General features: G+C 67.2%; 50 protein-coding genes and 3 pseudogenes (1 of these 53 only partly in view). 22 read left to right on the plus strand and 31 right to left on the minus strand.

The genetic code is table 11. From position 1 onward, the window contains the following. Positions 1 to 70: 70 nt before the first annotated feature. Positions 71 to 571 (minus strand): MBL fold metallo-hydrolase, encoded by a 501-nt coding sequence (locus tag E2C06_RS40810; RefSeq protein ID WP_206664591.1) that lies wholly within the window; start codon positions 569 to 571, stop codon positions 71 to 73. Positions 572 to 1,063: 492 nt separating this feature from the next. Here E2C06_RS40810 and E2C06_RS19040 point away from each other — a divergent pair, with 492 nt between their 5' ends. After that, positions 1,064 to 3,412 carry a hybrid sensor histidine kinase/response regulator gene (locus E2C06_RS19040; RefSeq protein WP_133290202.1) on the plus strand — a complete coding sequence of 783 codons (2,349 nt, stop codon included), beginning with the start codon at positions 1,064 to 1,066 and terminating at the stop codon, positions 3,410 to 3,412. Positions 3,413 to 3,512: 100 nt separating this feature from the next. Here E2C06_RS19040 and E2C06_RS39480 read toward each other — a convergent pair. The 3 genes and pseudogenes from E2C06_RS39480 to E2C06_RS19055 all read right to left on the minus strand — a co-directional run. After that, a pseudogene (locus E2C06_RS39480) lies at positions 3,513 to 3,806 on the minus strand (PAS domain-containing protein); the annotation flags it as partial. Positions 3,807 to 4,165: 359 nt separating this feature from the next. Next, positions 4,166 to 5,212 carry a patatin-like phospholipase family protein gene (locus E2C06_RS19050; protein ID WP_165982496.1) on the minus strand — a complete coding sequence of 349 codons (1,047 nt, stop codon included), beginning with the start codon at positions 5,210 to 5,212 and terminating at the stop codon, positions 4,166 to 4,168. Positions 5,213 to 5,816: 604 nt separating this feature from the next. Continuing rightward, the gene (locus E2C06_RS19055) at positions 5,817 to 6,539 is read right to left on the minus strand and encodes an HWE histidine kinase domain-containing protein (RefSeq protein ID WP_133290204.1); all 723 of its coding nucleotides are present in this window, start codon (positions 6,537 to 6,539) and stop codon (positions 5,817 to 5,819) included. Between the two features lie 113 nt (positions 6,540 to 6,652). Between E2C06_RS19055 and E2C06_RS39485 the strand changes: the two genes are divergently transcribed. After that, positions 6,653 to 6,862 carry a hypothetical protein gene (locus tag E2C06_RS39485; RefSeq protein ID WP_241671365.1) on the plus strand — a complete coding sequence of 70 codons (210 nt, stop codon included), beginning with the start codon at positions 6,653 to 6,655 and terminating at the stop codon, positions 6,860 to 6,862. Next, on the plus strand, positions 6,859 to 7,488 hold the full coding sequence (locus E2C06_RS19060; RefSeq protein WP_241671363.1) for an SMP-30/gluconolactonase/LRE family protein: 630 nt from the start codon (positions 6,859 to 6,861) through the stop codon (positions 7,486 to 7,488). Before E2C06_RS39485 ends, E2C06_RS19060 begins: the two co-directional genes overlap by 4 nt. Positions 7,489 to 7,632: 144 nt before the next feature. On the opposite strand, the gene E2C06_RS19065 is transcribed toward E2C06_RS19060, so the two are convergent. The 4 genes from E2C06_RS19065 to E2C06_RS19080 all read right to left on the minus strand — a co-directional run bounded on the left by E2C06_RS19065 (position 7,633) and on the right by E2C06_RS19080 (position 11,744). Then, positions 7,633 to 8,565: a TAXI family TRAP transporter solute-binding subunit gene (locus E2C06_RS19065; protein WP_133290206.1), complete on the minus strand. Its 933-nt coding sequence runs from the start codon at positions 8,563 to 8,565 to the stop codon at positions 7,633 to 7,635. 66 nt (positions 8,566 to 8,631) lie between these two features. Beyond that, complete coding sequence (locus E2C06_RS19070) at positions 8,632 to 9,861, minus strand: YbfB/YjiJ family MFS transporter (protein WP_206664592.1); 1,230 nt, start codon at positions 9,859 to 9,861, stop codon at positions 8,632 to 8,634. Positions 9,862 to 9,974: 113 nt separating this feature from the next. Further along, the gene (locus E2C06_RS19075) at positions 9,975 to 10,868 is read right to left on the minus strand and encodes a LysR family transcriptional regulator (RefSeq protein ID WP_133290207.1); all 894 of its coding nucleotides are present in this window, start codon (positions 10,866 to 10,868) and stop codon (positions 9,975 to 9,977) included. A 30-nt stretch (positions 10,869 to 10,898) separates the two neighbouring features. Beyond that, a complete protein-coding gene (locus E2C06_RS19080) occupies positions 10,899 to 11,744 on the minus strand; it encodes a LysR family transcriptional regulator (RefSeq protein ID WP_133290208.1) in 846 nt (281 codons plus the stop codon). 138 nt (positions 11,745 to 11,882) lie between these two features. Here E2C06_RS19080 and E2C06_RS19085 point away from each other — a divergent pair, with 138 nt between their 5' ends. The 4 genes from E2C06_RS19085 to E2C06_RS19100 all read left to right on the plus strand — a co-directional run bounded on the left by E2C06_RS19085 (position 11,883) and on the right by E2C06_RS19100 (position 14,392). Then, the gene (locus E2C06_RS19085) at positions 11,883 to 12,773 is read left to right on the plus strand and encodes an XdhC family protein (RefSeq protein WP_133290209.1); all 891 of its coding nucleotides are present in this window, start codon (positions 11,883 to 11,885) and stop codon (positions 12,771 to 12,773) included. 66 nt (positions 12,774 to 12,839) lie between these two features. Beyond that, positions 12,840 to 13,253, plus strand: coding sequence for a hypothetical protein (locus tag E2C06_RS19090; RefSeq protein WP_133290210.1), 414 nt, complete (start codon positions 12,840 to 12,842; stop codon positions 13,251 to 13,253). Between the two features lie 3 nt (positions 13,254 to 13,256). Further along, positions 13,257 to 13,895: a 5-formyltetrahydrofolate cyclo-ligase gene (locus E2C06_RS19095; RefSeq protein ID WP_133290211.1), complete on the plus strand. Its 639-nt coding sequence runs from the start codon at positions 13,257 to 13,259 to the stop codon at positions 13,893 to 13,895. A gap of 17 nt (positions 13,896 to 13,912) precedes the next feature. After that, complete coding sequence (locus E2C06_RS19100; protein ID WP_241671359.1) at positions 13,913 to 14,392, plus strand: PAS domain-containing protein; 480 nt, start codon at positions 13,913 to 13,915, stop codon at positions 14,390 to 14,392. 14 nt (positions 14,393 to 14,406) lie between these two features. On the opposite strand, the gene E2C06_RS19105 is transcribed toward E2C06_RS19100, so the two are convergent. Then, positions 14,407 to 16,278: a glycoside hydrolase family 15 protein gene (locus tag E2C06_RS19105; RefSeq protein WP_133290212.1), complete on the minus strand. Its 1,872-nt coding sequence runs from the start codon at positions 16,276 to 16,278 to the stop codon at positions 14,407 to 14,409. Between the two features lie 110 nt (positions 16,279 to 16,388). Beyond that, entirely contained in the window at positions 16,389 to 17,561 is a 1,173-nt protein-coding gene (locus E2C06_RS19110) for a YncE family protein (protein WP_206664594.1), read from the minus strand. 628 nt (positions 17,562 to 18,189) lie between these two features. On the opposite strand from E2C06_RS19110, the gene E2C06_RS37695 reads away from it, so the two are divergent. From E2C06_RS37695 to E2C06_RS19145, 9 genes and pseudogenes are all read left to right on the plus strand, one after another. Beyond that, on the plus strand, positions 18,190 to 18,330 hold the full coding sequence (locus E2C06_RS37695) for a hypothetical protein (RefSeq protein WP_165982497.1): 141 nt from the start codon (positions 18,190 to 18,192) through the stop codon (positions 18,328 to 18,330). A 42-nt stretch (positions 18,331 to 18,372) separates the two neighbouring features. Further along, positions 18,373 to 18,729 carry a hypothetical protein gene (locus E2C06_RS37700; RefSeq protein WP_165982495.1) on the plus strand — a complete coding sequence of 119 codons (357 nt, stop codon included), beginning with the start codon at positions 18,373 to 18,375 and terminating at the stop codon, positions 18,727 to 18,729. Further along, complete coding sequence (locus E2C06_RS40815) at positions 18,669 to 19,217, plus strand: helix-turn-helix domain-containing protein (RefSeq protein WP_165982498.1); 549 nt, start codon at positions 18,669 to 18,671, stop codon at positions 19,215 to 19,217. The genes E2C06_RS37700 and E2C06_RS40815 overlap by 61 nt, the downstream gene beginning before the upstream one ends. Positions 19,218 to 19,741: 524 nt before the next feature. Beyond that, on the plus strand, positions 19,742 to 20,833 hold the full coding sequence (locus E2C06_RS19120) for an amidohydrolase family protein (RefSeq protein WP_133290214.1): 1,092 nt from the start codon (positions 19,742 to 19,744) through the stop codon (positions 20,831 to 20,833). Then, a complete protein-coding gene (locus tag E2C06_RS19125; RefSeq protein WP_133290215.1) occupies positions 20,830 to 21,942 on the plus strand; it encodes an amidohydrolase family protein in 1,113 nt (370 codons plus the stop codon). The genes E2C06_RS19120 and E2C06_RS19125 overlap by 4 nt, the downstream gene beginning before the upstream one ends. A 2-nt stretch (positions 21,943 to 21,944) precedes the next feature. Continuing rightward, a complete protein-coding gene (locus tag E2C06_RS19130) occupies positions 21,945 to 22,358 on the plus strand; it encodes a Rieske (2Fe-2S) protein (protein WP_133290216.1) in 414 nt (137 codons plus the stop codon). 26 nt (positions 22,359 to 22,384) lie between these two features. Beyond that, positions 22,385 to 22,702: a tripartite tricarboxylate transporter substrate-binding protein gene (locus tag E2C06_RS19135; RefSeq protein WP_408869915.1), complete on the plus strand. Its 318-nt coding sequence runs from the start codon at positions 22,385 to 22,387 to the stop codon at positions 22,700 to 22,702. Between the two features lie 276 nt (positions 22,703 to 22,978). Then, positions 22,979 to 24,173: pseudogene (locus tag E2C06_RS19140) on the plus strand (IS3 family transposase); the annotation flags it as partial. 333 nt (positions 24,174 to 24,506) lie between these two features. Then, entirely contained in the window at positions 24,507 to 26,678 is a 2,172-nt protein-coding gene (locus E2C06_RS19145; protein WP_133290218.1) for a hypothetical protein, read from the plus strand. Positions 26,679 to 26,912: 234 nt separating this feature from the next. On the opposite strand, the gene E2C06_RS19150 is transcribed toward E2C06_RS19145, so the two are convergent. From E2C06_RS19150 to E2C06_RS19160, 3 genes are all read right to left on the minus strand, one after another. After that, a complete protein-coding gene (locus E2C06_RS19150; RefSeq protein ID WP_133290219.1) occupies positions 26,913 to 27,218 on the minus strand; it encodes a hypothetical protein in 306 nt (101 codons plus the stop codon). A 19-nt stretch (positions 27,219 to 27,237) separates the two neighbouring features. Beyond that, on the minus strand, positions 27,238 to 27,543 hold the full coding sequence (locus E2C06_RS19155) for a hypothetical protein (RefSeq protein ID WP_133290220.1): 306 nt from the start codon (positions 27,541 to 27,543) through the stop codon (positions 27,238 to 27,240). Positions 27,544 to 27,758: 215 nt separating this feature from the next. Further along, positions 27,759 to 28,049 (minus strand): hypothetical protein, encoded by a 291-nt coding sequence (locus tag E2C06_RS19160; RefSeq protein ID WP_133290221.1) that lies wholly within the window; start codon positions 28,047 to 28,049, stop codon positions 27,759 to 27,761. A gap of 1,017 nt (positions 28,050 to 29,066) precedes the next feature. Here E2C06_RS19160 and E2C06_RS19165 point away from each other — a divergent pair. Then, positions 29,067 to 29,744, plus strand: coding sequence for a hypothetical protein (locus E2C06_RS19165; RefSeq protein ID WP_133290222.1), 678 nt, complete (start codon positions 29,067 to 29,069; stop codon positions 29,742 to 29,744). 361 nt (positions 29,745 to 30,105) lie between these two features. Next, positions 30,106 to 30,414, plus strand: coding sequence for a hypothetical protein (locus E2C06_RS19170; protein WP_133290223.1), 309 nt, complete (start codon positions 30,106 to 30,108; stop codon positions 30,412 to 30,414). Positions 30,415 to 31,001: 587 nt separating this feature from the next. Here E2C06_RS19170 and E2C06_RS19175 read toward each other — a convergent pair. The 3 genes from E2C06_RS19175 to E2C06_RS40335 form a co-directional block, all read right to left on the minus strand. Further along, positions 31,002 to 32,570, minus strand: coding sequence for a class I adenylate-forming enzyme family protein (locus E2C06_RS19175; RefSeq protein ID WP_133290224.1), 1,569 nt, complete (start codon positions 32,568 to 32,570; stop codon positions 31,002 to 31,004). Positions 32,571 to 32,623: 53 nt separating this feature from the next. Next, positions 32,624 to 34,090, minus strand: a complete 1,467-nt coding sequence (locus tag E2C06_RS19180; RefSeq protein ID WP_133290225.1) for an FAD-dependent monooxygenase — start codon at positions 34,088 to 34,090, stop codon at positions 32,624 to 32,626. A 135-nt stretch (positions 34,091 to 34,225) separates the two neighbouring features. Beyond that, positions 34,226 to 35,074, minus strand: coding sequence for a hypothetical protein (locus E2C06_RS40335; RefSeq protein ID WP_165982500.1), 849 nt, complete (start codon positions 35,072 to 35,074; stop codon positions 34,226 to 34,228). A gap of 164 nt (positions 35,075 to 35,238) precedes the next feature. Between E2C06_RS40335 and E2C06_RS19185 the strand changes: the two genes are divergently transcribed. Together E2C06_RS19185 and E2C06_RS19190 are read left to right on the plus strand one after the other, a co-directional pair. Continuing rightward, complete coding sequence (locus E2C06_RS19185; protein WP_133290226.1) at positions 35,239 to 35,604, plus strand: hypothetical protein; 366 nt, start codon at positions 35,239 to 35,241, stop codon at positions 35,602 to 35,604. Positions 35,605 to 35,663: 59 nt separating this feature from the next. Next, a pseudogene (locus E2C06_RS19190) lies at positions 35,664 to 36,107 on the plus strand (transposase); the annotation flags it as partial. Positions 36,108 to 36,113: 6 nt separating this feature from the next. Here E2C06_RS19190 and E2C06_RS19195 read toward each other — a convergent pair. The 7 genes from E2C06_RS19195 to E2C06_RS19225 all read right to left on the minus strand — a co-directional run bounded on the left by E2C06_RS19195 (position 36,114) and on the right by E2C06_RS19225 (position 43,773). After that, complete coding sequence (locus E2C06_RS19195; protein WP_133290228.1) at positions 36,114 to 36,767, minus strand: hypothetical protein; 654 nt, start codon at positions 36,765 to 36,767, stop codon at positions 36,114 to 36,116. 397 nt (positions 36,768 to 37,164) lie between these two features. Further along, on the minus strand, positions 37,165 to 38,562 hold the full coding sequence (gene lpdA, locus E2C06_RS19200) for a dihydrolipoyl dehydrogenase (RefSeq protein ID WP_133290229.1): 1,398 nt from the start codon (positions 38,560 to 38,562) through the stop codon (positions 37,165 to 37,167). Position 38,563: 1 nt separating this feature from the next. Then, positions 38,564 to 39,823, minus strand: a complete 1,260-nt coding sequence (locus tag E2C06_RS19205) for a dihydrolipoamide acetyltransferase family protein (protein ID WP_133290230.1) — start codon at positions 39,821 to 39,823, stop codon at positions 38,564 to 38,566. Position 39,824: 1 nt separating this feature from the next. Further along, a complete protein-coding gene (locus tag E2C06_RS19210; protein WP_133290231.1) occupies positions 39,825 to 40,838 on the minus strand; it encodes an alpha-ketoacid dehydrogenase subunit beta in 1,014 nt (337 codons plus the stop codon). A 2-nt stretch (positions 40,839 to 40,840) separates the two neighbouring features. After that, on the minus strand, positions 40,841 to 42,073 hold the full coding sequence (locus tag E2C06_RS19215; RefSeq protein ID WP_133290232.1) for a 3-methyl-2-oxobutanoate dehydrogenase (2-methylpropanoyl-transferring) subunit alpha: 1,233 nt from the start codon (positions 42,071 to 42,073) through the stop codon (positions 40,841 to 40,843). Positions 42,074 to 42,527: 454 nt separating this feature from the next. Beyond that, positions 42,528 to 43,451, minus strand: a complete 924-nt coding sequence (locus E2C06_RS19220; protein WP_133290233.1) for a dihydrodipicolinate synthase family protein — start codon at positions 43,449 to 43,451, stop codon at positions 42,528 to 42,530. Positions 43,452 to 43,482: 31 nt separating this feature from the next. Then, positions 43,483 to 43,773: a hypothetical protein gene (locus tag E2C06_RS19225; RefSeq protein WP_133290234.1), complete on the minus strand. Its 291-nt coding sequence runs from the start codon at positions 43,771 to 43,773 to the stop codon at positions 43,483 to 43,485. A 169-nt stretch (positions 43,774 to 43,942) separates the two neighbouring features. Here E2C06_RS19225 and E2C06_RS19230 point away from each other — a divergent pair, with 169 nt between their 5' ends. Both E2C06_RS19230 and E2C06_RS19235 read left to right on the plus strand, forming a co-directional pair. Beyond that, positions 43,943 to 45,271: an ATP-binding protein gene (locus E2C06_RS19230; protein WP_133290235.1), complete on the plus strand. Its 1,329-nt coding sequence runs from the start codon at positions 43,943 to 43,945 to the stop codon at positions 45,269 to 45,271. Between the two features lie 184 nt (positions 45,272 to 45,455). Next, the gene (locus tag E2C06_RS19235; protein WP_133290236.1) at positions 45,456 to 47,084 is read left to right on the plus strand and encodes a hypothetical protein; all 1,629 of its coding nucleotides are present in this window, start codon (positions 45,456 to 45,458) and stop codon (positions 47,082 to 47,084) included. Between the two features lie 418 nt (positions 47,085 to 47,502). Here the strand turns inward: E2C06_RS19235 and E2C06_RS19240 are convergent, their stop codons facing one another. The 8 genes from E2C06_RS19240 to E2C06_RS19275 all read right to left on the minus strand — a co-directional run. Further along, positions 47,503 to 48,546 (minus strand): TAXI family TRAP transporter solute-binding subunit, encoded by a 1,044-nt coding sequence (locus E2C06_RS19240; protein WP_133290237.1) that lies wholly within the window; start codon positions 48,544 to 48,546, stop codon positions 47,503 to 47,505. Positions 48,547 to 48,838: 292 nt separating this feature from the next. Further along, entirely contained in the window at positions 48,839 to 49,810 is a 972-nt protein-coding gene (locus E2C06_RS19245; protein WP_165982502.1) for a Bug family tripartite tricarboxylate transporter substrate binding protein, read from the minus strand. A gap of 707 nt (positions 49,811 to 50,517) precedes the next feature. Next, positions 50,518 to 52,170, minus strand: a complete 1,653-nt coding sequence (mdoH, locus tag E2C06_RS19250; RefSeq protein WP_133290239.1) for a glucans biosynthesis glucosyltransferase MdoH — start codon at positions 52,168 to 52,170, stop codon at positions 50,518 to 50,520. 20 nt (positions 52,171 to 52,190) lie between these two features. After that, the gene (locus tag E2C06_RS19255; RefSeq protein ID WP_133290240.1) at positions 52,191 to 52,832 is read right to left on the minus strand and encodes a uracil-DNA glycosylase family protein; all 642 of its coding nucleotides are present in this window, start codon (positions 52,830 to 52,832) and stop codon (positions 52,191 to 52,193) included. Then, positions 52,829 to 53,578, minus strand: a complete 750-nt coding sequence (locus tag E2C06_RS19260; protein ID WP_193560476.1) for a PIG-L deacetylase family protein — start codon at positions 53,576 to 53,578, stop codon at positions 52,829 to 52,831. The genes E2C06_RS19255 and E2C06_RS19260 overlap by 4 nt, the downstream gene beginning before the upstream one ends. 13 nt (positions 53,579 to 53,591) lie before the next feature. Further along, positions 53,592 to 54,833, minus strand: coding sequence for a glycosyltransferase family 4 protein (locus tag E2C06_RS19265; RefSeq protein WP_133290241.1), 1,242 nt, complete (start codon positions 54,831 to 54,833; stop codon positions 53,592 to 53,594). After that, positions 54,830 to 55,747 (minus strand): sugar phosphate isomerase/epimerase family protein, encoded by a 918-nt coding sequence (locus tag E2C06_RS19270; RefSeq protein WP_206664595.1) that lies wholly within the window; start codon positions 55,745 to 55,747, stop codon positions 54,830 to 54,832. Before E2C06_RS19270 ends, E2C06_RS19265 begins: the two co-directional genes overlap by 4 nt. Further along, on the minus strand, positions 55,744 to 56,865 hold the 3' portion of the coding sequence (locus E2C06_RS19275) for a YcaO-like family protein (RefSeq protein WP_206664596.1). Its footprint extends 348 nt past the window's final position; the window shows 1,122 of its 1,470 coding nt (coding positions 349-1,470); its start codon lies beyond the right edge, outside the window — the gene reads right to left on this strand; it ends in the stop codon at positions 55,744 to 55,746. Before E2C06_RS19275 ends, E2C06_RS19270 begins: the two co-directional genes overlap by 4 nt.

The raw sequence follows: 56,865 nt of genomic DNA on the forward strand, positions 1-56,865 counted from the left end.
TCGGGCACATGCGCAGGCTATCGAAGCTGCCCGACCGCGTTCGCAGCTTCTTCGGGCACAAGACTTTTCGCTACGCCGCCTGATTCAAGATCGCCCAGGCCGGATCAATAGCATGCTCGTTACGGCCGATGAGATAGCGGGCGTTGGGAAATGTTGGCGTCCACCGTCCGTCATCGCATCGCATGTTCCACCCAACATGATCAACATGGAGGTGGGTGCAGAAGATGATGTCCACATCCGCCGGATCGACGCCTGCCTTCACCAGCCGATCCAGAAACCCCGTGCCGCGCCGCTGATGCCACGCCGGGATCTCCGGCCGGTCTTTCTGTTCCCCAATGCACGTGTCCACGAGGATCGTCCGCCCGTGCGTCCGAAGGACAAAGGATTGTACCGCGAACCTCACGATGTCCCGTTCCAGGTCCAAGAAGTCTGGCTCGAGCAGCTTGCGGTGCTGCATCAGCCGGAGCCCATCGCACCCCGGCAGGGAGCCGCTCAGCGGCAGCTCGAAGTCGTCATCATCAACGATAACGTCGACACACACCTCTTCGATCGCAAACCGCAACATGTCCATCAGCCTCGGCGTTCAAGGAGAATGGGTCTGATATTCGGCACGGGGTACAACCCGCGCCTCGCGCTTCCCGCGGGCGAGGAGAAGGCTTCCTCGATCACGGTCGGCCGCGGGTTTGCTGCGCACTTGCGCGGTTTTGCACGCCGCGCCGCAACCAAGATTTGGCCTCCGCCGCAAACATTGATGCAGCAACACTCGGCTGGCGCAATGCTCGGCCGCGATGGCTCGAACTGCAGACTGCGGCAGGAGGCGAGCAGGCGGCTTTCGAATGGCTGAGCGACGAGAGCCGACATGAACCGAGGCAACGAACTGGTAGGAATTGGTGTGGAGGTTCCAATGCGCCTTCAGGCACACCCTTAAAATAAACTCCTTCAACGCGAGGTGCCATCCACGCACACAGCTTCGGTGCATAGGGCGAGCAGGACAAGATGCTGAAGCTGAGAAGACAGATGAAGGATCCTCCCGCTGTGCAGACTGACGCCTGAACCGAAGCCCATGGGAGCCTTCGTTCTTTCACTTCGTGCCCCGAAGCTGTCCAATCTGCTTGTTGGCCTTGTGGCCGTCGCGCTTATGCCGGCCCTCCTCGCCGGCGGGGTCGCCGTGTGGAGCGTGGCGGACAGTCGTGAGCAGATCGCCGAGGCACGCCTTCGAGCCACTGCGCAGGCCCTTGCCCTCGCAGTCGACCGTGAGTTCGGCGGCATCGAGGGTGCCCTTTCCGCCTTTGCCACCTCGCCCGCCCTCGGTGATGATCCACTCCGACCGCGCGACCTTTCGGCCTTGCACGCCCAGGCGATCCGAGTTGCCCGACAGTACGAGGCGACGATTGCCATCCTCGCCCCCGACGGGGAGCAGGTGCTCAGTTCCTTGCGGCCGCTCGGTGTTCCCATGGCTCGTGCAGCCTCCTCGAAAGCGGTTGAGCGGGCCTTTACGTCTGGCAGATCCGCGGTCGGCGAGGTGGTCGTCGGCTCCCTTTCTGGAAAGCCCGTGGTCTCGGTCGCCATTCCCCTGAAGGACGGATCGGGTCGGGTCACGGCTGTCGCAGTGGCTGCCATTGGTGCGGAGCGGCTGCGCGGTCTTCTTGGGCGCCAGGTCTTGTCCGAGGGTGCCATAGCCTCAGCCGCCGACGCCCGAGCTGTCCTGGTTGCGAGCACCCATGCCGAGATCAACCGCTTTGTCGGGCAGCCCTTGCCCGCCCAGAACCAACACTATTTCGCGGGGCGGGACAGTGCGTCCTATCGCGGCATCGCGCTCGACGGGGTGGAACGCGTTTTCGGCTTCGCAGCGGTGCCCGCCGCGGAAGGGTGGACCGTCTTTGTCGGAGAACCTGCCGCCCTGTACGATGCGGCGTGGCGCCGACCGCTCCTCGCACTCCTGGGCGGCAGCAGCGTGGCTTTCCTTATCGGAGGGCTGGCTGCCCTGCTCACCGCGCGCCGCATTCTCATCCCTGTCCAACAGCTGAGCCGCCACGCCCAGGCCTTGGCGGCGGGCAGCGCGACGGCAACAGTGGCTGACCTTCGTCCTGCAGGCGTCGATGAACTGGAGACATTGCGGCACGGCTTTGCCGAGGCCGAGGCGGCGGTGCGAGCCGGCGACGCAGCCATGCGCAGGCTGAACGAGGAGCTTGAGGCGCGCGTGCAGCGAGAGGTGGCAGCGCGGCAGAGAGCCCAGGCCCAGCTCGCCCACGGGCAGCGGATGGAAGCGCTAGGCCAGCTCGCCGGCGGCATCGCGCACGACTTCAACAACGTCCTGCAGGCCGTCAGCGGTGGCGCAAAGCTCATTGAGGATGCGGGCGACAACTTGGCCCGTGTCCGCCGCATCGCGGCCATGGTGCGGGAGGCTGCGGTCCGAGGCGCCGCGGTCACGCGACGGCTGCTGGCCTTCTCTCGCCGGGCCGATCTCCGCGCTGAACCGCTCAATGCGCATGACCTGCTCCGGGAGATGCAGGAGGTGCTCGCTTATACCCTTGGGGGTGGGATCAAGATGGAGGTGGAGGTCGAGGCCCGACTACCCCCGTTGCTCGCCGACAAGGGGCAGATGGAGACGATCCTCGTGAACCTGGCCGCGAATGCGCGGGACGCGATGGCTGGCCAGGGAACGATCACTTTCTCCGCTGGCATTGCATTGGTGTCCGGGGAGGATGGCGGAGGGCCGCCGCAGCTTGCGCTAGGCGCCTATATCCGGCTTTCGGTGCACGACGCCGGTGTGGGCATGCCGCCCGAGGTGCTGGCGCGAGCGTCGGAGCCCTTCTTCACGACGAAGCCGCAAGGAAAGGGAACCGGGCTCGGGCTTGCCATGGCTCGCGGCTTCGCCGAACAGTCGGGCGGCGCCTTTGCTCTGGAGAGCGCGCTGGGCCAAGGCACGACAGTTTCGCTCTGGCTGCCCGCCGCGGAGGAGGAGCTGCCTGCGGCGGGGCCGCCCGCCTCGACTTATCCAGATCATGCCAAAATCGAGCACGGAAATCTTCTGCTCGTGGATGACGAGGCGATCGTGCGGGAGATCACCGCAGAGGGTCTCAGGGCGGCAGGATTTATCGTCCGCGTCGCAGCGGAAGCCGCCGAGGCGCTGGAGATCCTTGCCAGCGACGAGAAGGTGGACCTACTCGTCTCCGACCTGTCCATGCCGGGGATGGACGGGCTGGCGCTGATCCGGAATGCGCAGCAGCGGCGGCCCGGTCTGCCCGCCATCCTGCTCACCGGCTACGCGACGGACGCGGCGGAGCTGGCCCTCGGTGGAGCACTGAGCGGTACCTTCTCGCTCCTCCGCAAGCCGGTCGACGCCAAGGTGCTCGCGGACCGCGTAGCGGTGCTCCTGAAAGCCGGGGAGGCGGCCTCGATGCGTCGCTGATGTGCGGCCATCGCTGCCACGGTAGGCCGAGATGCGGACCAGGTAATGGGCGCCGTCGGCGGCATGATGCGCGCGCCGCTCGACGGCATTCCCCACCCTTGAGGACCACCGTCACGTCCGCCGCCAGGTCCGGCAGGCCGAACCGGCGCGCCAGATCGGTAATCGGGCGTCCGCGGTCGCCGGGGAGGATGTTGAACACCTTCGCCGCGGCAGGGGTGAAGCTGAGGATCGCCAGACGGTCGTCAAGGAAGACCGTGGCGACATCGGTGCTGTCGAACAGGTTCTGCAGGTCGGCATTGGCGCGGCCGGGCGCATCGACCTTGGCGCTCAGCTCCACATTGACGGTGTGCAGCTCCTCGCTGACCGACTGCAGTTCCTCCTTGGACGCCTCCATCTCTTCGTTGGTGGACTGCAGCTCCTCGTTCACCGACACGAGCTCCTCGTTCGAGGACTTCAGTTCCTCGAGCGCCGTCGCGTATTCCTCGATCAGCGACTGCAGCCGCTCGCGCGTTTCCCGCAGCTCGCGCTCCAGGTGGATCGCGGTGCCGTCCTGGGTGCGCACGCGCCCGAGCGCCCCCTCCCGCGAGAGCGCCGGACCCTCATCGGAGAAGAGCACGAAGTAGACATGCACTACTCCAGCTGGTTCGGCTCCACGTCGCCCTCCGGCTTTCCCCTGCCCAGGTCCGCTCGCCACCCTGCTCAGCTTCAGGGCGGGATGCGGCGTGTGTTGCAACCGAGTAGACCACGCGTCGCCTAGGTCACGGTGAGCGGCGCCGCACCGAGGGCAGGGACGAGACCCGAAGCGGCGTAGCCAGACAGGTCCATCGTTGATCGGACACCGACCGAGCCGCGGTGCGCGGCAAGCCAGCGATCGGCAGCACCGCGGCCGAGGTCACGCATCTCCGTTAGGAAGCCCCAACTCGCGTCGCGGTGGCTGCCGCCCTTGAGCGCGCGGAACGCCTCCTCGGCGCCAATCACATGCATGCGGGCATCGCGCAGCCGGGCCAGGGCATCCACCGCCGAGGCAGGCACGTCGGTCAGGAAGCGCTGCGCCAAGGCAAGCGAGCGCAACTCCTGCCGCAGTGCAGTGCCGAAAGCAATTTCGTCCACGCGTTCGGCCACACCGGACGCACCGGCGGGCAGGTCGGGCCGTTCCTCGGGCGTGGTACGGACCAGCACGATGTCGGCGGGCGCGCCCGCCTCGACCAGGGCACGCAGCGGTGGATTGGCAGCGTAACCGCCGTCCCAGTAGGCTTCGCCGTCGATCACCACTGTTGGAAAGAGTTGCGGCAGGCATGCGGAGGCAAGCAACGCCTCGGCCGTAACCTCGGCATCCCGGAACAGCTTCGCCTCGCCGGTCCGTACGCGGGTAGCCGAGATCACCAGAGTGGGCGCGTTCGGCGTCCCGAAGGCGGAAGGGTCGAGCAGGCCGTCAAGAACACCCCGGAGCGGGTTCAGTCCGAGTGGGTTGACCTGAGTCCGCGACAGTCCCCTCGCGGCTTGGCGCAGTGCATCGGCGACGGGCGACATCAGCCCCGCGAAGGGCAGGAGAGTGCCAGCCCCGGCCACATCGGGCGAGCCGGAGGCGCTGGCAACGCGACGCCAGAAGGCTTCGAGGAGGCGCTTGGCCTCGCCCGGACCACCAGTGGCGAGCCCCTGGGCCAGCATGGCTGCGTTCATCGCCCCGGCGCTCGCGCCGCTGGCCGCTCCGATGCGGAGGACTGGCTCGTCGAGCAGGCGGTCGAGCACGCCCCAGGAGAAGGCGCCGAGGGAGCCCCCGCCCTGCAATGCCAGCGTCACCGGACGGGCATCCACACGCGGCTCCGGATGGCCTGATCCTGTATCCGCCGGTCGGAGCATGGTTTGGGTGTCGGTCATGATGCTAGCTCCCTACGAAAGCTGTGGTGAGGCTTGGAGTCACCACGGAGCGCCGCCGCGCGGCAGCCAAAATGGCCGCACCGACCACGGCCAGGACCAAAGCGGTGGAGAGCCAAGGCAGCGAGGGCGCCCACGGCAGGACGGCGATGGCGGCAAGGGCCAGGAGAACGCCGGAGAGATTGCGAACGATCCAGGGGACCGCCCTCCGGCGCAGGGCGACGACCATATTGCTTTTCCGATATATCATTGTGCGATGCAGCAAATGTGGTGATTGCCGGATGGAATACTCACCGAAGCACGGAATGGTGTCTCTCTAAGCTCGCAGGAGAATGGAAGGAGGTCCGGGCGAATGGCCGCGTCCCCGCTGATGCGGATTAACGCTTCCGCCGAAGCTCGTGCTTCAGTCTTTTCGGGTGCACCTGCGCTAGGCTGTTGCCTACCTCAAGCATGCAACGACGGCCGCACGATCGTCGTGCCTGCTGCCGGCGGCGGCTTCTCGCCCATCCGGCCGACTGCTGTGGCGCTCCTAGAACGTCAACCGCGCCTTCGCCATGCGAAGCGTAATGACAGCGCCTCTGGGCTGCCAGTCATGAGCAATCGCGCCACCGAGTTGCCGACGGAGGCTGCGCTCAAGCAACCTGCTGCCAAATCCTCCCGGGCCGGTAGGAGTACCGATGCGCGGGCCGCCCCGCTCCGTCCAGACCACCGCGATCTCGCCTTCGTCCTCCGCGCACATCACGTCGAGTGTGCCGCGCGGGCGGGACAGCGACCCATACTTGACCGAGTTGGTGGCAAGCCCGTGCATGATGAGCGCGAGCGCCGCCGCCGCCACCTCCCCCACCCGCACCTCCGGCACTGTCACCCGGAGGCGGTCGCCAATGATGCCCCTGGTGTCATAGGGCGCGAACAGGTCGCCAAACAGAGCGGCCTGAGGCACACTGTCACCCGGCACCGGCCGGATCAGGTCGTGTGCCCGTCCCGGCGTCGCCAAGCGCTGCCTCAGATCGCGCTCCATCTCTGTCGTTGTCGCCGCCGAGCGGGCGGCGATGGAGGTCAGGCTGGACGCGATGGCGAACAGGTTCTTGACCCGATGGCTCATCGCGCCCGCCAGCAGGTCCCGGGTCTCCTCGGCCTCCTTGCGCGCCGTGCAATCGAGAAGTGCCGAACATGATACGGCCGGCAATACCCTCGTCAGCACCCCGCCCGCGCCCGCCTCAGCCGTGTGATTGCCGACGGCGTTCGGCGCCACCTTGCTTCAGGTCTCGCCTCGCCGAGCACTGCGACGCATGGAAGAGCAGGATGCGCCGCGGCCACCGCCTGACGCCGCCGGCCGCTTGGCCAGGGCCGCGGCATGATGGCCGCATGACCCGTGTTCCAGTGCCGTTCACCCCTCGCGTTGTCCATCTGACAACCGACGCTCGGCCCTCTGATATCCCGAACGATTGGCTGATGCGCTGGGACGAGGAGGCCGGTGCCATCTCCCGTCGCCGCAAGCCGGCCGGCTACCTCGACGGGATCACGCGCGACCGCCGGGGCGGCTCGTTATTTGCGAACTCGGCGCGCGCCGCCTGACGCGCACCGAGCACGACGGGACCACCACCGTGCTGGCCGACCGCTGGAAAGGGAAGCGCCTGACCAAGCCGGATGATGCCGTGGTGAAGTCGGATGGCTCCACCGGGTTCAGCGACAACGGTGCCGGCATCCGCGGCAACTGCCTCGGCGACAAAACACTGCGGGAAATGCCCTTCCGGGTCTACCGGATCGACGACACGACAGGCGCGATGATCATCGCACTGGACGACATGGAGCGTCCCAATGGGTTTTGCTTCTCGCCGGATGATCGTCTGCGCCGTGTGGTGGACACGCCGTCGGTGCGCCGGACGACACGGGTCTACGACGTCGCCGAAGACAGCAAGGCGCTGCGCAACGGCCGCCTGCTTGTCGATGCCACCCCCGGCTACACCGACGGTATCCGCTGCGACATGCAGGGCGACGTCTGGTGTGGCTTCTCCTGCGGTGAGGGGCAGGACGGCGTGGCCGTGTTCGCACCGGACGGCGAGATGATCGGCCGCATCCTGTTGCCGGAGCGCTGCGCGAAGGTCCGCTTCGGTGGTGCCAGGCGAAGCCGTCTGTTCATGACCGCGAGCCAATCCGTCTGCGTGCTCTACGTTGAGGCCCAGGGCGTGCTGGGCGGGTAGGGCGGCACACATCGCATCGGCGCTGGGTGGCTACCGGCGCCGAACTCGCGGTTCTCTCGGCGGGTCTACACGCAAGCAAGCACGAGACCGCGCCGGACGGCTCGACAAGGCGAGCAGTCCACCGGCTAGCAGGCTGCCTTGAGGTCAAATGGCCAGCGCGATGCCTGCCTCTCGGTAGAACCGAGCCGCACCGGGATGGAAGGGCAGGACGCGGTTGGCACCAGCATTCGCGGCGCGCGTCGCCGCGGCGCTCGGATGGATCTCCGAAGCGGGGTCACGGGCGGAGAGTACACGGTGGGTCAGGTCATGCGCCCGCGCCTCCGGCAGCGCTGCATTGGCCACGATGAAGTTCCAGGCGCCGAAGCTCTCAATCGTGGCAACCTGCCCAGGATAGGTCCCAGGCGGCAGGCTCGTGGGCGAGAGATAGGGCAGGCGCGCCGTGACGGTCGTGACCAGCGGCGCCGGCAGCCCGAACACCACTGCGTCGGCACGTCCGAGCGCCAGCAGCAGGGAGGGGATGGGCACCACCGCGCCTTGCCAGAAGGCGTCGATGTGCCCGGCCGCCAACGCCTCGGCCTGTACCGCGGGGTCACCGCTCACCACCTCGGCGGTGAAGCCCGCGGCCTGAGCGGCAGCCCGAAAGAAGACCTCAGCCGGTCCTCGCGCAGGACCGCAGCCGACGCGCCGTCCGGCGAGATGGGCGAACTCGGTAATGCCGCTCACGCGCAGCGCCGCGGCCTGGAAGCTGGTCTCATACATCGGGAACAGAGCCCGCACCTCAGAGTGCCGGCGCCCGCCCGCAGCCGGTGTGCCCTGGAGTGCGTCCCAGGCCGAGCCCAGAAACGCCGTGCCGAGCGCGTCTGGGTCGTCTTCGACCATCGAGAGGTTCTGCAGCGACCCCGTGGTCCGCCGCACCGTGACCGGGATGCCTTGCCGGCCGAGAAAGGTGGCAAGCCCCTCACCATAGGGCAGGAAGGCGCTACCAGGTCCCGCAGTGAGAAGGGCCAGCGGCGCCTGCGCCCGGGCGGGGCACGACGCGGCCAGGGCGAGCAGTGACAGCAGGGAACGGCGTCGCATGGGGGCGAGCTCCGGTAGGATGGGCCGACCAGCCTGAAGAGACCTACGCCCTTGGCCGGCCGACTCTCATCCTACCTCGTTCGGCCCACCACCAACACTCGTACCGCACCCCCTGGTGATCAGCAGCGCCGCCAGGAGCAGCGCACCGGCGGCCAGCAGCGATGGCGCGGCAAAGCCGCCAGTGCGGTCGAGCAGCAGCCCGGCCATCACCGGCCCGGCAATCTGCCCCACCCCGAAGCCTGCCGTCGTCAGGGCAAAGGCACGCCGCTGGTCATCCGGCGCCAGGGCACGGGCCGCCGCGAAGCCGAGCGCCGTGATCCCCATGAAGGTGCCGCCCAGCAACGCTGCCGCCAGCAGCGCCCCGGCCGGTGTCGTCCAGAGCCCACCCGCGGCAACGCCCAGGGCCTCCAGCAGGCAGGCTGCGGCATAGGCGCGCCTTGGGCCGAACCGGGTGCCCGCCCAGCCCCAGGCAGCAGTCGAGGGCAGGGCGGCGAGCCCGACGAGGAGCCAGACCGCCGGCTCCAGCACCTGCGCCTCAGGGCTTGCCCGAACCACGGCAACGAGGAAAGTTGCGGTGACGACATAGCCGAAGCCGAACAGCCCATGACACAGCGCCAGCCGTCCAAGACCGGACGGGCGACGCGCGGCGGGTGCAGCGACGCTGGTGGGTCGTGGGGCGGTAGCCTCGCCAGGCACGAGCCAGACCACCAGGGGGACCACTGCGGCCGCCGTTCCTCCCACCACCAGCCAGAGCATGCGCCAGTCAGCACCGGCCTTTTCCAGCGCGGTGACCAGTGCCGCTGAAGCGGCGATGCCGAGGCCAACGCCGGCAAAGTGCAGCGCCGAGAGGCTGCCACGGCCCGCCGCGGTAAGGTGATCGAGGACCAGGGCCGAGCCGAGGACCAGCACGAAGGCGCTGGCCGTGCCGCCGATCAGTCGCAGCAGGAGGAAGCCTGGCAGCGATCCGGCCATCCCCATGCCCGCCGTCGTAGCCGCCCCGAGGAGCAGCGAGCCCAGGAACCAGGCCCGGCGGCTCCCGGGCAGCCGGGGCGCCGCGGCGGCCAGTGCGCCAGCGAGGTAGCCGACGAAGTTGGCCGAGGCGATCAGCCCCGCCCGCGCCTTGCTCAGGTCCAAGGCCTCGATCATGGCCGGCAAGATGGGGGTGTAGGCAAAGCGGCCGATGCCCATGGCAGAGGCCAAGGCCAGCATGCCGCCGAGTGCGACCAGGCCCGGGCGGACCGTTCTTTCGCTGCCGGCGGCACTCAGACGCCGCAACACCGTACCCGACCCACTCATCGTCTCCACCTTCTCTGCCGTGCCCGGATGGGCAGCGCCAGGCTGGCCCGAACAAGCAGCCAGGAAAAGCGATTGCCTTTGATGGCTGGCATCTCCCCGGCAGATGGGGCCGGCTACTCGGCTGCAGCCTCTAGGCCCTGGCTGCTTGGTGGCCAGACCATCTCGAGGAAGGCGACGAGCGCGCTGGACCGGTAGGCATCATGCCGCCGCACGAACACCGTCTCGACCCGGGCGTCGCGGGCTGGCAGCGCGTGCAGAGCGACCCGTCCCTCGCGCCAGACCGGTTCGACCAGGGCCCGCGGCAGCAACGTCACCCCGAGCCCTGCCGCCACGCAGCCGAAGATTGCCTCGAGGGTGCCGAACTCCAGCACCCGGACGACCGGGATGCCGCGCCGCGCCAGCACCTCCTCCAGCCGCTGGCGATAGGAGCAGCCGCGGCGCAGCACCACGATCCGGAGGTCCCCCCGCCCGGCCAGCGCGTCCAGCGACCCGATCGCGGGCGCCGAGAGCAGCGCCAGCTCCTCCACGAAGACGGTCTCCGCTTCCAGCTCCGGATGCGCCACCGGGCCGCAGACGAAGGCACCCTCCAGCCGGTGGTCGAGGACCTGCTCCAGCAGTTCGCCGGTCGTCCCGGTCCGCAGGGTCAGATCGACCATGGGATGGGCGGCCGCGAAGGTGGTCAGGGCCGGGGCGAGGTGCAGCGCGGCGGTGGTCTCGAGCGAGCCCAGGACCAGCGCCCCCTGCGGCGTGCCGTCATCGAGCACGGCACGGCGGGCATCGTCGAGCAGACGTGCCATGTGGCGTGCGAAGGGAAGCAGCCGCTGCCCGGCCGGCGTCGGCTCGACCCCGCGGGCATGCCGGCGAAACAGCGGTGTCCCAAGCTCGTCCTCAAGCCGGCGCATCCGGGCGGTCACGTTGGACTGCACCGTGTGCAGCTCCGTTGCGGCCCGGCCCATGCCGCCCAATCGCAGCACGGCTTCGAACACCCTCAGGTCTGCAGCGTCCATGCTGCTCCGCTCCTCGCCGGCAACTTTATCCTAACCGGAGTTGTCGGCACCTGCGACGCTTCGTAGCCCTTCGAGCGCCTGCCGGATGAGGTCGGCATCGCCTGTTTCGGCGTGCACGGCATAGGCGGGGTGGAGAAACTCCGGGGCGCCCGGCACCAGCGCGAGACGGCCGCTCTCCAGGTGCGACCGAACCGCGCCCATGCGGAAATACCCGGACCCGCCCGCCTCCAGGATGAAGCCGAGCCCGAGCGGGCCGAAGGCGGAATGGAGCACCGGGTCGCCCCCGGCGATCGCGTCCGCGCCCTGGCCAAGGGAGAATTCCGGACCCCAGTCCACCTGGACATAGCCTGGTTGTCCGGCGCCGGGCGGCGTGACCACCATCACGAGCCTTTCCTCAACCAGGAGCTCGACCCTGAGCCCCGCCCGGTAGCGCGGGGCGTAGAGCACCGCGATGTCGAGGATTCCGTCGGCCACCCGCTCCATGAGGTCCTCCGGCAGGCCGACATGCGCGCGGAGCGCCACATCCGGCGCCGCGCGATGCATCCACAGCAGCCAACGCAGCAGGAGCGGATCCCAGAGGCTGAGCTCCGCGCCCACCGCGAGCACCGCCCGCCGCCCCGGCGGCACCGCCACCGCGTGCCGCGCCCGTTCCCAGAGCTGCACCAGGGCCGGCGCATGCTGGAGGAACTGCTCTCCCGCCGGGGTCAGCGAAGCCCCGGTCTTGTTGCGCACGAAGAGCGGCCGGCGAAGCTGCTCCTCGAGTGATCGCACCCGCGCGCTGACGGCTGTCTGGCTGAGGTTCAGGCGCTCGGCGGCGCGGACGAAGCTGCCCGCGGCGACAATGGCGAGGAAGGTGCGGGCCAGCTCGACATCCATGGCGCTCTCCATTGCAAACTGCAAAATTCTTGCATTCATCCTGCGATGAATATCGATTGTGTGTCGCCGCCGGCGCTCCAACATCCCCGTGGTCACCTCCCGGCAGCCGATGGGCCGCCGGATTCGGATGGGCTCGCCATGGCCGATGAGAGAGCGCCGACCGACCTGCTGGACATCGCCCTGGCGCTGCGGGCGCGGCGCGAGGCCTATATCCTGGCCACCGTGGTCGAGACCGCGGGCTCCACCTCGGCCCGGCCGGGCGCCAAGGCGGTGATTGCCCGGGACGGCGCGGTGCTGGCCGGCTGGGTCGGCGGCGGCTGCGCTGAGGCGACCGTGCGCCAGGCCGCGCTGGAGTGCCTGCGTGAGGACCGGCCCCGGGTCATCGACCTCGATCTCGACGACGAGGTGCTGGGCGTCGGCATGCCCTGCGGCGGGAGCATGCGGGTCTATGTCGAGCCGGTGCAGCCGCAACCGACGCTCTGGGTGCTCGGGCACGGGCGGGTGGCGGAGTGCCTGTGCCGCTTCGGGGCGACGCTCGGCTTCCGCGTCGTCGTGGACGACACACCGGCGCCCGAGCCGGCCCGGTTCCCGGACCCCGCCGAGATCATCGGCGACGACTACGACTACGCGCGTCTGACGCCCGCGGCCGAGGATGCCGTGGTGATCGCCACGCTGCACAAGGGCGACCACGTCTCCGCGGTTCGGGCGTTGCGGTCCCCGGCCCGGACCATCGCGCTGATCGCCAGCCGCAAGCGTGCGCTGCTGATCCTGGACTTCCTGGGCGGGGAGGGCTTCGCGGCGGAGGATCTGGCGCGGCTGCGCGCCCCGGCGGGGCTCGATCTCGGCGCGCTGACGCCGGAGGAGATCGCGCTCTCCGTCCTGGGGGAGATCGTCATGCTGCGGCGGGGCGGGACCGGGCTGCCGATCCGCGACAAGGCCGGTGCCGACCGCGCCGGGGCTCGGCACGGGAGGGCGCAACCGGGGACGGCCGGTGCAGCGGCCAGGCAACCGGCGGAGGCGCAGCCATGAGGCGCCGGGCGTGCCGGGTGGAACAGGGAGCTTGGGATGACTGGCACGGAGCGGCGGATGCGACCGATGATCGCCCCACCGGAGGAGGACCCCAACGCGACCATCACCTGCAACTCGCCGCCCTGCTTCATGCATGAGCTCGACCCGGCCTATCTCGGCTATCTCGGACGGCACGAGGTCGCCACCCTGCTCGAGGACCTGCTCGCGGCGGAATGGTTCGGCACCTGGCTGGAGACGGCCAGGCTGCGGGCGATGCTACGGCGCCACCTCGGACGCCTCGGGGAAGCCCCTACGGCCAAGCCAGGCGGCGACGCCCGCGACCCTGCAGCGGCGTCGCCCGACGGCGGGCAGGACCGGCTGACGCGCCGGGTGCGTGCGGCCCTGCCGCGGCTGCATGACGACGCGCTGCGGCGTGACCTCGCCGACCTGCTCGGGATGATGGATCGCGACGTGCTGCGCCGCCGCCGCGACCCGGTCTAGCCCATGCAGCGCTGGGAGGAGGTGCGCGCCTGGCGGAAGGCGCAGCGGAAGACGCTGATGGCGCAGCGGCTTTCCATCCCGCGCGACGAGCGGGCCAGGCGCGACGAGGCCATCACGGCCCGGCTTCGGCACCTGCTGCCGGCGCCCCGGGGGTGCATCGCCGTCTATTGGCCCTTCAAGGGGGAATACGACCCTCGGCCGCTGATGCGGTCGCTGCATGACCTTGGGGTGCGGCTCTCGCTTCCGGTCGTGGTGGAACGCGCGCGGCCGCTCGTGTTCCGGGAATGGCGACCTGGCATCCACTTGGTGCCGGGCATCTGGGACATCCCTGTTCCGGCGGAGGGTACGGCCGTCCTTCCTGACGCAATCCTGGCACCGGTGGTCGGCTTCGACACACAGGGCTACCGGCTCGGCTATGGCGGCGGCTACTACGACCGGACGCTTGCCGCGTTGCCGGAACGGCCGCTGGTGATCGGCATCGGTTTCGAGCCGTCGTGGCTGGAGACGATTCACCCACAGCCGCACGACATTCCCATGGACCTGATTGTCACCGAACAGCGGGTGATCCGGATTGTCGACGCCGCGGCACGGCGCACCGGCGGAAGTCCGGTAGCTGACTGCGCGGTCCCGAAGGGCGGGTAGGCAAGGGAGGTATGCCAGTGAGCGACAAGATCGCATCGGCGGGGCTGCGGGAAATGCTGGGAGACGCGGTACTCGGGGCGGTATCGGACGCCATCGTCTACGCGGATCGTGAGGGCCTGATTTGCTTCTGGAACCCGGGCGCTGAACGCCTGTTCGGCTTCGCTGCTGCGGAGGCGGTGGGCCGATCGGTAGACCTCATCATCCCCGAACCGCAGCGTGCCCGGCACTGGGCCGGCTTCCGTAAGGTCATGGACACTGGCGAGAGCCGATATGGCCAAGGCGACATCCTCGCCGTACCCGGTCTGCGCAAAGATGGTACGCGCATCTCACTCGAGTTCACGATCGTGCCGATCCATGCGCAGGGCGGCCGAATGGAGGGAATGATTGCCATCATGCGTGACGTCACCCGCCGGTTCGAGGAGACGCGCGCCCTGAAGCGCGAGAACGCCGCCTTGCGGGAGCGGCCAGACACGGCGCCGGCGCGGCAAAGCGTTTGAACTCCGAGGTGGTTTCAAGCCGGACCGGTCTTGGCGTCACTGGCGCGGCGTTGGGCTGGACCCTGGGCCAGGGTCAGGTTCTGCGCCGTGTTGATCAAGCCGATATGTGAAAAGGCCTGCGGGAAGTTGCCGAGTTGGCGGCGTGCCCGCGGGTCATACTCCTCAGCCATAAGTCCGACGTCGTTGCGGATGTTAAGTAGCCGCTCGAAGATCTCCGCTGCCTCGTCCTGGCGGCCCAGCAGTGCCAAGGCATCGGCCAGCCAGAAGGTGCATGGAAGGAACGCACCTTCCCCGCCGGCTAGTCCGTCGACGCCAGTCTCCGGTCGATAGCGCTGCACGAACCCGTCGACCGTCAGCTCGCGTGCGATCGCCTCCACGGTGCCGATGATCCGCGGATCCGACGGCGGCAAAAAGCCAACTGTTGGCATGAGCAGCAGCGAGGCGTCGAGATCGTCTCCGCCATAATGCTGTACGAAGCTGTTGCGCTTGGCGCTGTAGCCATTGCGGCAGATGTCGTCATGGATCCTGGCGCGCAGGGTGCGCCATACCTCGACCGGTCCCTCAAGCCCGTACTGCTCGACGCCCGAGATCGCGCGGTCGACCCCGACCCAGGCCATCAGCTTCGAGTGGGTGAAGTGTCGTCGTGGCCCGCGCACCTCCCAAATGCCGCTGTCGGGCTCGCTCCATTTCCCGGCGATGAACCGCATCAGCACCGTCTGCATCCGCCACGCCTCGGCATCCGGCTCGACATTGTATTTGCGGGCGACGTGCAACGCGTCCATCAGCTCGCCATACACATCGAGCTGGAACTGCTCTTGGGCGCCGTTGCCGATGCGCACGGGGCGGCTGCCTTCGTAGCCTTTCAGCCATGGCAGCTCCAACTCCGGCAAGCGGCGCTCGCCAGCCAATCCATACATGATCTGCATCTCCTCCGGTCGCCCGGCGGCGGAGCGCAGCAGCCAGCGCCGCCACGCCACGGCCTCCTCGGTGTAGCCGGAGCTCAGCAGCGAATAGAGGGTCAGGGTAGCATCGCGGATCCAGCAGTAGCGGTAATCCCAGTTCCGCACGCCGCCTATCTCCTCCGGCAGCGACGTCGTAGGCGCGGCGACGATGCCGCCAGTTGGACTGAAGGTCAGCGCTTTGAGCGTGATAAGAGACCGCTGCACGGCGTCGGTCCAAGGTCCGCTGTAGGTGCACCTGGCCGACCAGTCGCGCCACCAGCGGGCGCTGCATTCAAGCAGAACCTCGGGGTGCTGAACCGGTGGCTCGGGCCGGTGCGACTTGTACCAGCACAGGGAAAACGGAGTGCTCTGCCCCTCCCGTACCGTGAACTCCGCCGTCGTGGTGAAATCCTGGTTGGACAACTCAACCGGCGACCACAATTGCAAGGCATTGGGGCCGGCGATGGCCTGGAGGCCGTAGGGCCGGCGCCGCAGCCAGGGAACGACATGGCCGTAGTCGAACCGGAACACCGCCTCCAGGCGCATCGGCACCTCCCCGCGGAGGCCGCGCACGATCCGGACGATGTCAACTTCATCCTCGCTGCTAGGTAGCGGCATGAAGTCGGTGACAACGACCGCGCCTGTCTCCGTCTCGAACTCGGTATCGAGGATCAGCGTGCCGTCGCGATAGCGCCGTGACACCGCCCGGATCTCACCTGCGGGAGCGATCCGCCAGCGACCATTCTCGGGCCCGCCCAGGAGTGCCGCGAAGCAGGCGCCGCTGTCGAAGCGCGGTGCGCAGAGCCAGTCGATCGAGCCGTTCTTCCCCACGAGCGCGGCGGTGAAGGTGTCCCCCAGCAACGCGTAGTCCTCGATGCGCAGCGTCTCCGCCGCGGCATGCGCACCTGCCGGAGGTGGGGCAGCCTTCTGCGTTGCTCTAGCCATTATCGCGGAACCCGGGGTTCAGCATCATGCCGCTCGCCTTCCCTGCCTTGCCCGTGATTGCCAACAACTGCAGTTCGGAAACCTCAGTGTGGCGTCAGCCCAGGCCACCTCTACCGCACGCTCATCCGTGCGGAGGCCGGGTGCCCCGACACCTTGAAGCGTTTGCCCGTATCGACAACGTCCCCGCCTTCAACCCGAAAGACCGAGAAGTCGCCGTCGATGAAGTTGCCGACGTAGAGATAACGTCCATCTGGCGTGAACAGGACGGCCTCGGGCAGACCTCCGACCTCGATCTCCCGCACCTTCGTCACGCGTTTGCCGTCGATCCTTAGAATGTCGATGGCCCCGTTCCGATTGTAGAAGAACGCTTTTCTCGAAGCGTTCGATCCGCGCAGGATCGCGGCCACGGCCAAGTCGCCCTTCGGGCTGATTGCAAGACCCTCCGGACCGTCACCGACCACGACACGGTCGATCACCCGGGGCGGCTGAGCCTCAAGGTCCACGACGCTCACCGTGTCAACGCTGCCGTCGGACGCACCCGCATTCCCGTTGTCGGCCGTGAGCGCGATCCGTCCGTCAGGGCTCACTGCAACATTGTAAGGCCAGGGACCTGTCGGCAAGTCGAGCTTGTTGTAGGTGACCTTGCCGCCGTTGACCTCGAGGATCGAGATCTTGCCGGATGGGAACTTCACCGCGAGCGCCCGCTTACCGTCCGGCGTGAAGACAACATGGGCGACTTGCTCGTTCATCGGCACCGTGTCGGCCAAGCGCACGTCGGTCCCCTTGATCGAGAGCACCGAGATCGAGTTGTCGCCTCGGTTGGCGACGAGCGCCATGTCGCCGCTCGGGCTGATGCTGAGACCCGATGGTTGCTTGCCAGCGTTGATTGTTGCGACCAGCTTCGGCGGGCTTGCGTTCAGGTCGAGCACGTGGATCTTGTCGTCGGGCACTTGCTTGAGTGCCTCACCTTCCTTGATCACGTCCACCGAGTCTGCGACGAGTGCAAGGCTGTTTGTGGGATCGATGGCGAGGTTCACCGGTGGGCCGACGACGGAGTTCTTGAGGGGCAGCGTGGCTATGACCCGCGGCGTCTCGGGCGCGGCGAGATCAAGGATCACAACGCTGTCCTGCCCAGGAAGCGAGAGAGCAAGCTTACCTTCGTCATCCCAGGCCACCTTTTCGTCGTTGCCGACAATCATGAATGGGGCGCCGAAGGCTGGCGCCATTCCAATCCAGACAAGGCTCGCGGCCGCGATCAAGCCGCCCATCGCCTTTGATGTCATGGACACCCTCCCATCATTTTTTCTAATGACGAAATCTTGCCATAAGGCATGGCTTTCGCAAGCTAGGCAGGGTTCAGTCGGACAATCGAGCCAGCCAGGCGCCTTTCGGTTGGTCGCGCGTGCCGCCCGGGCGGGACGCAACCCGCGACCTGATCCAAACCAAGGTCAGCAAAATGATTGCCTTCCGTCCGGCCAACGAACCCAAGGGGGCGGTCTGACTAGGGCATCGCCGGGCACCATGACGCACCCGGCGATGCCCGTATCAGGGTCGTGACGCGGCGGGAAAGGGCTTGGGCGCTCGCTCTCTCGGCCGCTTGCCGGCTCCGAGGTCGCGGCGCTGCTGCCGGGCTATCCAGGCGTACTTGGCATCACCCTACAGCAGGTGCAGAGAAGCGGGCGGCGACCTCGGCATTCTCGTCGTACCACAAGCAGATCGTGTTTTCGGCGTGGCGTGTGCCTTCGATCGGATTCCGATGATTCGGCCGGGTCGTCCCCTTCCGCGATTCTGCCACAGTGGCGGCCACCAAGAGAGGCGGGACTGTAACGCAACAAGAAGCCCCAAGCGGAGCCGATGGGCCGCTGCTAACCTGATCCCTCCAGGGTCCGGGCAGGGAGGAAGGTCCAGGGGATGATCAGCAAGACGGTGCTGGGTGCCGGCTCCCTCACGATCGTCGACTATCGCTGCGAGGCCGACGTCTCGGTCAGGCCCTTCAGCGAACTGCACGGCGCATGCTCCGTGTTCTTCGCTCGCAAGGGCAGCTTCGGCTAGGCGTCGCGCGGCATCCGATGCGGACTCGTCCTCGGCTCAACCTTGCTCGGCTGCGCCGACGACGACTACGCCTGCACGCACGACCATGTCTGCGGCAACCAGTGCCTCTCCTTCCAGCTCTCGCCGGAATTGGTGGAGGTGCTCGACGACTGGCCGGCGACCTGGCGGACGGGTACGCTTCCGTCGGCGCCAGAACTTGTGGTGCTCGGCGAACTCGCCCGGTCCGCCGTCGAGGGGCGGGACGCCATCAGGCTGGAGGAAACGGGCCAGCTTTACGTCGCCCGCGTCATCGCCCTGCTCCATGCCTGCGCGCGGCCTGCGCCCGCGCCTGCCGGCGGATGCCCGAGGCGGCGCTCTGGATCGAGGCGAATGCGCAGGAGCAAATTAACTTCAATCTAGTGGCGTGCCAAGCCGACCTTAGCCGCGTTCACGTCCACCGCATTTTTACCGGAGCACTAAGAAGCACCCCGCACCAGTACCTCGTGCGGGTTCGGCCGCGGCGGGCCGCGCGTTTGCCTGCTTGGGAGTCTTGCACCGTCAGCAACGCGGGTGTCGAGGCGGGGCTCGGCAATGTCTCGAGCGTCGTGCACAACTTCCGCCGCGTTGCCAGCCTTTCGCCAAAGGCGTTCCGTAGGCTGGCATGCGGCGATCGCAATTTCCTCCAAAACCGGCCAAGCGGTGCGGGAAAGGATCGTCGCCATCGACGGCCTGCGTCGCCGGGTCACCTATTCGGTCCTCCGCGAAGGGCTGGTCCACCACGGTGCCCTCCTGCAGGTGTTCGCCGAGCCGTATGGGAGGCAGCCGCTTCGTTTGGATCACCGACTTGCTGCCGGACAGCCTCGCCGCACCCTTCGGCGCCCTCATCCAGCCGGGCATGGCAGCGCTGAAACAGTCCTTCGAGGGCGCGGCCGCCGTAGCCGTGTCGGGCCGAACTCAGCGCTAGCTCGCTTGATCTCGGCTATCCCGCAGCAAAGCGGGTAGAAGACCCTGGCGCACGGCGGAGATCTCCCAACGGTTACCGAGCTTGCGATCATGGCGCTGCTCACAAGCAAGCGGCAGATCCATAGCGTCGCCTTATGGTGGCCCGCCGTGGTCAATGTTCACGCTCGCCTTCGCCGCAGGCGCGGAGGCTAGCGGATCCGACATATGGTCGGCCAACAGGCAGCGGTCTTCTTCAGCTGATGGCCATGACCGTCTTCGACCTACCCTTCACACCATTCTTCTACCAGGGATCTGCCGCACGGGCGGATCGAAGCGGTCGCGGTTACAAGAGAGGGCGCGGCAGGCGCGCTAAAACTCGGCCGAAATAGCCGCTTGCCTCTGACCCGCGGCGGGGCCGATGCTCTGAGTAACAAGGCTGCGGCGCCATCCCCCTGCGGGCGGGCCAATCCACTACCGGAGGAACGAGGCCATGATCCCCGCCGGGGCGATCGACTGCGACCTTCATCCGGCCGTGCCCAATACGCGCGCCCTGCTGCCCTATCTCGACCTCTACTGGCGCGAGCACGTCCTGCGCCGCGGGATGGAGCGGGATAACCTGGAAGCCAGCGCCTTCCCTCCCGCCGCGCCGATCAATGCGCGGCCGGACTGGCAGCCCGAGACCGGGTTACCGGGCTCCAGCCTGCCAGAGATGCAGGCGCATTTGCTCAATCGGCTACGGCCGCGCGCGGCGATCTGCAACGTCATCCATGGCGCGCAGATGATGATGAGCGAGGACCTTTCGGCTGCACTTTGCCGCGCGATCAACAACTGGCTCGTTGCCGAGTGGCTGGACCGCGAGCCGCGGCTGCGCGCCTCGATTGTGGTACCGGTGCACAGCCCGGAGTTGGCGGCGGAGGAAATCGAGCGGCGCGCGACCGACCCGCGCTTCATCCAGGTGCTGCTGCTGGCGATGACGGAGATGCCGCTGGGGCGGCGGATGATGTGGCCAGTTTACCGCGCGGCGGAGAAGCACGGACTGCCCATCGGCATCCATGCCGGTTCCAGCTTCCGGCATCCGCCAAGTGCAGGGGGCTGGGGCTCCTTCTACCTCGAGGATTACGTCTCGTACGCCCAGGGTTTCGCCGCGGCGCTGAACTCGTTGCTGGCAGAGGGCGTCTTCCAGAAATTTCCGGATCTCAGGGTGGTGCTGATCGAGTCCGGCGTCACCTGGTTGCCAGCCAGCATGTGGCGCATCAATAAGACTTGGCGCGGCGTGCGGGCGGAGGTGCCCTGGCTGGACCGCCTGCCGTCGGACATCCTGCGGGAGCGTGTGCGGCTGACCGCGCAGCCCTTCGACGCGCCGCCGGATGCGGCCGCACTGGCAACACTGCTGGAACAGCTCGGCTCAGACGATATGCTGCTCTTCGCCACGGACTATCCGCATTGGCACTACGACGGGGACGAAGCCTTGCCGCCCGGCCTGCCCGCCGCGCTGATGCAGAAGATTCTCGTCGACAACCCGCTGGCGACCTATCCGCGGCTGGCCATGGCCGCCACCCCGATGCAGGAGGCGCACCGATGAACGTGACGCTGCGTGACCACCGGCTGGACGACCCGGCACAGAGCCATCTGGGGTTCATCGACTGCGACGTGCACCCGTATTTCCGCACGCCGGCCGATTTCGATCCCTTCCTCTCCGAGCGCTGGCGCGAGCACCGGCGGACCATCGGCGGCCGGTCGCGGCAGGGACTGGCGAAGACCTCGCTCTATCCCCGCATGTCGCCCGGCAACGGCATGCGCGGCGATGCCTGGCCGAAGGATGGCGGGCCGCCGGGCTCCGACCTCGGGCTGATGCGCGAACAGCTGCTCGACCTCTTCGACGTGCGCTACGGGCTGCTGGCGCCGCTGGTCGGCGGCGCTGCGGCCGAGCGCAACGTGGAATTCGGCGCGGCCATGGCGGTCGCGGTGAACGAGTGGCAATGCGCCGCCTTCTGCGACCCGGAGCCGCGGCTGAAGGCCTCGATCCAGATCACGCTGGAGCACGAGGCGAGCGCGCTCGCCGAGATCGAGCGGCGCGCCGGCGATGGACGCTTCGCCCAGGTGAACATCCCGCCGCGCGGGCTGGAACCGCTGGGCCGGCACCGCTACCGGAAGATCCTCGCTGCCGCGGCCGCGGCCGGCTTCCCGATCTCGTTGCATCTCGGCGGCACCAGCGGGCATGCCTCGACGGGTGGCGGCTGGGCCTCCTTCTACCACGAGGAACATCCCTCCTACGTCCAGTCCATGCAGACCCTGGTGACCAGCTTGGTCTGCGAGGGCGTCTTTGACGAGATTCCCGACCTCAAGGTCGTGTTGGTGGAAGGCGGCTTCGCTTGGCTGCCGGCGCTGGCCTGGCGGCTCGACAAGCACTGGAAGCGGTTGCGCGACGAGGTCCCGGCGCTGAAGCGCGCGCCGTCCGAATACATCCGCGAGCACATCTGGGTCACGACCCAGCCGATCGAGGAGCCGGAGCGTCCCGCCGACATGCTCTCGACCATCGAATGGATCGGGCCGGAGCGGGTGATGTTCTCCACCGACTACCCGCACTGGGACCAGGACGACCCGCGCTATGCCTTCAAGGTCAGGCTGCCGGAGGACTGGGCGCGGATGATCTACCGCGAGAATGCGCGGGCGCTCTACCGGCTGGACTGAGCATGGCGAGGCATGTCGTCGCGGCAGTGGGCGAGATCCCGCCCGGGGGCCGCAAGCTGGTGACCATCCGCGGGCGGGAGATCGGCGTCTTCAACCTGGACGGCGAGTTCTACGCCTTGGTCAACCGCTGCCCGCACCAGGGCGCCGCGCTCTGCACGGGGGTGGTGGTGAGCCGGCTGGAAGCGTCGCTGCCCGGCGAGTACCGCCTGTCGCAGCCCGGCACGATGCTGCGCTGCCCCTGGCATTGCTGGGAGTTCGACATCCGCACCGGCCAGTCCTGGTGCGACCCGAACGACATCAAGGCCCGTACCTATGCGGTGACAGTCGAGCCGGGTGAGGCGCTGGCCAAGGGCCCCTTCGCGGCGGAAACTGTCGGCGTCGCAGTCGAGCATGACTATGTCGTTCTGACGCTTTGACCGCTTTTGTTCCGGCCTTGACCGGCTTGGCGACCAGCCGCGTGAACTTGCCATTCGCCATGGCGGCAAGGGTCGCGGACGCGACTTCGAATGGCCGGTTATGCGTCACCGCAGTGACTTCGGCTGGGCGTTTGGCAGCCTTCCCTGGCGTATTCATTGTCGCCGAAGTGGGCTTGCCCGGCTGCGCCTTGGAAGGCTGGCACGGTATCTGTTGGTCGGCCGGCATCCCGCGCACGACGGTCAAGCGGCTGAATGCTGCGGCCAGTCAAGCCGTCCGCACGGAAGCCTTCCAACGGCAGGTTGCTGAGGAAGGCATAACCATCGTCAGTGAACTACCGGCATAGCGGGCGAACTGTGTCCGTGCTGAGGAGCTGCGTTGGCGGGAGCTGATGCAGCGAGCCAACATCACCGCCGCGTATGCGGCAAGCTTGCCCGCACTGGTTTCAGCAGCATGCGTCGCAACGAACCAACAAAGCAGGTTTGCGAACGAGAAGAACATGAACCACGGGCGAAGCAATGCGTTTCGGGATCATGTCGGAGCGGCCCCCATTTCGGCCGGACATGCGGCGCAGCCGTGAGGGCCTGGGTAGAGGCTTAGGCATGCGCCTAGGTCGAAGCTCATCGGGCGCGTCGACGTCATCACCTGCCGCGAGCGCCGCCGGCGCTACACTGCCGAGGAGAAGGTTCGGCTGGTGGAGCAGACCCTGCAGCCCCGCATGCCTGTCTCCGCCGCCGCCCGGCTCCATGGGTTGATCTCCTTTGGAGCTCAATCCGCGGGCCTGCTGTTGCAGTCGAGGCGGCGCATGGCCGAGGGCGGGCACGAGGCGGTCAGGGCAGACGAGGAGGTCGTCCCGGTCAGTCGCATCCGCGAGCCCGAACGCCTGCTCGGCCGCAAGACCATGGAAACCGAGATCTTGCGGCAGGTCCCGGAGCAGGCGCGTTCCAAACCTACGTTGCGCTTGCCGTCGCCGCCACGAGACGGTTCCCGGCGAAGGCCGTGGCCGACACACTCGGCGTTGCCAGGTCCAGCCTGGTCGTCCAGCTCCGGCGTCCCGACCGGCCGCGGCGCGGTCCCCATCGCCGGCCGAGGACGAGACGATTCTGGCCGAGATCCGCGCCATCATCGACGCCCGGCCCACCTACGGCCACCGCCGCGTCACCGCCCTGCTGAACCGGGCCAGGCGGCAGCTCCGGCGAGCCCCAGGTCAACCACAAGCGCATCTTCCAGCTGATGCGCCTCTCCTCGATGCTGCTGCAACCCCACACCGCTGGGCCGCCAATCCGCGCCGACGAGGGCACCGTCATCGCCCCCGTATCCAACCGGCGCTGGGCTTCCGACGGCCTTGAGATCCCCTGCTGGAACGGCGAGGTCGTCCGCATCGCCTTCGCCATCGACACCCATGACCGCGAGATCATCGCCTGGATCGCCACCTCCGGCGGGGCATCTCCGGCGAGATGATCCGCGACCTCATGCTGGACTGCGTCGAGCGCCGGTTCGGCGCCATCCGCGCCACGCAGCCCGTCCCGTGACTGGCCGACAACGGCTCCGCCTACATCGCCGCAGTGACGATCGGCTTCGCCGTCGCGCTCCACCTCGTCCCGTGCTTCACGCCGGTTCGCAGCCCCGAGAGCAGCGGCGTCTTCGAGGCCTTCGTCAAAACCCTGAAGCGCGATCATGGCTGCGTGAACCCGAGGCCGGACGCGATCTCCGTCCTGCAGCAACTGTCCGCGTAGTTTGAGGACTGCGACACCATCCACCCCGACTCCGGCTTGCGCATGCGCTCGCCGCGTGAGTTCATCGCCCAGCACTCAGCCAACCAAGCCGCATGTCCAGTTCGGTGGCGGCCACTCCAAGGTGGCCAGCACCCTGGTGGCCGCGCTCAAGCCCGGCCGCGAGGGCGAGGCCGTGCTCGATCAGAATGCGTCCTTCAAGGCGATCCGGGTGCCCGGGCGCTGCTCATGGCGCGGATGGAAGGGAGAACAGGACAGCCCCACGCGACATGTCTATGCCCAAGGCGTAACTAACGTGGAGCACTCTCCTGCGAAACCAGGGTTGGGTCGATCCGCGCAGCCGGATTCCTGTTGACCGCGGCACGGCTTCTCATTCTGCTGACCTGGCCTGCGGTGAAGGTTTCCTCAGGGTGAGCCATGAGCACAGCAAAGCCTTGGATTGTCGACGCTGCTGAGGTCCACGGCGACGACTCCGATTTGCTCGCACAACAACCCATCCACGCGACCGCAGCTATCCGTGAGTTCCTGTCCCTGGATGGGCCAGACAGGCTCTACGTCGTGGCCCCCAAGGGTTACGGCAAGACATTGCTGCTGCAGGCCAAGCGCATGCTGCTCCAGCGAGACCGCAAGGGCGTCCTTCTCTCGCCGTCCGGCCAACTTGTGGATCGGCCGCCGGGCAGCCTGCCGATCTGGACGAAGGAGGACCTTGGCAGCTTCGTTCGTAGCTACGACTACTGGGTCGAGACCTGGGTCATGGCCATCAAGATCACAGCGGTCAAGCTGTTCCGGACTTATGCCGGATTCGCTGCGGCGTGGGATGCCGCCGCACTCGCATCAGCGCTCCGCTCTCCCGAGCTGAAGGAAATTTTCGACAAGCCGCAGCTCGAAGTGCTCAGCGAAATATGGATGCAGATCCTGCACCTCGATCGCCCCGCATTCTACGCCGTGCGCCAAGACGTCGTCGGACAGGTGAATCCCCTGTTCCGCGGCATCCACACCGGTCTCGCATTCTTCATAGACAACGTCGATGAGTGTTTGGAGCGCGCGCTCGCGGATACCGATGCCACGGTACGGGCGCGAACCGGGGCAGCTCAAAAGGAGCGACTGCCCGGGCCCTGGACCCTGGCGCAGCTTGCTCTGGCGCGGGCGGCCTTCGACATCAACCGGCTCAATTCCCATGTCCGGGTCTATGCGGCGCTCCGTCGAGAAGCGTGGCTGCGCCTTGCCGATGTCGACGCCGGCGCCGCGCAGATGAATGGTAGGGTGGTCGAGATCGCCTACACCAGCGATGACCTGAGGGAAATCTTCCTCAGGAATATCGATCTCGAGCCTCCGGGCCGGCTCTGTGACAGTCATGCAAAGGACCCGATTGCGCGCTTCGTCGGTATGCAGAACGTCAACCTCACGCACGAGATCAGCGGCCACCGTGAGGATTTCTTCGACCTCGTCCTGCGCCATACGCTGCTCCGCCCGCGTGAGCTGATGGCGATCGGCAACCGCCTATCCCTCATCCCGCCGGCGCAACGCAGCTCGGCGCGGCTGGTGGAGGCCGTTCGGCGCGCCGCGGCGGAGAACGTCCGCTTCTTCCAAGCGGAGCTTGGCCTGTTCATGACCACGCCAAGCCGGGCCCTGTTCGGACTTATCGACCGTAACGTATTGCATGCCGAGGACATCACCCGAATCGAAGAGGAATATGACAAACTTCAAGATTCCGCCGAGGGCAGCCATGGCGGCGAGCGGCGTCAACCGTTCCGCGCCTTGTGCAGAATGGGACTGGTCGGCACGCTCCGGGCGGCCGGTGCAACGGCGCAGGGCGGAGAGCCGGACCTGCATCAGCGCTTCATCCGGCCCGACGAGATCGTGTTCGAAGACGATCCTGGCGCGCTGCCGCGCAGCGAGCGCTACCTCATGCACCCGGCGCTCGACCTTCTCATCGAGGAGGCGCATGGCACGGACTACGTGCGGAACTCCGACCGCCACAATATCGTGGGTGCGGCACGGCCCTGGGTAGAGGAGCCTATCTCGCATTTCGTTATCGTCGGCGATATCGTCGGCTCCACCGCAACCGCGTGGCACCCAGATTACAATTCAACCTACCCAGCGATGTTCGCCAGTTGGGTTGCCGAGGTGTGCGGCGGGCTTGGCGTGCAGCATCATGCGGTGTCGGCAGGGGACTCCGTGCTGATGGTGGATGGCAGCCCTGCGCGCCTGCTGCTCGCCGCCCGGCGCCTCCTGCTGCGCATGCGAAGGCTGAAGGAGCACCGCCGCACAATGCGTTTCGGCGCGGCGCGCGGGGTTGTCCAGGGCATCGAGGGCCGGCAACGCGACGCTGCGAAGCGCCCGGTCACTGGCTCCGTGCTGGCAACCGCCGCGCGTCTCGAGAAGGCTGCAAGGCATGGCACCGTGCTCGCCACGGATGAGTTCTGGGAGGGCGCCTGCAGCATCTGGGACGCGGCTGCCGCGACTCGTCTCGATGACGATTTCAAAGGCTTCAGACGCGTCGACGGCAAGTTTCTGGTGCAGCAGACGAGGCAGGAGCCGGGTGCGATGACTGGGCTCTGGCGGATCCGTTTGATTGCCGACGACTAACGAAATGACGGTACCCGGCGCCAGGGCGCGACGTGCCTCTCCTGTTTCCCTCCAATGATGCCTCGAGTTCATTGGAGAACGATCGGCCACGCGGGCGAGTGGTCTGCAGGCCTACTTAGGCCTCGCTTGCCGCGAGTGAGGAGGAAGCTGCCATAATCACGGTCAGGCACGGGTTTGCGGCCCATCGGCGCGGGTTTGCACGCCACGCGACAGCCAGCGCTGGGTCGCGCGCATCTAGGGCGTGGCGCGGCGCTCCTGTGCGGGCATGCGGGTCGTCAGCACACTGGCTTGTAGCCAGCCCGTCCGTCCGTCCGGCACGCGCGCCAGCCGGAAAAATCCACACTCCCGAAGAATTACGATCGACGACGGCTTTTCCAGCCTGAACAGCTCCGCCTCGTCACGTTTGGGGCCGGCACGGAAGGTGGCCGCATGACGGGTGTAGATGGAACGCGGCGTCGGCAGGCCGGTCTGGGCGCCGACACGGGAATTGTGCCGCAACACCTGCCCGTCTTCGCCATGACACACTGCCGCCTCCGGCACGTTGCGCGCTACCGAGGGCTCAGGCGGCACAGGTGAGGCACAGGCGGCGAGCAGCAAAGGTAGGAGCCACGGGCGCATAGGAGCCTTCGGGATAGGCCATGATGGGATCGGAATGGCGAGACGAAGGCGGCTGGATGGCCGCCTTGCCGTGAATGATATGGAAGGAAACCAAGGGACGCTCAAGCTGTGCAGGTGGCTGGATCAGGTTCAGCAAAATGGATATGGCGGCCGCCATTGCTGGTTCGGCACCAATGGCCACGTCGAACACGCGGCCGAGAATTGTTCTCCGTTCTGGCGGACGATCGATTTGCAATTCGCAGACCATGGATCACTGTGATCATTTGGATATGAACTTCTGCTCAAAAATGCCGCTTAGCCATGAATGAGGTCGCAGCGGGCTTGGAAGACTGCGACCGGACAAGCAAAACGCTGCCCACAACTGAGGTCTATGCGGGATCATATATGTCTACCCCAAACCAGGGCCCAAACGCTTCCGTGGTTGAATCCGTGCTCGGGGCGCTTGAACGACTCGCTAGCGACTTACGTCATCGCACGAACCAAGCCGAGCACCGCGCCGAAGATGCAGAACGGCGTGCCGAACTGGAGCGTGAGGCGCGGCAGGATGCAGAAACTCGAGTTGTCCTTGCAGAGCAGAAGGCGAGCGATGCGCTCAGGCGAGCGGAAGCCATAGAGACCGCTGCAAGAGAGAACATCGAGCGGTTGCGACAGGAGTTGCTCGCCGCTATGCGCGAAGCGGTCGACGTTGCACGAGCCACGGCGGCGACAATCGAAGCCGCAATCGAGCCGAATGGCTCCACCGAAGAACACCAAGCGGTCCCACCGCGCGCAGAGCAAGACCAAACCCTGCCTCATATCCAAACGCCAGCTGCCGGTAGACTTCCGACATCATCACAACCGACACCCCGCCGATGGGAAAGAGAGGAGCGGGGATATGCTTGGGTCGAGGACGAACCTGGGCCGCCTTGGTGGCGCAGGATGTTTGGCCGGCATTATTAGGCTGGATTGGGTAGCACTCTGGCCCGTGCCGAGCAGCGGTGTGCCTTCCGCTTAAACGACCCGGGAAGAGCCGGGATGAAGCAGCCCCGGTTCAGCGACCCGCAGAGCGGGGCGCAAAAGGCAGCATGGCGCACGGAACATCTGTACGACAAGGGCGCGCGTCTTCGCGCTGGTGGCCGGAGGCTTTGGGTTCGGCGTGGTCATGTCACTGTTCATTGAGCCGGCTGCAGTACTCGGGAGCAGTTTGCCCATCGCGCCGACAGCATGGACGTATGACATTCAACGCGGGCCTTGGCAGGCTTGCGCGCCACTGGCTGACAGGCTCGTGCGCAAGGCTATGCGCGGCTATGAGGTGACGATCGCCCCTGGCATGCACCCGATGATGCCGTATGCGGCCAGTCAGATGTCGGCCTTCATCCTGTACGGCAACGGCCGCGTCCGGTTGTCAGGCGACGGTCGCAGACATGTCTGCGTAATTGGCGTCGGCAAGGTCTTCGCGGTTTGTGTGTACCGGCATTGGCCGATTGATGGCGCTGACATGGCGTACGTGAAAGCGAGCTGGAGAGGCCCCCGAACCGTGAAGTGCAAGGCTTCGACCGTCGCCAGCATCTCGCCATGCCGAGGCTTGTGTCTGCTCGGGCGGCTTCACGAGCTCGCAACAGAACTGCTCCGACGTCCAGCAGCGGTTCGTGCCGGCGGGAACCGAGCCGTGGCACGGCCCATTGTGTCGATGCGGGCGAGGCGCGGGCCAGCGTCCCCGGGTGCAGCCGAGAGGTAGGAATGCCGTCACCACTGTCCAGAACAGCTTGCGCAGCAGCACTGGCTTCGGCCTTGTTCTTCTCGGCCAGCGCCGTCTCGGCCCAGGGCAGCCCCGCCGCGCGGGGCGGCGGCGAGCAGACCGCCAACGGCTTGCTCGCCCGGCAGGCCGACGGGTCCTACGGGCCGGTAGCGTACAACGCGGACAAGGCACCTTTCGGGTTGCGCGCCAACAATTGGTTGAGTCTGAAGGGGCCGAACCTGAGCGGCAGGTGGCTGGGGCAGACCGGTGCCAATGCGCAGCACTTCGCCAGCTTTGACGATCCAGCCTACGCGATCCGCGCCTTCATCGACCTCGTCCGGCAGTACCAGGACAGTTATAAGGCGCGCTCCGCAGCGGACATCCTCGGACGCTACTCCCCCGCCGGAGACTGCTCCGGCGCGCCGTCCGCGTCGCCTGCCGAGCGGCGCGAGGGCGGCGGCTGCCCCGAGAACCAAGCGACCCCGCCGGTGAGCGCGGTGCGGGCGGCGCGCGCAGTCGGGCTAGGGCCGACCGACAACCTCGACCTGTTCGGCCCCGATGGTAGGATCAGGCACCCGGACCGGCTGCGGGCGTTGATCGACGCCGTAGCGACCCAGGAACTGGGTCCGGGCGCCTGCCCGCAGCCGCCGCGCGGCGAGACCTGGATCGGCTGCCGGGTGGATGACGGGCTGTACAACCGCGCCGTCGAACTGCTGGACCGGCGCGGCTAAGCGAGCCTCCCGGCGCGGGTCCGCCAGCCGCAAGGAAGGCGTTTGCAACGATCGATGATGCCCGGCGAGCACCGTGATGGTGAGGTCGTCAAAGCGCCCCGCACACGCTGTTGCATTGATTTGGCATCGCCGATCAGCGCCGAGACGTTGACCAGATCAGGGTGAGCCATAATGGCGCTTACCGCCGGCGAGGAGAGGCGCGCCGCAGTCGCGGTTGGAGCGCCGTGCGAGGTGGTTTGAGCGCTTGATGCGGGGCGGTGTTTTGGTCTGCTTTAGAGGCTGGAACGCCATGGCCTTGTCGGTGGATCTTCGGGAGCGGGTGCTGTCGGCGCATGAGCGGCGTGAGGGCAGCTAGCGCCTGTTGGCGGAGCGGTTCGCGGTCTCGGTCGGGACAGTGAACGCTTGGCTGAGACTGGCGCCCTCCGGCCAGCGGGCGCCGCGCCGGGGCGGCAGCGGCCAAGCCATGCTCGGCGGCACCGATCCCGCGGTCCTGCGCAACCTCGTGGCCGAGCAGAACGACGCCACCCTCGCACAGTATGCGGACAGGCTGGCCGAGCGGACGGGCGGCCGGCGCTTCGACCCGAGCACGCTCAGCCGGACGCTGCGGCGGCTCGGTCTGTTGCGCAGAAAAAGACGCTGCACGCCGCCGAGCAGGCCTGGGCGACGATGAAGGAGCGCTTGCGCCAGGCCGGTGCCCGCACCATCGAGACCCTAGACACCGCCGTTCCCGACGCGCTCGACACCATCACCGCAGCAAACGCCAGCGCCTGGTTCCGGCACTGCGGGTATCGTTCAGATGATGACGCATGGCGCTCCAGGCGCCAGACTCCTGGCGCGACGGCGAGGCAGGGTAGGGGCATGGTCGAAGAGGCGGAGGGCGCGATCGTGCCGGCATCCGGGACCGCCGGTGCCCCTGCGAACGCCTTCGCCGCCGGTCGGCGCCGCCCGCGTCGCCACCGCGGCGCCGCCTAGCTCGCCTCGCTCGCCGGACCGTGCAGCCGTGCCGCGCTCGATCGCCGCCTCGCCCCCATCGCCAGCAGCACCGGCTGCGCGGCTTGGCCTGGTCGGCCGGTGACCCGGCGATCCGTACCACCCTTCAGGGGATCGCCCGCCAGCACGGCCGCCGCCGCTAGCCCGCGGGGCTGACTTCGACCGAGCTGAAGATGCTGGTTGCGGCGTGCGGCTGCGACACCGCCGGGGGCCCGATCAGCCAGAGGCGCTGACGCGGCTGCGAGCAATCTATGTTGATTGTCGCACCTAGCTCGTCAGCACGATTGCGGCTTGTTGCTCCTTGGTTCGACGTCCGAGTTCGCGGATTGCGACGCGATCGGGCTTTCCCTGCTCCGTCAGCGGAACCCGGTCGAGCAGCACGATTGCGAAGGGCCTGGCAGCAGCGATGCCATGCCGCGCTATGATCTCGGCTCGGCATCTCTCGGAGTCCGCCGAAGAGCCCGGCCAGGGCACGACTGCAGCCGTCCAGCCGCCGGCCTCACGGTCCACCACGACCACCGCGTAGCGCACCTCGGGTAGGCGGCAGAGCGTGTCCTGAATTAGGGGTGGACTCACCATGGCACCGTCAACCCAGGCGACATCGACCGCCCGGCCCAACACGTGCAGATGGCCGTCGCCGTCGAGGAAACCGAGGTCGCCGCTGCAGTACCATCCATCGGCGAACGCCGCCGCCTCGAGGTCGGGCCGATTGCGATAGCCGCCGGCCATGGTGGGTGAGCGCACCTCAATGATCCCGGGCTCCCCTGGCCTTGCGAGTGCGCCGTCAGTGCGGCGGAAGCGGATGTTCACGCCGCTGAGGATCCGACCAGCGCAGGTGAACACCTCCGGGTGAAGCAGGTCGTGTTCGACTGGGGAAAGAGCACTAACCAAGCCCATCTCGCTCGCGCCGTAGGTATGCGCCAGCACAGGACCGAGGCGCTCGCGGGCGCGTAGCCGTAACGTGGCTGGTGCCGAAGCACCGACGTGGGTCACGGCCCGCAGGGAGGAGAGGTCGCGGCGCGCGACATCGGGGTGGTCCATAACCTCGAATAGCTGCGGCTCAACGAGGAACAGGTCGGTGATCCGCTCCGCTTCAATAGCGGCCAGGGTATCCGCAGCATCGTACTGGTCTTGCAGCACCACCGTCCCGCCGCCGAGAAGGGTCACATCCACCAGCACCTGAGACAGATAGGCCAAACGGCCATTGATCAACTGACGCCGATCCGCGGGGCTGGGTACGTCCACCGTGGCGGTGTACGCGGCGAAGTCCCGCCGGCTTCCTTTCGGCACGCCTGTTGTGCCGCCGGAGGAGATGACAACGGCGAGGTCGCCAGAGCGGGCCAGGCTCTGGACGGGACTGCTCGCCTGGGACGCAGCCATTGCGCCAAGGTCGAGGGACGCGTCGGCTACGTCGGCGCCAACGGCGGCTACAGGGACCAGCAGGCCGCTGGGGCACAGGTGCGCGGTCTCGGAAAACAGGACCAGGAGGGAAGGAGCCAACTGCCTGACCAGCTCCGCTCGGTCCTGCGGTACTTTCGGCGCGGAGAGATAGACGGCGGCGGCGCCGATGAGGTTCGCCGCGTAACGGACAGCGAGCGCGTCCGAACAGTTGGGTGCGAAGAGCGCGACCAGATCGCCGCGCGCAATGCCAAGGCCGGCAAGGGCGCGAGCGTACCGATAAATCGAAGCCAGAAGCTCCTCCGCCGTGGTATTCTGCCCATGGTATCGGACAACAGGCGAGGCGCCAGCGGCCTCAAGGCGACAAACCAGCGTATCGATGTAAGGTCTTGTGGCAGTGACCGCAGATCCATTCTGGCCTTCATGTATCTTGGTCATGTTCGGCTCTTCCTGTCGGCTCAGGCCTACGCCCGCACTGCTTCCGCATCTTGCTAAAGCCGCTCGAGGTAGCCGGCGATGGTGGCGGGATCCTCCGCGGCGCAGGCAGCATAGCCGTCGGGCCGCACCAGCCAGATCGCACCGTCCCGGAACCCAGGCCGGACTTCAGGGTCGAGCAACCCGTCAAAGCGCCGCAGCAGGTCGGCCGTCGCAACTGTCGGCTCTGCGAACAGCGCGAAGCGTGGCGCACTGCCTGATCCAACAGGCGCGCAGCCAGCGACGGGGACAACCCGGCCGCCCGGTGCCGGTCCGCCGCGCAAGCCGGATCCGTTCAGCGGGCTGTCGGGGTAGCCGATCGAGACCTCCGTCATCGTGTCGGCAACGGCGTGCCGGACATCGGTCAGACCCAGCAGGACCTGCCCTGCGATGTTCCGCACGGCCTGCGCGATCGGATTGCGCAGCGTCCCCACCGCCGTCAGTCGGCCCGCGGCCTTGAGCACCTCGTCGCCGACCGCGCTGCGCTCCGAGCTGTAGCTGTCAAGCAGACGCTCCCCGCAGGTGCCGCGGATCACGAGGGCCAGTTTCCAGGCCAGGTTGAAGGCGTCCTGCATGCCGGTGTTCATGCCCTGCCCGCCGGCAGGGCTGTGGATATGAGCCGCGTCGCCGGCGAGAAAAGCACGCCCCCAACGATAGCTGCCGACCTTGCGACCGTTGATCCGGAAGCTGGCCAGCCAGATTGGGTCGTAGGCAACCAGGCCCGGCGGGCCACGCCGGTCGATCAGCGCCTGAACCTGGTCCAGCGTCGCTGCGTGCGGGTGCTCGGCGCCGGACGAGGGCAGGTCCGCGATCACGCGATAGCGGCCCGGAGAGATGGGAAAGATAATGAGCACGCCGTCATGGTGCCAATGAACTGCAGCCTCGCTGTCAGGAAACGGATAGCCGTGCATGTGAATGTCGGCGAGCACCCAATCCGCATCCAGCGTCTCGCCTGCGAAGGGTGCATTGAGTCCGTGGCGTACCGTGCTGTGCGCGCCGTCGCACCCGATCAGCCAATCTGCGGAAACCACCTCCTCGCGCCCGTCCACGGCGTGACGAAGTACGACTTCGACACCATCCCGACGAACCGTGAATGAGGCAAGCTCGACGCGGCGCTCGATCGCAACGCCCTCACGGCTTAGCCGCTCCTCAAGCAAGCGCTCAGTCTCGGATTGAGGCAGCATAAGTCCGTAAGGGTAGGGGCTGCGCACGTCCCCCATGCCGACCTGGCCGATCATGCGATTGCCCGCGACGAAGTTCACCGCTTCGGCCTTGAACCCTGCCACGACGAAGGGGGCCGCCCCGGCCTCCCCGCCGCGGTCCAGCAACTCCAAAGTCCGACTCCAAAGCACCAGCGCCTTGGACTTGTCGGTGCGTGCCGCCGCCTTGTCCACGACGCGGACGGGAATGCCGTAGCGCGCGAGTTCGCAGGCCAGGGTCAGGCCAACCGGGCCGGCGCCGGCCACCAGAACGGGCTTTGTCATGATCGCTCTCCAGATTGCTGTGCCATGAGGACGCTGAGGAGGGCTACCACCGCCGCCCCTCCCTGCGCGGCACAGCACGGCTTTCAGTGGCGTTGGCGCGCTGCTTGCCTCATCCGGCACTACGGTGATGGGCTGCTACATGAACCAGTGTTCGCTTGAGGCGAGACTTGCCATCGCTCCGGTTGGCAGCGCCTTCCCAGCCGTGTCCGTCAGGGTGTCAAGTACGGCCTTGGTGCTCTGCGGCGTGATCACCACCAAGCCGTTGCCGTTGACGGTAGCGGTTTCGAAACTCTGGCCGGACATGCTGGAGTGCGAACCATCGCTGCCACCGCCGCCCGTGTCACCGTGAGCGGCTCCGCCGCCGCCGCTGTAGCCACCGCCACCACCGCCGACGTAGCCGCCACCACCGCCAAAACCACCAGCGCCGCCGTTGCCGCCGTTTCCTGCACTGCCGGTGAGGCCGGCGAGGTAGGACGCGCCGCTCCCGCCGTAACCCACGAATGGGTCTCCACCAGAGCCGCCAGGGGTCGAGTAGCCACCACCACCGGCACAACCATCGCCGTCTTCCATGTCAGTCTTCCCGCTCTCTCCATCGTCGCTGCCGTTGCCCGCCTTGCCGCCATCCGCGGTTGGGAATGAGGTCTCGTGGCCGTTGATCGCGTCCAGGCTGGTGGCGGTAATACCTCTGTGCTGAGAGAAATTGCCGCCGACCAAGCCGCCGCCGCCGGCGATCAGGAGCGGCGAGTTATTGTCATCGACAACGAAGCTACCGCCGCCGCCGCCGCCGGACACGATCGCGTCAGGAGCGTCCGCGCCACGGCCAGCCACGGCGATGGTGATTACCTCCCCGGCGCTGAAGCTGAAGATCGCTCCGATCTGTGCGCCGAAGCCGCCGACAACTTCCGAGTTGCCGCCGGTCCGCCCATTGGCTGTGCCGCCCGAGGCGCCACTTGCGACGATACTGTAGCTGCCGGTCTCCGGCACCGTGTAGGTCCGCAGGCCGCCGGTGTAGCTGAAGGTAAATGCGTTCGCCGCGGCGCCCCCAAATCTGGCACGCCGCTCTCCGCCTTCGGCTGCAGGATGAAATCGTTAGCGGACAGGGTGTGGGTGCCGACCAGTTCGATTTCGCCGGTTGAAGTCGTCGGCATGTGCGGCTGGACGCCTGGCGACGGCTCACCCAGGGCGGCCGCGAACTGCACCAGCGTGTTCCCGTTGTCCAGAATCTCGTACCGCACCTGCCGCGCTTTGGTACCGACAAAGGCATCATTGCCGCGGAAGAGCGGTCTCTCCGGGCTTGGATCGAAGCTGTTCCGATGGCGGGACAGGTCTACGGTGTCATGAGCCTGTTCGAAATCGACGATGATGTCGCGGTGCCCGTCGCCGACACCGGTATCGGGCGCGAGCAGCGGCATGAGCCGCCCGAATCCGAGAACGTCGGCTTCCGCTCCGCCGGTCAGTTGATCCACACCGGTGCCAGGGATCAGGATATGGTCCCCAGCGCCACCATCGAGTGAGTCGTTGCCCCCGCTCCGTCGAGCGTATCGGCTCCACCGCCGCCGCGTAGGACACGCCGGATCGCGGCAAGCCGGGCACCGAGCTGCATGTCGTGGTCGACGGCCACGGCACGCCACCTGGCCTGACGCTCAGCCCGGCTAGCCGCAACGGCAGCAAGATGCTGGCCGCCACGCTCGATGCGATCCCGCCGGTTCGACGCCGCAAACCTGGCGGCAGGCCGCGTCGCCGCCCCGGCAGGTTGCCTGCCGACAAGAGCTACAACCATCGCTTCCGCCGCGACGAGTGCCGCCGTCGTGGCATCGTCGCGCGCATTGCGCGCCGCGGCGTCGAGGACAGCAGCAGACTTGGGCGGCACCGCTGGAAGGTCGAGCCGATGCTCGCCTGGATGGTCCGCTTTCGCCGCCTCACCATCCGCCACGAACGGCGCGAGCACATCCACCTCGCCTGCAACGCTCTCCCCGCCAGCATCATCTGGCCGAGGCAAACCAGGCGGTCGGGTTAGACGCTCTTAGGTGTCGCCAGTCCGCAGACGCGCGGCCCGGGGCGTGCTGGCGACGATGAGCTTCAGGATGGGACGTTCGTCGGAGACTAGGCCGCGGTAGACGAACGACGCACGGGCATATGCCGGGTTATCGCCGACCGGGCCACCCGGCCAGTGATGGCCACCGCTGAGGCGCTGCCGTACCTCCTCCCGTTGTGCCACATGACGGGCCTGCTGGAGCTCAGCGGAAACCGGCTCGGCATCGGCGCGCCACAGCAGGCGGGCGTTGGGATCAACCGCTTTGGCTTGAAAGGCGATGAACGACCGGAGTTCGGCGGCATCGGACGTCGGCTGTGCCTTGGCAAAGCAGATCTCAACATGCGCCCGTGCGGCGGTGAGCCTGGCAGCTTGGGCGGCGATGGTCTCGGCCGATGGCCCTTGCGTCCGAGTGCGGTGACGTTGGCGGCGCTGCTGCTTCCGCTGACTGACTGCCGCGTAGGTTGCCTCGAAGGCGCGGCCCCACGCCTGTTCATTGGCCGAACCGCTTACAGGGTCGCCTCGAGTAGAGTGGCCAAACCCGTGCGCCTCGCTTGGCGCGGCGATGGTGTCGCTAGAGTCTGACCGGAGCCGGATAGCCGAGACGGGCCGTGTGCCCCGAATCGGTCTGGCTCCTACAGACACGCCGTAGGATTCTTAGCCTCAGTTTGCAAACCTTAAATATGCATCAGCAATCAGAAAGTTGGCCGACGGCTGCCGCACTGGACCGCAGGTGCGTTGCCCCCGACCTTTTCCCAGCGCGCCGCGGCCGGCACCGGTCACCGCATGGCCAAGTCCTCGTGGACTTCCGGGCAAGGCATGCTGCGAACTGCTGGAAGCGGACGGAATTGAACCATGTGGTTGTGGTCGGACCCATGTACCTCCAATCGATATCTACTGTCCCGCCGTACAATCCGGGTTGACCGCCCTTTCCATGGCGTCGCCTTATCCGGTGAGTGGCCGCATCACGCAAAGGGCGAAGAGATCCGACACCTTCCAATCCTGCTCAAGTTCCTGCTCTCAGGAAACAGGCATGCGGCGTTCACGCTATCTGCTGTGCTTGACCAATGGCCTTGAGCGCGGCGTCGTGGAAGGCCTCGCTCCGGGTCGGATGCGCGTGGATCGTGCCGGCGATGTCCTCCAGCCGGGCCCCCATCTCCAGCGCCAAGCTAAAGCTGGCGGCCAGTTCCGCGACCCCGGCGCCGACCGCCTGGATGCCGAGCACCAGATGAGTGTCGGCCCGCGCGACGACCCGCACAAAGCCCTCCTCCGCTGCTTCGGTGAGCGCTCGGCCGTTGGTCGAGAAGGGATACTGGCCGACTCGGACCGCCTGCCCGGCCTGGCGCGCCTCTGCCGGCGACAGGCCGACAGAGACGACCTCTGGGCTGGTGAAGCAGATCGCCGGGATCGCCACCGGCTCGAAACGGCGGCGCCGGCCGGCCACCAACTCCGCCACCATCCGGCCCTGCGCCATGGCGCGATGCGCCAGCATCGGCCCGCCCGCGACGTCGCCGACCGCCCAGACATCGCGCATCGAGGTCGAGCAGCTCGCATCGATGCGGATCGATGCCCCATCCATCGCCAGATCCAGCGCTTCCAGCCCGAAGCCCGTCGTGCAGGGCCGGCGGCCGACCGCGACCAGGATGGCCTCGGCCGGGATCGTGCGGTCCGCCCCGTCGGCCGTGGCGACCCACAGCGCCGTGCCGTCCCGGGCCAGGCCGCGCGCGTCGGTGGCGGTCATCACCTCGATCCCCAAGCGTTGCATCCCGCGCAGGACGGGGCGCGTGAGATCGGCGTCCCACCCCGGCAGGATGCGGTCGGCGGCCTCCACCACCGTGACCGCCGCCCCGAGCCGGGCGAAGGCCATGCCGAGCTCGAGCCCGATATAGCCGGCGCCCACCACCGCCAGGTAGTCAGGCACGCGCGGCAGCGACAGCGCCCCGGTCGAGGAAATCACCCGGCCGCCGAAGGGCAGCGCCGGCAGCGGCATCGGCTCGGAGCCAGTCGCCAGCAGCACGTGCCGGGCGCGGATGGTCTGCGGCCCGGTATCGGTCTCGACGCGGCAGGTTTTGCCGTCGAGCATGACGCCGCGCCCCTGCACCGTGCGCACCCTGCCCTGCTTCAGCAGCGTGGCGACGCCGGCATTCAGCCGGCCGACGATGCCGTCCTTCCAGGCGACCGCCTGGGCGAAATCGAGGCTCGGCGCCCCGGCCCGCAGCCCGAAGGGCGAGGCATCGGCCTGCGCGGCGGCGCGGCCGAATTCCGCCGCCACGTGGATCAGCGCCTTCGACGGGATGCAGCCGATATTCAGGCAGGTGCCGCCGAGGCTGCCCTGCTCGACCAGCACGGTGTCGATGCCGAGCTCCCCGGCCCTTGCGGCGGCGCTGTAGCCGCCGGGGCCACCGCCGAGGACGAGAAGCCCGGCCGTGAGGTCGCCCATCTTATCCCTCCAGGAAGATCCGCGCGGGCAGCTCCAGCAGGCCCTTGATGCGCTGGACGAAGGCCGCCGCGTCGTAGCCGTCGATGACCCGGTGGTCGAAGGAGGAGGACAGGTTCATCATCTTGCGCGGCACGACGCCGCCGCCGATCCACATCGGCCGCACCGCCATCCGGTTGACGCCGATGATCGCCACTTCCGGCCAGTTAACCACCGGCGTGCTGGCGATGCCGCCCAGCGCGCCGAGGCTGGTGATGGTGATGGTCGAGCCGCCGAGCTCCTCGCGCGCCGCCTGCCCGGCTCGCGCGGCCTCCGACAGGCGCCTCAGCTCCGCTGCACAGCCCCACAGGTCGCGCGCCTCGGCGTGGCGCACGACGGGCACGACCAGGCCGGACGCGGTCTGCGTGGCGATGCCGAGATGCACGCCGCCATGCCGCCGGATGACGCCGGCCTCATCGTCGTACAGCGCGTTCATCTGCGGGAAGTCGGCAACGGCGCGGACCACGGCCAGCATCAGGAAGGGGAGAAGCGTCAGCTTCGGACGTTCCGCTGTCTCCGCATTCAGCGCGGCGCGCAATTCCTCCAGCGCGTTGAGGTCGATCTCCTCGACATAGGAGAAATGCGCGATCCGCCGCGTCGCCTCGGCCATCCGCTCGGCAATGCGGCGGCGCAGGCCGGTGACCTTGATCTCCTCGACCCGCGTATCGGCGCCGCGCCCTGCCGGGGCCGGCGCAGCAGGGCCATCGCCCCGCAGCAGCGCGTCGAGGTCCTCGTGCAGGATGCGCCCGGCCGGGCCGCTGCCGTGGACTTGGCGAAGGTCGATCCCCGCCTCCCGCGCCCGCAGCCGCACCGCCGGCGAAGCAATGGGACGCTCGCCCGGCGGGCGCGGCGCCACGCCCTGCCGCGCAGCGGGTCGCGGCTGCTGCGGGGGGGCGGGCTCCGGCGGGGCGGGTGCCTTGGGTTCCGTCGCGGGCGCCTCCTGCTTCGCAGGAGAGGCCGGCGCCGTCGCGCGGTCCGGCTGGCCCGGCACCTCGATCCGCACGAGCTCTCCGCCGACCGCCAGCGTGCTGCCCACCTCGCCGCCTAGCGCGAGGATGGTGCCGGCGACCGGCGACGGGATCTCCACCGTCGCCTTGTCGGTCATCACCTCGGCGAGCGGCTGTTCCTCCCGTACGACGTCACCGACCTTGACGTGCCAGCCGACCAGCTCGGCCTCGGCGACGCCCTCGCCGATATCCGGCAGCTTGACCACGCGGGTGCCCATCTCAGGCCTCCAGCACGGTGCGAAGGGCCCGGCCGACGCGCTCGGGGCCCGGGAAGTAGTCCCACTCCTGCGCGTGCGGATAGGGCGTGTCCCAGCCGGTGACCCGCAGGATCGGTGCCTCCAGGTGGTAGAAGCAGCGCTCCTGCACCTGCGCCGAAAGCTCGGCGCCGAAGCCGGAGGTGCGCGTCGCCTCGTGCAGGATCACGCAGCGGCCGGTCTTCCGCACCGACCGCTCGATCGCCTCGACATCAAGCGGAACCAGCGTGCGGAGGTCGATGATCTCGGCATCGATGCCGGTCTCGGCCGCCGCTGCCTCCGCCACATGCACCATGGTGCCGTAGGCGAGCACCGTTACCGCGTTGCCCTCGCGCCGCACCGCGGCCTCCCCGAGTGGGACGGTGTAGTGCCCGTCCGGCGTCTCGCCGAGCGGATGCCGCGCCCAGGGCACCACGGGCTGGTCGTGATGCCCGTTGAAGGGGCCGTTGTAGACCCGCTTAGGCTCCAGGAAGATGACCGGATCGTCGTCCTCGATCGCCGCGATCAACAGGCCTTTGGCGTCGTAAGGGTTGGAGGGGATGACGGTCTTCAGGCCGCAGACATGGGTGAACAGCGCCTCGGGGCTCTGGCTATGCGTCTGGCCGCCGAAGATGCCGCCGCCGCAGGGCATGCGCACCACCATCGGCGCGGTGAACTCGCCGGCCGAGCGGTAGCGCAGCCGCGCGGCTTCCGAGACGATCTGGTCGTAGCCGGGATACATGTAGTCGGCGAACTGGATCTCGGCGACGGGACGCAGGCCGTAGGCGCCCATGCCGACAGCAACGCCGATGATCCCGCCTTCGGAGATTGGTGCATCGAAGCAGCGCGACGTTCCGTACTTGCGCTGCAGCCCTTCGGTGGCGCGGAACACGCCGCCGAAATAGCCGACGTCCTCACCGAAGACGACGACGCGGCTGTCGCGGCCCATCATCACGTCGAGCGCGTCGCGGATCGCCTCCACCATGGTCCGGCGCGGCATGCTCAGATCCCCATCGCCTGGCGCTGCTCGCGCAGGTGGCGGGGCATCTCCTTGTAGACGCCCTCGAACATGGTGGCGGCGCTGGGCTTCGGGCCGTCATGCAGGGTGCCGTGGCGCTCCGCCTCGCGCGCCGCGGCCAGCACCTCCTCCTCGATCTCGGCGCGCAGCTGGGTCTGCCGCGCCTCGCTCCAGTCCCCGCCGGCGATCAGGTGGTTCTTCAGCCGTTCGATCGGGTCGCCGAGCGGCCAGGCATCCGATTCCTCCTTCGGCCGGTAGCGGGAGGGTTCGTCCGAGCTGGAATGCGCGCCGGCCCGGTAGGTCACCCATTCGATCAGCGTCGCGCCGAGGTTGCGCCGTGCCCGCTCCACCGCCCAGGCGGTCGCGGCATGCACCGCGAGGTAGTCGTTGCCGTCGACCCGGAGCGAGGGGATGCCGTACCCATGCGCGCGGGCCGCGAAGGGCGCGTTCTCGCCGCCCGCCACACCCTGGAAGGAGGAGATGGCCCACTGGTTGTTGACCACGTTGAGGATCACCGGCGGCCGGTAGACCGAGGCGAAAACCAGGGCCGCGTGGAAGTCGCTCTCGGCGGTCGAGCCCTCGCCGACCCAGGCCGCGGCGACGCGGGTGTCCCCGCTGATGGCCGAGGCCATCGCCCAGCCCACGGCCTGCACGTATTGCGTGGCGAGGTTGCCGGAGATGGAGAAGAACCCGGCGTCCCGCACGGAATAGAGCACCGGCAGTTGCCGCCCCAGCAGGCGGTCCTGCGCGTTGGAGAAGACCTGGCACATCATGTCGACCAGCGACCAGTCCTGGGCGATCAGCAGACCCTGCTGGCGATAGGTCGGGAAATTCATGTCGCCCTTCTCGAGCGCGGTCTGGAAGCCGCAGGCCACCGCCTCCTCGCCGGTGCAGGGCATGTAGAAGGATGTCTTGCCCTGGCGCTGCGCCATCATCATCCGCGCGTCGTAGGCGCGGGTCTTCAGCATGGCGCGCAGCCCGGCCTTCAGCGCCTCGGCGTCGAGCCCGGGCGCCCAGGGGCCGACCGCCTCGCCCTGGCGGTCGAGCACGCGGATGATGGAATAGGCGAGGTCATGGATCTCGTGCGCCGGAACATCGATCGGCGGTCGACGGACCGCGCCGGCCTGTGGAATGGACAAATGGTGGAAGTCGGGCTTGTCGCCCGGCCGCACCGCGGGTTCCGGGATATGCAGCGACAAAGGTTTCTGCTCAATCATCGCATGCTCCCGTCGCGGCGCCTTGAAAGCGCCAGTTGCCAAGCCCGACCCAACCTGCAACGACGGAAAGAGTGCTGGACCGTTTTGAGTTCCCTAGCAGCAATCGGCATTGGACGAGACGCGCCGCAAAGAACCAAACCATCACGGTTCGGCTGGTCGTGCCTTGGCCCTGACCGATGCAGTCACCGCTGAAAGCTGGGCTGATACGTTGGTTGAAAGGAAAGGGGGCTCGGCTTCTCGCTACAGAGGCCAAGGCGTACCGGTACGCTTCCACCGGGGCTCCTCCGACGAGCCGACGGAGCGGGCGCTGCGGCGACAGAAGATGGAGGTCCGGCAGCCGTCCCCGGCGCGGGCGAACCTGCCTGAACCCGGCGCCGCGCGGCGAGCGCCAGACCCACGCAAATAGATGAGGGGGCCTGGGACAGAATACCTGCTTTCCCCAGCCTGGCCTTGCCTAGCGCCCCCAGCGCAGCACCAGCGGATCCAGCCGCCTTGCCGCATCCAGAAGTCCCTCCCGCGCCGCCGGGTGCAGCGGCAGCAGCGGCGCGCGCGGCAGGCCGCAGCGGATGACCCCGCCCGCCTCCATCAGCGCCTTCGCCGCCAGGAGCCCGCATTGCCGGTTCTCGTGGTTGATCAGCGGCAGCCAGCGGCCATAGGCGGCGACCGCGGCCTCGCGGTCGCCGGCGAAATAGGGATCGGTGACCTGCCGGATGCCGTCGGGGAAGCCGCCGCCGGTCATCGACCCGGTGGCGCCGGCATCGAGGTCGGCGAGCAGGGTGATCGCCTCCTCTCCGTCCCAGGGGCCGAGGACATGCTCGCCGCCGAGCGCTATGAGGTCGCGCAGCTTGGCCGCGGCCTGCGGCACCTCGACCTTGAAGTAGGACACATGCGCGATCTCCCGCGCCATGCGGGCGAGGAAGGCGGCCGGCAGCGGCGTGCCGCTGACCGGCGCGTCCTGGATCATGATGGGGATGTCGATCGCATCCGAGACGCGGCGGAAGAAATCGAGGATCGCCGGCTCGCCGACGCGGATGGTGGCGCCGTGATAGGGCGGCATGATCATCACCATCGCGGCGCCGGCCTCCTGCGCCCGCCTGCTGCGCTCGGCGCAGACGGCGGTGCCGAAATGCGTGGTGGTGACGATCACCGGCACGCGGCCGCCGACATGGCGCAGCACCGCCTGCATGACCTCGTCGCGCTCGGCGTCGGTCAGGACGAACTGCTCGGAGAAATTGGCCAGGATGCAGAGCCCTTCGGAGCCCGCATCGATCATGAAGTCGACGGCGCGGAGCTGGCCTTCGAGGTCGAGCGCGCCGCGTTCGTCGAAGATTGTGGGCACGACCGGGAAGACGCCCCGGTAGGCGGTGGGCTTTGACATCGATTCCTCCCTGGGCTTCGCCCCGGGCCTGTCAGCCCCCGGCGATCGCCTTGCGCGGCGGCGGCTCGATCAGCCGGATGCCGTGGGCCATGGTACGCGGCATCGCGGGCTGCGAAAGCCTGAGCAGCAATCCATGCCGGGTCACCTCCACCCGCGCATTCGGATAACCGGCAATGAGGTGCGGCAGTACCTCGCGAATGCGGTAGGCCGGCGTCTTGGTCTGCTTCTTTGCGCTGCCGGGCTGGTCGGGCAGCTGCGCGCAGCGGAGATGCAGGTCCTGCCGCGGCAGCCGGCAGGCGAAGCACAAGGTGGGGATGGCCATCGGTGTGGCCTCTGCGGCGATGCAACGCGCGGTTCGCGGCGCTTCGGCGCGCAGACATGGCAAACTCGGAAGCGGTGATCCACGCATAGGTGGCGCGGATCTGTGCCGTCAGCAGCGCCTCGTTCGTCGGGCTCAACTGTGCTAGGAGATTTGACCATAAGGAGAATACGTGCTCGTGCGTCTGCTTCGAGACCTTTTCCAACGCCGAGCTCTGCTGCCATCAGTACGTGCCGAGCAGCCAGTCCCAGACGTCACGGTTCATGAGGGCAAAGTCGATCAGCACAGGAAGCCGAACGATCAACGACAGCGCCTGGCAAACGCCTTCACGCCGACGCGACCGCTAGCCCATTCCCAAACGGACTCGTCAAGGAGACTGAGCGGCAAAGACCAAGCGTCTTTTATCGGGCGAGAAATTGAGCGGGAGTCCATAATCCGCGCTCTCACCGAAGATCGCTCGCACGTCGCCATCTTTGGCGATCGTGGCCGTGGCAAGACATCCCTGGCCAATCATGCGGTTGCACAGCGTGAATTGGCTGACTTCATCGTCGCGCGTTATGTCTGCTCCGCGACGAGTAACTTCGACACGATCATGCGGGGACTGCTTCGCGATCTGGCGGTTTCTCTTGCTCATGGTAGTTCAGCTGTCTCCGGCAACAATGGCCGCATCTTAGAATCCATGCCGCCGAACGCTTTGCGGCCCAATGACGTTCTGAACCTCTGCAGCCGCTTGCGGGATGTCCGGATACTGCTCATGGTCGATGAATTCGACCGTGTCACAGATAAGGACACGCGCACGGCAGTGGCTGATACAATAAAGCATCTATCCGACCGCGCCTTTTCCATCCTTTTCATGATCATCGGTGCTTCTGGCAGCCCTGAAGCCCTGCTCGGTCGTCATCTCTCCATTCAACGCTGCGTCACGCGCGTGGCGCTGCCGCTGCTGACGCAGGCGCAGGTGGAGCATCTCGTCGAGCGCGGCGCCGCACAGGCGGGCCTGGAGTTCAGTGCCGCCGCCCGAACCTGCATCGCGGAGTTGGCACGGGGCGTACCGTACATGGCTCAGCTGCTTTCCCTCCGCGCCGGGCAGGCAGCCCTCGGCAACGGGCGCGTGACGATTCTCGGCGGTGATCTGCTCGCGGCAATCGAGGCTGCCGCTATCGAAGCGGATCCACGTATTCTGATCCTCTATGCCCGGGTGACCGATGCGGAACGCGATACTGCAGCGCTGGCCGCCTTGCGCGCAGCGGCAGCGGGCCCGCAGGACGGACTTGGACGTTTCAGGGTAGTACCCGACGGCCCGTCAATAAGGGTCGCAGGCCTCCAGGTCGAACCTGCGGCCTGGCATCGTGTTCTGAGCCTGGGCGCTATCGAGGCTGTCCACGATGAGGGTCCGGACCTCTTCACTTTCACCGAGGCAATGCTGCCGCACCTGGTGCTCCTGCGAGCCTTGCTCGCTCGTCAGGCTGCTGCAGAGCCGGCGTCCCCGCGCGGCCTTTAGTGTAAAATGCATACAGCGCATTTCGATTGTCGGACGTGTTCGCAACCGTGCGGCAACCTAGCATCCATGATCCACCGATTGACACGTTGAGTTGCTCGCCATGGCTTGCCGGGCGCAGGTATCGCTATCTGAGTCTATGGTTCCCTAAGCTTTGGTTCGGCCATTCCGAAGGCTCGGTTGGATAATGTTTTCAGAAAGCGACCACAGCACGACCGCTTTCCAGGCGTCTCAGGACAAGGTGGCGCTGCAACATGCGGTGGCGATGCTTGGCCCTGATTGGCAGTTGTTGAGCCCATATGCATCATCGTCCGCCGCGGCGACTGCACACGGTCCAAGTACGCCCGCCATCTTGGCCAACCCGGCATGCGGGGTCCTTCTCCTCGACATCGCACCACATATCAGTCCCGCCGCGGTGGACTGGTTTCGTGCTACGCTTGAACGGATCGGGTTCACTGACACCTGTCCCGGCAACCTGCCGGTGGTGCACCGGGTCCTGCCGCCCCAGCACCTCCGCAGATTGCCCGACATCATCGACTACGCCCTGTCCTGGGAACCACCGCTTACCATCCGTCCTGACCTATCCTGGGTTTCGATCCTTCGAGAGCAGCTGAGGACTGTTCCCAGCGAAGATGCCAGGCGGGTTGCCGCAGACGTCCGCAGAAAAGCTCCGTCCGAGCTGCATGAAGGGGCAGATCCGCCGCCGCCGGCTCTACCTGCTGCCCTGTTGCTCGTTGTTTGCGGACTGCTGATCGCGATCGGCGGAGGCACGGCGATGATGTGGCGGCGGCTGGTCCCCGAGCCGGCCGCTTCGCAGCTGGCGCTGAATGCTGGTGACGATGCCCGGTCGACCGTACCCGCTACCGAAGGCGGCGGTGCATGGAAGCTGCCGGAACCTCCCGCACTTAGCCAGTTGTCGGAACATGAACCGAGCATGGACCGCATTGACTCTCCATCGGCATCAGAAATGCCGAGGCTTTCCAAGACCGAACCGGCTGAGATTCCTTCGGCAAGACTTGGCACTGAAGATCTTGACCAGACCGGTGTTGCGGACTCCCCCGGGCATGACGGCGCAGTGCCGATGATCGCCGGGAAAGATGTCGTCGCGCCGGCTTCTCTCAGCAACGATACGCTTGCGGCCGGGGTTGCCACTGTTGAGCCCGAGCAGGCGCCCGCCAGCGGTGGTGGGGTGCCAAATGTCACTTCGGCCGTTCCCGAGGAGCCGGTCGTAGTGGCTGAAGCCTCGCCTGCCCCAGACGGATCCGCCGTTTTGGAGCCATCACCGATGCCAGGCGATCCGTCGGCCGAAGTGGCACACGCACACGTTCTGGCCAATGGCAGCAACGGCCCATCGAATGAGGCAGAACTCGCTGTGACACCTGCTGGGACGGCCGAGACGCCGCCGCAGATCATCCCAGATCAGCAACAGAGTGCCACTTCCTCAGTGACGGCAATGGTGCCTGCCGAGAGCACGGTCGGGGAACCTGGCATCAGCGCAGGCCCTGCCGGACCGTCCAGCCCGTCAAGATCGTCAGATGCCTTGCTGTCGAACCTGCTGAGGCGCGGCGACAGCATGTTGGCGTTGGGTGATGTCTCGGCCGCTCGCCTCTTTTATGAACGAGCAGCAACAGCCGGCAGTGGAAAGGCGGCAACGGCGCTTGGCAAGACCTACGACCCGGAGATGCTCGCCCGGCTAGGCGTTCCAGGCAGCGCTGGCGATGCCACAATCGCCGTTCGCTGGTACCGTGTGGCGCAAATCCTGGGCGATCCGGAAGCTGCCCGGTTGTTGAACAAGACCGAGCGACTGCGCCCTTAGGCGTTGAGCCTCATTCTGCGGGCTCACCCGGCCTGTTCGCGCTTGCACCTGTTCTCTTCGGCCACACACTTCGCTATGCATTTGTCTCTGTTGGGGTCGATCGTGAAATATCGGGCATTGCATTCAGTGGTACACGACTGACGCTTCGTCTCGCACTTGGATTGAGCCGCGGCATAAGTGAGCCCAGTCACCATCAGCATGGCCGTGGCACCACCTGCAAGCTGCAGGTAGAACGAAAAAGTCCGCATCAGCGCGGATCGCCTGGTGATGCTCTGTGCTTTCCGACATCTTCGGACCGAGCGATGCCGGCATGCACCGAGGATGCGTTGTGCATCGGCTTGTGCTTTCTCATGCTCCGCCACCATCGAATGCTCGACGTCTTATCGCCGCCAGCAGAGGCAAAGGTCAAAGGGGCCGCTCAGCGCTGTGACGCTCCCGCGGGCATGCGCTGCGGGCGGGTAGCGGGATTACGGTCGATCCACTCCTGCGCTGGCGCGAAACGCCTCAGACCTGGCACCTGCGCCGCCAGGTTGACGTCCCTCCAAGCGGGATGGAAGCCCGGTGCGTGAAATCGATCGATACGGCTGAAGAGATGGTCCACCAAGCGGTTGAGGCGGGCATAGCGGTCTGACCCCGGCGGCCAATTGTAAACGGCGAGGATGGTCGGGACTGAGATGGTCGGAACGTCCTGTCCTTCCGCTATCAGTTGTGGGTAGTCCTTCGACGTCAGAGTGGAGGGAAGGTAGTGATTGAGGAAATCGGCTTCTCCGATATCCACCGGCAGGAACTTGAAGCCGGGCTCCCAACGGCCGCGTAGGAATGCGTCCACTGGTTTAGAAGTGATGAACACGACTGCTGAAATATCACCCTCTCCGCGGCGCATCTGCTCGAGCGCGGCCGGATGTGGGATGAAAATCTTCTCCACCTCAAGCTTTAAACGGTCGAAGATCAAGGGTCCGGAATAGGCCGCACTGGTGCCCGGCGTATTGAAATTTACCTTTTTGCCACTTAAATCCGCGAGCGATTTTATGTCCGGGCGAACAAAAATGTGCAGTTCGGATGGAAAAAGATTCAGGATGTAGCTGATACGCTGGTCGATGTTCGGTACCAGAGTACGGAATTGCTCAAGGGCGTCGGCATTGATGATCGCAGCATCAATGCCGCGCAGATATAATAGTGCTTCAACGTTCTGTGTCGGACCGCGTGTGACGACCGGAAGAACATGGAGCGCGTCGCTTTCATCGACAACTCGGGCGATCTCGGTGGCAAAGCGTATCGGTGCTCCTTCGAGCAAGCCACCAGCCAAGCCTATCGTCCAGGCGTTTAGTTTTTGCTTGGCGGCTGCTTCATTCCTGCTCATCGGCCGATCGGTACGGGGCTGCGCGGCTGCAGGCGTGAGTGGATGGAGCGCGCCCGCGAGAAGAAGAACCAAGCCGATGCGGATCGCCCTCAACGCGTTCATTGGTTCACCTTCGAGTCTGATTTGCTGTGAGGCGGCACGCTCTCAGTCTTGCCTACAACCGTAACAAACGCCGCGCGAGTGCTCATCGTCCTTGATGGCAGAACGTAAGTGCAAAGCGTATCGGTTCGTCCCGGGACAGGTGAAACGGCTTGCCTCATACTTCCGTGTGCTGTTCATGATCCATGCTGGATCCCAGGATGCTGCGCTTCGGTCGAATACGTGGAGGTGCGAAAAGCCTGTAGAGTTTCTCAAAGGCGAGCTGTGCGTCGCTTCTGTGGTAGGGACCAAACAACTACTCCGCGGTGATGCCCCGGGCTCGCACCAATTCGCCCCAGCGCTTGTCCTCTGCCATCGCGCGCATCACGAGTTCGTCTCGTGTCGACCCGATAGCCTCGGCTCCCAGTGCGGCGAAGCGCCGTACCGTTTCCGGGTCGCGTGCAGCGGAAACGACCGCAGCACTCATCCGAGCAGTAATTTCTGCAGGCACACCTGCAGGACCGGCGACGGCGAGCCATGACGCTGTGTCGAAGCCCGGCAGAGTCTCAGCAACAGCCGGCAGTTCCGGCATCAGCGACGACCGCTGGCTGCTGGTAACCGCCAGCGCACGGGCCTGGCCGTCGCGCACCAAGGGTAGCGCGGTGGGAAAGGCGTCTACCATGACTTGCGCGCGTCCGGCAGCCAGGTCTCGCAACGCATCAGGGTTGCCGCGGTAATGGACCAGCTCGCAGCGCGCGCCAAGTCGCTCCAACAGCATCTCCGTCGCAAGGTGCGGAATGACGCCTGCGCCTGGGGTCGCGCATATCGGAGGTGTCCCTTGCGCCTTCATCCAGGCGCCCAGTTCGGCGATGTTCGAAACGGGAAGGGTGGGATGCACCATCACCGCCGAGGGAAAGCGGGCAAACTCGCTGATCAGGGCGAAGTCCCGTTGCGGGTCGAAGGGAAGGTTGCGATAGACGTGACGATTGACCGAAAGCGTTGCAGCAAAAAGGGTGCCGAAAGTGAAGCCGTCCGGCGTGGCGCGGGCAAGGGCCGCGGCAGCGAGGTTGCCGGCTGCGCCAGGGCGGTTTTCGACAACAACGGGCTGACCAAGCTCAACTTCCAGCCGCCGCGCCAGGATGCGCGTCAGAAGGTCTGGTGCCCCGCCAGGTGGAAAGCCGACGATCCATCGAATCGAGCGGTCCGGCCAGGACGCCGCTTTGCCGAAGGAAGGCGCCGTCGTGGCCAACACACTGGAAAATGCAACGAGCACACGGCGGGTTGGCATCGAGGATATCCGGGTCAGCGGCCAAGGAACTGCAACGGAGGCTAGGTCCCACTCGAAAGCGAGGCAACACACGGTTACGCCGGGGTCGTTGTTGAAGCCAATGCCGTGCGGCGTCAGGTAATTGAGGAAGCCGGAATTCCGCAACAAAACCGCCCGCAACGAGGAAGGTCGTCCTTCGCCGCGACCACCTGGATTTTGTCATTTCCGGCGCTGACCATCTGTCTATTTTTACGCGATTGTCGCGCAGGCATTAAACCATGAAGATGTTGTGGGTCTTGATCGGATCAGACGGTCAGGTGAGTTGAACTGCGCAGCACCGCGAGCAATATCGGCGTAACCGGCGGCTTTGCCGAGGCGATTTGGCGGACGCTGAACGGACGATTGTGAAACCACCTTTTCGGCGGATCGAAATGCAGCAGTTTTTTTAGCCATGACGTGGCCGGGGAGAAAAGCGTTTACAACAAGTCCTGTGGAACAGATTTATCGCGCATATAGCAACTGGTCTTCCTCAATATAAGCCACAGCATGTCGTTTTACAATTTACTTGTAAATACACCAATGAATTTGCATCGCAGCAGAAAATTTTCTTATAAAAACCGTTCGTTTGTCAAATAAATTTACTTTTCCGACTTAAGAACTTAATCATTGTGCGTTTTTTCTTAATATGAATGTGAGGTTTAAAATCGAAATCGCCATTCTACGTGAAATCATCGAACATCAACTTCCGTCACCGACTTTGTATCAGTGATGCTTTTCGTCTGGGCAGTGACAACTGCAAGCGGTACGGCAAGGATTAGCCCTGCACATATGGGCAGGGCCGTCAGCAGCGCGAAGTCTCCGCCTTTGGAGAAACACAATCCAAATGCCAGTCCTACCACCACATGGAAGCCGAAGCGCCGGGACGCGCCCGGCCAGGTGATCGCTCGCGCGTGACGGTGCTGCGGCGCCCAGTTGCCCGGTCTTGTGGTCATCAACTGTAGCATCGTCGAGGTCCGCTCCAGCGCCGCCACCGAATCCAGCAACAATCCAAGGACAATCTCCTGACCCATGCAGCGGAGCAATGCTGCCCGCCCGGCTCGCCCAGGGCGCAGCAGCAGCTCGGCATAGCCCGCCAGCTTTGGCATGTTCAGCGCGACAAACCCGGCGACCAGCAAGGCGAGCAATCCGCCGCGCGAGGTATCCTCCCCACCGCCGGACACGACGTTCAGCGCTGCCAGCGGCAGCAGCGCGAACCAGAGCGGCGCCAGCGCATAGTGCAGGATCGCCTGCACCATCTGAAAACGTCCGAGCCTGCCTAAGTCCGGTCTGCGCAACAGATGGCGATACTGCAGATTGCCCGCAGCCCAGCGCAGGTCACGGCTGAACAAGGCCAGCAGGTCGGGTGGATGCCTTTCGAAAGATCCCGCATCCTCCGGCAGCACCCGCACCGCCCAGCCGGCGGCATGCAGCAGTGCCGCTTCGGCATGGTCGTGGCTCAGGATGTGGCTGCCATCCGGCAACAGCGGCAACCTAGCGTCGCGGCGAAAGGCGGCGATGCGCAACAAGGCGTTGTGGCCCCAGTACGGCCCTTCTGGCCCCTGCCACCACGCCTGGCCGGTGGCCCAGAGACGCGCGCCGTGGCGGTGGCCGAAGCCGAACAGCCGCGCGAAGGACGTCTCTGCGCCGCATCCGGCGACCGTAGGCTGCAGGATTGCCAAGCGATAATCGGCTTGCATCACCCGTACCAGCCGCCGTACCGCCGTCGCCGACATCGTGGAATCGGCGTCCAGAACGAGTGCGAAATCGAATTCCTCGGCGTGTTGATCGAGGAACTCCATCAGGTTGCCCGCCTTGAAGCCGGTATTCTCCTGGCGCCGGCGGTACAGCAGGGTGCCGGGCGGCAGTCTTGCTGCCAGTGCCGCTGCGGCCTGCGCTTCCGCCTCAGCCGCACTTCCGCATGGCGTGTCGGACAGGATGCCGAGGGCGAAGCGGCCCGCATCGGCGGCGTGCAATTCCCGCAGCAGCCTGGCAAGCGGCGGCAGCACGGTCGCCATGTCCTCCAACCGCACGCAGACTGCCAGCACCGTGCGGGCCTCGATCGGTGATGCGTCCAGGTCGCAGCGGTGCCGCAGCGCCGGCAGCACGGCAGCAATCGGATCCCTGGCGAACAGGCGGATTGCGAACCCGATCAGCCCGGTTGCCGCCGAAAGGCCCAGCCAGGGCGCATTGGCGGTGAGGCAGACCAGGATGAGGGCTTCCCAGGCTGTCCAGCCGCCGCCCGCCAGCACCCGCCAGGCCAGCGCGAGGAGGCCAAGCGTCAGGCCGCCGGCGAGCAGCGCGAAGACCGCACGCCGCGGCCCCAGGCCTTGCAGGCCTTGCATGGGCGACACGGCGCGGCGGGTCAGACGGTGGCGCCCCGACGGGCAGGAAGCAGGCCAGCGGCCTCGGTCAGCACCGCGACGATCCGGCGGGGCAGCGCGGGATCGGTGCAGGTATAGACTGGGCTAGGATGCGGCATGGCCAGCACCGGCATCCCGGGACGCGCCGCCTGCAACGCCGGCATTGCGAGCCTGGCGAAGCGCCCGGCGAGCACCGCGACCGCGAGCTGCGGCAGCAGGTCCAGCAGCGGTGGCAGCAGCGCGAGGCCCGCGGCGCACTCGGCAGCCCTTGGCGAGCGATTGGTGGCCCCGGGCGCGTGGATGAAAAAAGGCACGGTGTTCCAGATCAACAGGTCGGCCCGGGCGACGCCGGCATCGCCGAGGAAGCGGCGCAGATTGGCACTCGTCGGCGTAGGGTTGTCGCTGGAAACGAAGCCGGTCACCGGCATGGAAGGACCCGGCGTCTCCAGCAACAGCAGCAGGCGGGCCGCCGTGCCGCCGTCCGCCGGATCGGCATCCGGCACCGCTCGTCCGGTCTGCTCTCGCAGCATCCCGGCGAAGTGTGCCAGCGGCTGCATATGCGGCCTGGCCAGGGCCGCACGACGCGCCGCGAGTACCGCCGGATCGGCCAAAGGCGCGGCAAGCCGCTTCTGGAAGACGGTCATGCCGCGGCGCGCAGGCCGCTGGGCAGCAGCGCGCGGCCCTGGGCGCGGAACCGTTCCACCGCGCCGGCCTCGGCCAGCGCCTGCCGCAGGCCCGCCTCGCCGCCGAACTGGAAGCCGAGCTGCGTGCCGTAGGCGCTACAGGCGCGATGTCGCGTCTCGGCATCGCCCTCCACCGCCACGTCCGGCCAGGCAGCCATCTCCGCGGCGAAGGGCCGAGCGGGATGGCTCTGCGGCTTCGCACTGTAGGGAAAGTCCGTCCACCACAGCACCGGCAGGTCCGTTGGCAGCACGGCGCTCAGCGCGCGCACCAGCACCACGTGGTCGACATGGCCGCCGACCGCCTGCGGCGCCAGCACCAGGTCGGGGCCGGCATCCAGCATCGAGATCAGGGCCCGGGTCAGCGGCGCCGCGATGCCGTCCGCCGGCCGCGGCGGCGCGAACAGCGCCCGGGCATCGCCATAGCCGCGGTGCGGCGCTTCCGGCAGGTCTAGCCATTGAGGCGCCGCGCCGAGCAGAGCGCAGGCTGCCGCGTCCTCGGCACGCCGCAGCGCCATGTAGTCCACCTCCGGCCCCAGCCCCTTGTCGAGCTGGCAGTCGAGGGCAAAGCCGGTTGGCCGCGGCACCGACTGCGTGAAGGCGGTGCAGACCGTGACCGCCCAGCCCATGCGCGCCAGCCGTGCCAGCGTACCGCCGCACGAGAAAGCGGCATCGTCCAGGTGCGGGGAGATGGCGAGGGCACGCGGCATCAGTGGACCGGGATCACAGAAGGTGCGGCGTCGCGCGGAAGCGGCAATCGGCGTCGCGCGGCAGTACCGGATCGAAGCCTGTCTTCGGCGCCTGGCCATGCACCCGGGCGTAAATCTCCATGATCTGCCGTCCCACGGCCTCCCAGGAATAGGTGCGGCGGCATTCCTCGAGCGCGGTCGTCGCCAGCCGGGCACGCAGCGGCCGATCCTCGATGATGCGGCGGAGCGCCTTCGCCAGCGCCGGGATGTCGCCCGGCTGGACCAGCAGGCCATTCTCCTCGTTCCGCAGGCAGTCGACCACGCCGACAGCATAGCATGCGACGCTCGGCAGCCCGCTCGCCATGGCTTCGAGAATGGTATTGGAGAAGCCTTCGGCATAGGTCGGGCTGACGAAGACATCGGCCTTGCGGTACAGCGCCGGCGCCGCCTCGTAGTCGGCATAGCCGGAGAACTCCACGTCGAGCCCGAGCTTCGCCGCGAGCTCGCGCGAACTGTCGTAGTCTGGCCCGATGCCGGAGACGGTGGCAGCGTAGGGCACGCCCTGATCGCGCAGCAGGGCCAGTGCCTCGAGCATGTCGAGCGAGCCTTTCCGCCGGTCGACCCGGCCATGGTACAGCAGCCGCACCGGATCCGCGGCCTGGCCCGGCACATGCCCCGGCGCCGGATGGAAGCGCGCCGTGTCCACCGCGCCGGGCACGATGGTGAAGCGCGAGCTCGGGACCTGCAGCCGTTCCACCACCTCCTGCGCGAAACTCTCGCAGCCGATCAACAGGGCATTGGCATTGTTTAGCACGTTCAGCATGCCGAGCCGGTGGGTCTCGCAGCAGGACCCCACCCAGTGCCCATCGCCGCCCTGGATGGAGACGACGGTCGGGATGCCGATCTGCCGCGCCGCCAGCAGCACCGCCCAGCCATTCGGGTAACCGTACTGCGCGTGCAGCACGTCGAAGGACTTCTTCCGGTGCTCGGCCAGGATGACCTGCACCATGTCCTCCACGTCGCGCTCGAAATCCGCGCCACCCGGCTCGGCGAAGGCCTCCTCGCCCAGGGACTGCCGGCCGATGACGGTGACGCCGGGAACCGGTGGCGGCGGGCCGCCGCCATAGACCTTCGTCCCGGTCTCGTCGTGGCGGTACTGGCTGACCATGGTGACGTCGTGCCCCGCCGCGACCAACTGGCGCAGCAGGTTGACGGCATAGACGCTCATTCCGCTGATCGCGGGGAAAAAGCGCCGGCTGCAGAACAGGATCCTCATGCGGTTCTCTCCTCCCGGCAACGGAGCAGCCAATCGAGGCTCTGCGGAATCATCCGGTCGGCGCGATGGCTCTCGCGCGACAGCTCGACGCAGACCAGGCGCGCGAAGCCGATCGCCTCCAGCGCATCGAGGCAGGCGGGGATGTCCATGTCGCCCTCGCCGAAGGGCAGGTGCGTATGATCGCCGCGGCGCATATCCTCGATCGCCACGGTCCCGAGCTGCGCGGCGAATTCGCCGACCGCTGCGGCCGGCTCCCGCTCCTGCGTCACAAGGCAGTGGCCGAGGTCAAGGGCAAGCTTCAGCTGCGGCAATCGCGCCTGCAGCAGAGACCAATCGTCCAGCGTCTCCACCAGCATGCCGGGCTCCGGCTCGAGCGCCGCGGTGACGCCGCGCCGTGCCGCATGGTCCAGCACCTGCTCGACGCCCTCCACCAGCCATTCAGCGGCCTCGCCGCGATCGACGCCCGGCAGCGGCACGCCGGCCCAGAAGGAAACCGCCTCGGCGCCCAGAATCTGGCCGATGTCCACGGCGCGCTGCAGGAAGGCAACGCGGCGGGCCCGGCCCTCGGCATGCGGGGTCAGCAGCGTCGGTTCGTGCTTGCGGCGAGGGTCGAGCAGAAAGCGCGCGCCGGTCTCGATGACGCAGCCGAGGCTGCGGGCGTGCAGGTCACGCGCCAGCGCCTCGGTGCGCTGCACCCAGCCATCCTCGAGCGGATCAAGGTGGTGGTGGTCGAGCGTCAATGCGACGCCGTCGTAGCCTGCCACAGCGATCAGCGCGATGGCGTCGGACAGCCGGTGATTCGCCGCCCCGTTGGTGTTGTAGGCAAAGCGCAGCCCGCCCGACGGCCGCGGCGAGGGCGACAGAATGCTCGCTGCCGCCGCGGGCTCCGGCGTGTCGCCGAGCGTCGTGCTCACGCCGCCCGCCGCTGGCGATGCAGCTGGGCGGAGAAGGGACCGCTCTCGCGGTACAGCGGGTAGAGCTTGCCGACCAGCTGGTCGGCAAGCCGCGCATCGAACCAGGCCGGACCGCCGGCGCGTGCCTCGTCCTCCGGCCGCAGCCGCACCCGCCGGGCGCCCTCCCGCGGCGCGTCCAGCAGCAGCGGGTCATGCCGCGCGCGCAAGCGGCGCACGCCGCGCCAGCCGATGCGGTGGTAGCTCATCGTCTCGCTCTCGAGGCCGGGGACGATGGCCTTCACCACCTTGACCCGACCCTCGGCGGGCGAGCAATCCACCACCAGCGGCTCCAGCCCCTCCGCCGCGAGCCGGTCCGTCAGCAGCCGCAACCGGTCGCCGGAGTCCGCCATGGCGCTGGCCGGCACGGTGGGCAGGTCGGACAGCCGCACGCGCCTCCGCTCGGCGAAGACACTGCCGGAAAGCCGCCGGCGCAGCTCCGCCGCGTCCTGACCGACCCATTCGGCCATCGCATCCAGCGCGCGGTTCTCCTCCTCTTCCAGCATGGCCACGGCCATCTGACGCTCGACATAGTCGCGCGGCAGCGCGGCGGTGATCGCCTCGATCGGCCCGTGCGTCGCCGCCTTGCGCGACCGGCTGCCGCAGAACTCCAGCAAGGCCTTCCGGAGCGACCGCGCGCGGTCGGGATGCGAAGCCTCGCCGCAGCTCGTCACCTGGATCGGCACGGTCGGGTCGCCATGGTCGTCGCCGACCACATAGAGGTTGGGAATGCCGAAATCGGTGCAGGCGAGCTTGACCTTCACTGCGATGCCGAGGCTGCGCAGGTGCTCCAGCAGCGCGGCGACCTCCGGTTCCTCCACCGCATCCAGCTCGATCGCCACGCCCTGGTCCAGGGCGCGGTAGGTGACGACGTTGCCGTCGCGCTGCAGCAGCTCCATCAGCCCGTGCGCGATGGCATGCGGCAGGTCGAAGCCGGCGCCGAGACCGTTGGTGATGGGCGTGATCAGCCGCGGCTTGTCCTCGCCAAGCTGATAGGGATAGGCGGCGACCCATTCGCGCGGCACCAGCACCGGCTCGCCGGAAAGGCGATGCGCCGTGACCCAGGACAGCGGCATCTCCGG

The organism is Dankookia rubra, assembly GCF_004355005.1.
In the GTDB taxonomy this organism is placed as follows: Bacteria; Pseudomonadota; Alphaproteobacteria; order Acetobacterales; family Acetobacteraceae; genus Paracraurococcus; species Paracraurococcus ruber_A.

Excerpts from the sequence above, each read along its gene's own strand:
- E2C06_RS40810 (WP_206664591.1), bottom strand. The coding sequence starts at position 571 with ATGGACATGTTGCGGTTTGCGATCGAAGAGGTGTGTGTCGACGTTATC.
- E2C06_RS19040 (WP_133290202.1), top strand. The coding sequence starts at position 1,064 with ATGGGAGCCTTCGTTCTTTCACTTCGTGCCCCGAAGCTGTCCAATCTG.
- E2C06_RS39485 (WP_241671365.1), top strand. The coding sequence starts at position 6,653 with ATGACCCGTGTTCCAGTGCCGTTCACCCCTCGCGTTGTCCATCTGACA.
- E2C06_RS19065 (WP_133290206.1), bottom strand. The coding sequence starts at position 8,565 with ATGCGACGCCGTTCCCTGCTGTCACTGCTCGCCCTGGCCGCGTCGTGC.
- E2C06_RS19070 (WP_206664592.1), bottom strand. The coding sequence starts at position 9,861 with ATGAGTGGGTCGGGTACGGTGTTGCGGCGTCTGAGTGCCGCCGGCAGC.
- E2C06_RS19075 (WP_133290207.1), bottom strand. The coding sequence starts at position 10,868 with ATGGACGCTGCAGACCTGAGGGTGTTCGAAGCCGTGCTGCGATTGGGC.
- E2C06_RS19080 (WP_133290208.1), bottom strand. The coding sequence starts at position 11,744 with ATGGATGTCGAGCTGGCCCGCACCTTCCTCGCCATTGTCGCCGCGGGC.
- E2C06_RS19085 (WP_133290209.1), top strand. The coding sequence starts at position 11,883 with ATGGCCGATGAGAGAGCGCCGACCGACCTGCTGGACATCGCCCTGGCG.
- E2C06_RS19090 (WP_133290210.1), top strand. The coding sequence starts at position 12,840 with ATGATCGCCCCACCGGAGGAGGACCCCAACGCGACCATCACCTGCAAC.
- E2C06_RS19095 (WP_133290211.1), top strand. The coding sequence starts at position 13,257 with ATGCAGCGCTGGGAGGAGGTGCGCGCCTGGCGGAAGGCGCAGCGGAAG.
- E2C06_RS19105 (WP_133290212.1), bottom strand. The coding sequence starts at position 16,278 with ATGGCTAGAGCAACGCAGAAGGCTGCCCCACCTCCGGCAGGTGCGCAT.
- E2C06_RS19110 (WP_206664594.1), bottom strand. The coding sequence starts at position 17,561 with ATGACATCAAAGGCGATGGGCGGCTTGATCGCGGCCGCGAGCCTTGTC.
- E2C06_RS37695 (WP_165982497.1), top strand. The coding sequence starts at position 18,190 with ATGATCAGCAAGACGGTGCTGGGTGCCGGCTCCCTCACGATCGTCGAC.
- E2C06_RS40815 (WP_165982498.1), top strand. The coding sequence starts at position 18,669 with ATGCCCGAGGCGGCGCTCTGGATCGAGGCGAATGCGCAGGAGCAAATT.
- E2C06_RS19120 (WP_133290214.1), top strand. The coding sequence starts at position 19,742 with ATGATCCCCGCCGGGGCGATCGACTGCGACCTTCATCCGGCCGTGCCC.
- E2C06_RS19125 (WP_133290215.1), top strand. The coding sequence starts at position 20,830 with ATGAACGTGACGCTGCGTGACCACCGGCTGGACGACCCGGCACAGAGC.
- E2C06_RS19130 (WP_133290216.1), top strand. The coding sequence starts at position 21,945 with ATGGCGAGGCATGTCGTCGCGGCAGTGGGCGAGATCCCGCCCGGGGGC.
- E2C06_RS19145 (WP_133290218.1), top strand. The coding sequence starts at position 24,507 with ATGAGCACAGCAAAGCCTTGGATTGTCGACGCTGCTGAGGTCCACGGC.
- E2C06_RS19155 (WP_133290220.1), bottom strand. The coding sequence starts at position 27,543 with ATGGTCTGCGAATTGCAAATCGATCGTCCGCCAGAACGGAGAACAATT.
- E2C06_RS19175 (WP_133290224.1), bottom strand. The coding sequence starts at position 32,570 with ATGACCAAGATACATGAAGGCCAGAATGGATCTGCGGTCACTGCCACA.
- E2C06_RS19180 (WP_133290225.1), bottom strand. The coding sequence starts at position 34,090 with ATGACAAAGCCCGTTCTGGTGGCCGGCGCCGGCCCGGTTGGCCTGACC.
- lpdA (WP_133290229.1), bottom strand. The coding sequence starts at position 38,562 with ATGGGCGACCTCACGGCCGGGCTTCTCGTCCTCGGCGGTGGCCCCGGC.
- E2C06_RS19205 (WP_133290230.1), bottom strand. The coding sequence starts at position 39,823 with ATGGGCACCCGCGTGGTCAAGCTGCCGGATATCGGCGAGGGCGTCGCC.
- E2C06_RS19210 (WP_133290231.1), bottom strand. The coding sequence starts at position 40,838 with ATGCCGCGCCGGACCATGGTGGAGGCGATCCGCGACGCGCTCGACGTG.
- E2C06_RS19215 (WP_133290232.1), bottom strand. The coding sequence starts at position 42,073 with ATGATTGAGCAGAAACCTTTGTCGCTGCATATCCCGGAACCCGCGGTG.
- E2C06_RS19220 (WP_133290233.1), bottom strand. The coding sequence starts at position 43,451 with ATGTCAAAGCCCACCGCCTACCGGGGCGTCTTCCCGGTCGTGCCCACA.
- E2C06_RS19225 (WP_133290234.1), bottom strand. The coding sequence starts at position 43,773 with ATGGCCATCCCCACCTTGTGCTTCGCCTGCCGGCTGCCGCGGCAGGAC.
- E2C06_RS19235 (WP_133290236.1), top strand. The coding sequence starts at position 45,456 with ATGTTTTCAGAAAGCGACCACAGCACGACCGCTTTCCAGGCGTCTCAG.
- E2C06_RS19240 (WP_133290237.1), bottom strand. The coding sequence starts at position 48,546 with ATGAACGCGTTGAGGGCGATCCGCATCGGCTTGGTTCTTCTTCTCGCG.
- E2C06_RS19245 (WP_165982502.1), bottom strand. The coding sequence starts at position 49,810 with ATGCCAACCCGCCGTGTGCTCGTTGCATTTTCCAGTGTGTTGGCCACG.
- mdoH (WP_133290239.1), bottom strand. The coding sequence starts at position 52,170 with ATGCAAGGCCTGCAAGGCCTGGGGCCGCGGCGTGCGGTCTTCGCGCTG.
- E2C06_RS19255 (WP_133290240.1), bottom strand. The coding sequence starts at position 52,832 with ATGACCGTCTTCCAGAAGCGGCTTGCCGCGCCTTTGGCCGATCCGGCG.
- E2C06_RS19260 (WP_193560476.1), bottom strand. The coding sequence starts at position 53,578 with ATGCCGCGTGCCCTCGCCATCTCCCCGCACCTGGACGATGCCGCTTTC.
- E2C06_RS19265 (WP_133290241.1), bottom strand. The coding sequence starts at position 54,833 with ATGAGGATCCTGTTCTGCAGCCGGCGCTTTTTCCCCGCGATCAGCGGA.